General features: G+C 53.9%; 46 protein-coding genes, 1 tRNA gene and 1 pseudogene (2 of these 48 cut by a window edge). 24 read left to right on the top strand and 24 right to left on the bottom strand.

The genetic code is table 11. From position 1 onward, the window contains the following. The 8 genes from FYC48_RS09200 to FYC48_RS09170 form a co-directional block, all read right to left on the bottom strand. Positions 1 to 116, bottom strand: partial view of an AAA family ATPase gene (locus tag FYC48_RS09200; protein WP_149496402.1) — the beginning only. 1,378 nt of this gene lie to the left of the window's left edge; 116 of the gene's 1,494 nt are visible here — the first part of the coding sequence; its start codon is at positions 114 to 116; its stop codon lies beyond the left edge, outside the window. Between the two features lie 23 nt (positions 117 to 139). After that, entirely contained in the window at positions 140 to 808 is a 669-nt protein-coding gene (locus FYC48_RS09195) for an ATP-dependent endonuclease (RefSeq protein WP_235034164.1), read from the bottom strand. After that, positions 805 to 996: a DUF2997 domain-containing protein gene (locus tag FYC48_RS09190; protein ID WP_149496401.1), complete on the bottom strand. Its 192-nt coding sequence runs from the start codon at positions 994 to 996 to the stop codon at positions 805 to 807. The genes FYC48_RS09195 and FYC48_RS09190 overlap by 4 nt, the downstream gene beginning before the upstream one ends. Further along, a complete protein-coding gene (locus FYC48_RS09185; protein WP_149496400.1) occupies positions 993 to 1,361 on the bottom strand; it encodes a DUF1257 domain-containing protein in 369 nt (122 codons plus the stop codon). The genes FYC48_RS09190 and FYC48_RS09185 overlap by 4 nt, the downstream gene beginning before the upstream one ends. Positions 1,362 to 1,376: 15 nt before the next feature. Beyond that, entirely contained in the window at positions 1,377 to 1,880 is a 504-nt protein-coding gene (locus tag FYC48_RS09180; RefSeq protein WP_149496399.1) for a hypothetical protein, read from the bottom strand. Positions 1,881 to 2,096: 216 nt separating this feature from the next. Beyond that, positions 2,097 to 2,264 (bottom strand): hypothetical protein, encoded by a 168-nt coding sequence (locus FYC48_RS27690; RefSeq protein WP_160149415.1) that lies wholly within the window; start codon positions 2,262 to 2,264, stop codon positions 2,097 to 2,099. A gap of 89 nt (positions 2,265 to 2,353) precedes the next feature. Beyond that, on the bottom strand, positions 2,354 to 4,375 hold the full coding sequence (locus tag FYC48_RS09175) for a recombinase family protein (protein WP_149496398.1): 2,022 nt from the start codon (positions 4,373 to 4,375) through the stop codon (positions 2,354 to 2,356). 21 nt (positions 4,376 to 4,396) lie between these two features. Further along, on the bottom strand, positions 4,397 to 5,119 hold the full coding sequence (locus FYC48_RS09170; protein ID WP_149496397.1) for a hypothetical protein: 723 nt from the start codon (positions 5,117 to 5,119) through the stop codon (positions 4,397 to 4,399). A 106-nt stretch (positions 5,120 to 5,225) separates the two neighbouring features. On the opposite strand from FYC48_RS09170, the gene FYC48_RS09165 reads away from it, so the two are divergent. Continuing rightward, complete coding sequence (locus FYC48_RS09165) at positions 5,226 to 5,483, top strand: helix-turn-helix domain-containing protein (RefSeq protein ID WP_149496396.1); 258 nt, start codon at positions 5,226 to 5,228, stop codon at positions 5,481 to 5,483. 234 nt (positions 5,484 to 5,717) lie between these two features. Here the strand turns inward: FYC48_RS09165 and FYC48_RS09160 are convergent, their stop codons facing one another. After that, positions 5,718 to 6,866 (bottom strand): tyrosine-type recombinase/integrase, encoded by a 1,149-nt coding sequence (locus tag FYC48_RS09160; protein ID WP_149496395.1) that lies wholly within the window; start codon positions 6,864 to 6,866, stop codon positions 5,718 to 5,720. 236 nt (positions 6,867 to 7,102) lie between these two features. On the opposite strand from FYC48_RS09160, the gene FYC48_RS09155 reads away from it, so the two are divergent. From FYC48_RS09155 to FYC48_RS09110, 9 genes are all read left to right on the top strand, one after another. After that, positions 7,103 to 8,305, top strand: coding sequence for a sulfatase-like hydrolase/transferase (locus FYC48_RS09155; RefSeq protein ID WP_235034163.1), 1,203 nt, complete (start codon positions 7,103 to 7,105; stop codon positions 8,303 to 8,305). Beyond that, a complete protein-coding gene (locus FYC48_RS28360; RefSeq protein ID WP_235034162.1) occupies positions 8,298 to 8,579 on the top strand; it encodes a hypothetical protein in 282 nt (93 codons plus the stop codon). The genes FYC48_RS09155 and FYC48_RS28360 overlap by 8 nt, the downstream gene beginning before the upstream one ends. 77 nt (positions 8,580 to 8,656) lie before the next feature. Next, the gene (locus FYC48_RS09150) at positions 8,657 to 9,289 is read left to right on the top strand and encodes a CatB-related O-acetyltransferase (protein ID WP_200836574.1); all 633 of its coding nucleotides are present in this window, start codon (positions 8,657 to 8,659) and stop codon (positions 9,287 to 9,289) included. Between the two features lie 347 nt (positions 9,290 to 9,636). Then, positions 9,637 to 10,146 carry a peroxiredoxin-like family protein gene (locus FYC48_RS09140; protein ID WP_149496393.1) on the top strand — a complete coding sequence of 170 codons (510 nt, stop codon included), beginning with the start codon at positions 9,637 to 9,639 and terminating at the stop codon, positions 10,144 to 10,146. A gap of 8 nt (positions 10,147 to 10,154) precedes the next feature. Beyond that, positions 10,155 to 10,721: a phosphohydrolase gene (locus tag FYC48_RS28355; protein ID WP_149496392.1), complete on the top strand. Its 567-nt coding sequence runs from the start codon at positions 10,155 to 10,157 to the stop codon at positions 10,719 to 10,721. A 623-nt stretch (positions 10,722 to 11,344) separates the two neighbouring features. Next, on the top strand, positions 11,345 to 11,776 hold the full coding sequence (locus FYC48_RS09130; RefSeq protein ID WP_149496391.1) for a PDZ domain-containing protein: 432 nt from the start codon (positions 11,345 to 11,347) through the stop codon (positions 11,774 to 11,776). Between the two features lie 349 nt (positions 11,777 to 12,125). Then, positions 12,126 to 12,749 carry a hypothetical protein gene (locus FYC48_RS09125; RefSeq protein WP_160149414.1) on the top strand — a complete coding sequence of 208 codons (624 nt, stop codon included), beginning with the start codon at positions 12,126 to 12,128 and terminating at the stop codon, positions 12,747 to 12,749. Positions 12,750 to 12,975: 226 nt separating this feature from the next. Further along, a complete protein-coding gene (locus FYC48_RS09120) occupies positions 12,976 to 13,395 on the top strand; it encodes a hypothetical protein (protein ID WP_160149413.1) in 420 nt (139 codons plus the stop codon). A 532-nt stretch (positions 13,396 to 13,927) separates the two neighbouring features. Next, entirely contained in the window at positions 13,928 to 14,266 is a 339-nt protein-coding gene (locus tag FYC48_RS09110; RefSeq protein WP_160149412.1) for a hypothetical protein, read from the top strand. Between the two features lie 512 nt (positions 14,267 to 14,778). Here FYC48_RS09110 and FYC48_RS09105 read toward each other — a convergent pair. From FYC48_RS09105 to FYC48_RS09090, 4 genes are all read right to left on the bottom strand, one after another. Beyond that, entirely contained in the window at positions 14,779 to 15,858 is a 1,080-nt protein-coding gene (locus FYC48_RS09105; protein WP_149496386.1) for a transposase, read from the bottom strand. After that, positions 15,855 to 16,280 (bottom strand): hypothetical protein, encoded by a 426-nt coding sequence (locus FYC48_RS09100; protein ID WP_149496385.1) that lies wholly within the window; start codon positions 16,278 to 16,280, stop codon positions 15,855 to 15,857. The genes FYC48_RS09105 and FYC48_RS09100 overlap by 4 nt, the downstream gene beginning before the upstream one ends. Positions 16,281 to 16,393: 113 nt before the next feature. Then, a tRNA-Ala gene (locus FYC48_RS09095) sits at positions 16,394 to 16,466 on the bottom strand. Between the two features lie 471 nt (positions 16,467 to 16,937). Continuing rightward, complete coding sequence (locus FYC48_RS09090) at positions 16,938 to 17,948, bottom strand: alpha/beta hydrolase (protein ID WP_149496384.1); 1,011 nt, start codon at positions 17,946 to 17,948, stop codon at positions 16,938 to 16,940. A 790-nt stretch (positions 17,949 to 18,738) separates the two neighbouring features. Here FYC48_RS09090 and nusB point away from each other — a divergent pair. From nusB to FYC48_RS09075, 3 genes and pseudogenes are all read left to right on the top strand, one after another. Next, a pseudogene (gene nusB, locus FYC48_RS09085) lies at positions 18,739 to 19,158 on the top strand (transcription antitermination factor NusB); the annotation flags it as partial. A gap of 135 nt (positions 19,159 to 19,293) precedes the next feature. Next, positions 19,294 to 20,055 carry a sulfite exporter TauE/SafE family protein gene (locus FYC48_RS09080; RefSeq protein WP_149496382.1) on the top strand — a complete coding sequence of 254 codons (762 nt, stop codon included), beginning with the start codon at positions 19,294 to 19,296 and terminating at the stop codon, positions 20,053 to 20,055. Positions 20,056 to 20,079: 24 nt separating this feature from the next. Beyond that, positions 20,080 to 20,952 (top strand): TerC family protein, encoded by an 873-nt coding sequence (locus tag FYC48_RS09075; RefSeq protein WP_149496381.1) that lies wholly within the window; start codon positions 20,080 to 20,082, stop codon positions 20,950 to 20,952. Positions 20,953 to 21,204: 252 nt separating this feature from the next. On the opposite strand, the gene FYC48_RS09070 is transcribed toward FYC48_RS09075, so the two are convergent. Together FYC48_RS09070 and FYC48_RS09065 are read right to left on the bottom strand one after the other, a co-directional pair. Further along, positions 21,205 to 22,656 (bottom strand): pectate lyase, encoded by a 1,452-nt coding sequence (locus FYC48_RS09070; protein WP_149496380.1) that lies wholly within the window; start codon positions 22,654 to 22,656, stop codon positions 21,205 to 21,207. A gap of 2 nt (positions 22,657 to 22,658) precedes the next feature. After that, complete coding sequence (locus FYC48_RS09065; protein ID WP_160149411.1) at positions 22,659 to 25,112, bottom strand: prolyl oligopeptidase family serine peptidase; 2,454 nt, start codon at positions 25,110 to 25,112, stop codon at positions 22,659 to 22,661. 457 nt (positions 25,113 to 25,569) lie between these two features. Between FYC48_RS09065 and FYC48_RS09060 the strand changes: the two genes are divergently transcribed. From FYC48_RS09060 to FYC48_RS09050, 3 genes are all read left to right on the top strand, one after another. Next, positions 25,570 to 26,727 (top strand): c-type cytochrome, encoded by a 1,158-nt coding sequence (locus FYC48_RS09060; protein ID WP_160149410.1) that lies wholly within the window; start codon positions 25,570 to 25,572, stop codon positions 26,725 to 26,727. After that, the gene (locus tag FYC48_RS09055) at positions 26,724 to 29,027 is read left to right on the top strand and encodes a PVC-type heme-binding CxxCH protein (RefSeq protein ID WP_149496377.1); all 2,304 of its coding nucleotides are present in this window, start codon (positions 26,724 to 26,726) and stop codon (positions 29,025 to 29,027) included. Before FYC48_RS09060 ends, FYC48_RS09055 begins: the two co-directional genes overlap by 4 nt. A gap of 144 nt (positions 29,028 to 29,171) precedes the next feature. Then, positions 29,172 to 30,335, top strand: a complete 1,164-nt coding sequence (locus tag FYC48_RS09050) for an alpha/beta hydrolase fold domain-containing protein (RefSeq protein WP_149496376.1) — start codon at positions 29,172 to 29,174, stop codon at positions 30,333 to 30,335. 65 nt (positions 30,336 to 30,400) lie between these two features. Here FYC48_RS09050 and FYC48_RS09045 read toward each other — a convergent pair whose 3' ends face one another. Continuing rightward, positions 30,401 to 31,318, bottom strand: a complete 918-nt coding sequence (locus FYC48_RS09045) for an alpha/beta hydrolase (protein WP_149496375.1) — start codon at positions 31,316 to 31,318, stop codon at positions 30,401 to 30,403. Continuing rightward, entirely contained in the window at positions 31,288 to 31,659 is a 372-nt protein-coding gene (locus tag FYC48_RS09040) for a cupin domain-containing protein (protein ID WP_149496374.1), read from the bottom strand. Before FYC48_RS09040 ends, FYC48_RS09045 begins: the two co-directional genes overlap by 31 nt. 324 nt (positions 31,660 to 31,983) lie before the next feature. Between FYC48_RS09040 and FYC48_RS27685 the strand changes: the two genes are divergently transcribed. Further along, positions 31,984 to 32,511, top strand: a complete 528-nt coding sequence (locus FYC48_RS27685; RefSeq protein WP_160149409.1) for a hypothetical protein — start codon at positions 31,984 to 31,986, stop codon at positions 32,509 to 32,511. A gap of 563 nt (positions 32,512 to 33,074) precedes the next feature. Beyond that, positions 33,075 to 34,667 carry a mechanosensitive ion channel family protein gene (locus tag FYC48_RS09030; protein WP_149496372.1) on the top strand — a complete coding sequence of 531 codons (1,593 nt, stop codon included), beginning with the start codon at positions 33,075 to 33,077 and terminating at the stop codon, positions 34,665 to 34,667. Between the two features lie 245 nt (positions 34,668 to 34,912). Here the strand turns inward: FYC48_RS09030 and FYC48_RS09025 are convergent, their stop codons facing one another. Next, entirely contained in the window at positions 34,913 to 35,755 is an 843-nt protein-coding gene (locus FYC48_RS09025; RefSeq protein WP_149496371.1) for a polysaccharide lyase, read from the bottom strand. Between the two features lie 285 nt (positions 35,756 to 36,040). On the opposite strand from FYC48_RS09025, the gene FYC48_RS09020 reads away from it, so the two are divergent. From FYC48_RS09020 to FYC48_RS09005, 4 genes are all read left to right on the top strand, one after another. Continuing rightward, on the top strand, positions 36,041 to 36,604 hold the full coding sequence (locus FYC48_RS09020) for a DUF1579 domain-containing protein (protein ID WP_149496370.1): 564 nt from the start codon (positions 36,041 to 36,043) through the stop codon (positions 36,602 to 36,604). Between the two features lie 347 nt (positions 36,605 to 36,951). Further along, complete coding sequence (locus FYC48_RS09015; RefSeq protein ID WP_149496369.1) at positions 36,952 to 37,827, top strand: hypothetical protein; 876 nt, start codon at positions 36,952 to 36,954, stop codon at positions 37,825 to 37,827. Positions 37,828 to 38,541: 714 nt separating this feature from the next. Beyond that, positions 38,542 to 39,165: a CAP domain-containing protein gene (locus tag FYC48_RS09010; RefSeq protein WP_149496368.1), complete on the top strand. Its 624-nt coding sequence runs from the start codon at positions 38,542 to 38,544 to the stop codon at positions 39,163 to 39,165. Positions 39,166 to 39,728: 563 nt separating this feature from the next. Then, positions 39,729 to 41,321: a TolC family protein gene (locus FYC48_RS09005; RefSeq protein ID WP_235034161.1), complete on the top strand. Its 1,593-nt coding sequence runs from the start codon at positions 39,729 to 39,731 to the stop codon at positions 41,319 to 41,321. Positions 41,322 to 41,415: 94 nt separating this feature from the next. On the opposite strand, the gene FYC48_RS09000 is transcribed toward FYC48_RS09005, so the two are convergent. From FYC48_RS09000 to FYC48_RS08975, 6 genes are all read right to left on the bottom strand, one after another. Continuing rightward, entirely contained in the window at positions 41,416 to 43,104 is a 1,689-nt protein-coding gene (locus tag FYC48_RS09000) for a sulfatase family protein (RefSeq protein WP_149496366.1), read from the bottom strand. A gap of 310 nt (positions 43,105 to 43,414) precedes the next feature. Beyond that, positions 43,415 to 44,809, bottom strand: a complete 1,395-nt coding sequence (locus FYC48_RS08995; protein ID WP_149496365.1) for a DUF1501 domain-containing protein — start codon at positions 44,807 to 44,809, stop codon at positions 43,415 to 43,417. A 96-nt stretch (positions 44,810 to 44,905) separates the two neighbouring features. Then, positions 44,906 to 47,716: a DUF1553 domain-containing protein gene (locus FYC48_RS08990; protein WP_235034160.1), complete on the bottom strand. Its 2,811-nt coding sequence runs from the start codon at positions 47,714 to 47,716 to the stop codon at positions 44,906 to 44,908. Further along, positions 47,703 to 49,418, bottom strand: coding sequence for a LamG-like jellyroll fold domain-containing protein (locus FYC48_RS08985; protein WP_149496364.1), 1,716 nt, complete (start codon positions 49,416 to 49,418; stop codon positions 47,703 to 47,705). The genes FYC48_RS08990 and FYC48_RS08985 overlap by 14 nt, the downstream gene beginning before the upstream one ends. Further along, on the bottom strand, positions 49,415 to 49,957 hold the full coding sequence (locus FYC48_RS08980) for a sigma-70 family RNA polymerase sigma factor (protein ID WP_149496363.1): 543 nt from the start codon (positions 49,955 to 49,957) through the stop codon (positions 49,415 to 49,417). Before FYC48_RS08980 ends, FYC48_RS08985 begins: the two co-directional genes overlap by 4 nt. Before the next feature lie 328 nt (positions 49,958 to 50,285). Beyond that, complete coding sequence (locus FYC48_RS08975; RefSeq protein WP_149496362.1) at positions 50,286 to 53,672, bottom strand: beta-N-acetylhexosaminidase; 3,387 nt, start codon at positions 53,670 to 53,672, stop codon at positions 50,286 to 50,288. Between the two features lie 296 nt (positions 53,673 to 53,968). Here FYC48_RS08975 and FYC48_RS08970 point away from each other — a divergent pair, with 296 nt between their 5' ends. Both FYC48_RS08970 and FYC48_RS08965 read left to right on the top strand, forming a co-directional pair. Continuing rightward, positions 53,969 to 54,754 (top strand): AraC family transcriptional regulator, encoded by a 786-nt coding sequence (locus FYC48_RS08970; RefSeq protein WP_149496361.1) that lies wholly within the window; start codon positions 53,969 to 53,971, stop codon positions 54,752 to 54,754. 1,992 nt (positions 54,755 to 56,746) lie between these two features. Beyond that, positions 56,747 to 57,671 carry the 5' portion of an efflux RND transporter periplasmic adaptor subunit gene (locus FYC48_RS08965; RefSeq protein ID WP_149496360.1) on the top strand. The gene runs 494 nt beyond the window's last position, so only the first 925 of its 1,419 coding nucleotides appear in the window; the start codon lies at positions 56,747 to 56,749; its stop codon lies off the right edge, out of view.

Genomic DNA, 57,671 nt, shown 5'->3' with positions numbered 1-57,671 from the left:
TGGTCGCGGCACAAGCCGGCAATCTCAGAAATCGCATCATCGTGTTCGTGGCTTTCGATCCAGATCGCGGAGAAGCAAGCGCGGACCAATTCTCCGATCCGATCAGATAGTTTCATGTGATGTTCCTTTATGGTTTGTGTTAGGAGTTGAGAAGATCCGAGATTGAGGTCATCCAGGAGCGGACCTCGCCTTTGGGATCGCTTTCATCGAGCAATGCGGCGTTCATCCGATCTGCCACCGCTGTGTTGAGCCACCGCTTAGCTCGATTGGTCATGCGGCTGCGGGATCGGCGCGGTAGTAGCTGCCAGGGGATCTCACCCGGTCGATGGGCGTACAACAACCGCGCAGCCAGTTCCGAGACGCAATCGAAATCTTCGAACGAGATGTCGATACCGCCTGCGGATCGAATGGCATCCGGATGCAGGTAGTTCTCAACACTCCGCATTCGCGTCAGTACGGCTCGACATCGATCACGCCCGTTGACAATGTTTGCAGCGTCGCGGCGGAGATCGGTTTCCGGCGGCAACTCGTGGTCATAGAGATGGAACTCTGGAAGCGAGAGTGGCGCAAAACGCTGTGCCCATGCCCGGACGTGTCCACCCCCGAAGGGGATGAACACCAACTCGCCGCGGATCTCCATCTCGGCCAAGTTCGGTAGGTTGCCATCACTGCGGTGAAGAGCGAGAGAGATACGCCGCAGAAATTCAATGTCGTTGATTCCTTCAACGATCATCAACAGACGCACGCGGCCCGGCGTGATCGGACGCTGATCCGCCTGTTTGACTTGGAGTTCGTTGGTGTTGATCACTCCTCCTGCCGGGTTTGATGGTGGTTTTGCACGACGGTGTGATACTCACTAGTCAGGCTTTCGGATTGGCGTTTGCCAAGCGCCGTTTCCAACAGTCGACTTGCCTCTCGGCATTCACTTCCCGAAAAGCCTTTGGTTTCGACGCGATTTTCACCGTCGGGACGAATAAGAATCTCGATCTTCTTCACGCGTCACCTCCAAGCTCGATGGTGAGCCTGATCGAGCCATCGGCAAGGGTTTGCTCGGTGACCGAGTGTCCCTGTCGCCTAGCTTCGATAATGGATTTTTCCGCCGAGTACGCCTGTTTGAGTTGATCGAGCTGAGCTTGATCTCCCCAGCGACCGCCGTAGTTGTCGTAGTGCACGACGCCGGTCTCGACTTGGCAGACAACCGGGTAGCGCCAAGCGGGTAGTTCGACGCAATAGCCGGTTGCTTCACTGCTAAACAACTTGGCGGTCCGATGGACCGGCTCGGCAAGACCGAGTCTTTGGCACGACCGCCGTAGCGCGACAGGGTCACGGATTTCGGTTTCGATGGTCACGATGTGTGACACGGTTTCCTCCTGGGTTTAGGGAGATTGGTTTTGAACATCACTGGTGCTGGGACCGTCAATGCGCCGACGTTGCTTTGAATCGGATTCAAGGTCAAATAACAACGGTTGATCGGCAACCATGTCGTTGAGCATCAACTCGACGATCGCATGCTCACTATCGAGCTCTTGAGGTTTGGCGAGCAACAGCCAGATCAGCCCCAGCGGGAGCAGGCAAGCGAAGACCAATCCGATGTTGTTGATTGCTGCTGCTGACAGGGAATCAAAGCGACGCGAAGAGGCAACTTCACGTCGCTCGTCTTCGAGTTTATCTCGTTCTCGGTTGATCGATGCACGCTCGGATTGAACAGCACGTTGCATGGCGGTGACTTCGCGTTGAAGCTCCGTGGCACGAACGTTCTGTTCGGCTTGCCGGATTTCATGACGCCGTGCCATTGCGACGAGTCGAGCGTCTTTGTCCTCGCGGCATCCGGTCATGATTGCCAGCAGTATCAAGAGAATCAGAATCGGCCGAATTTCCATGGGACCTCCAGCGTCCAATCAAGCGTTTGAGAATTTGTTGCAAGGCAATCCTCAACCGTCGCTCTTTGATCAATGCAACGATCGCCAATAGCAGTGCAACGGAGAGAAGTGTCAGTAAGATGTGTGTCAAATGGGACCTCGTGGGGCATAGGGAACGTGAGTGAAGATGGCGGAGAGCTAACGTTCTCTCCAAGGTATATGCCGCATTTTTCGCTTTTATTTAGCTGGCCCCTTGCCCTTGCCGTCTATTGCATCTTCAGATTCGTTGGCATGGCGACGGTGGTAGGCAAGCAGCAGAAAGGCAACGCATTCTGCCAGTCGCGCACGATCCGGTGCGTCATACGCTGGAAGAGCGTCGGTTTGATTTTTGGAATGAGGCGTCATTGCGGTTGATCGTTTCCAAGTAGCGGATTAGAAAACGCCCCGATTGAGATAGCTGGGGCGTATGCGGGATGAATCGATTGGCAATCAGATCAGACTCTTCGACGTGTACGTCCGTTGTTATAAGCAAGCTGCGGAACGGGAAGGCCTTGCATTTCGTACCAACGGCGATAGCTGTACCAGACATTGCCGGAATTGACGTTGTGACCCTCTTCACGTAGCACCGCTGCGGCACCACGGTGACTCAACCCCTGCTGGTCGATCAGTTCATGTACGCGCTCGGCGATCGCATCCAGACGTGGCGGCTTGCGTAGCCATACGGCGAATTCTTGGTCGCGAGCAGAGTGAACGATCTGTGGCATGAACCAACCACGGACGTTGAAGCGTTTACGGTTCGGTCGCTGCTCAGCCCGGACTCGAACCTGGCTCCCCGTCACGCAGCGAAACATCGCTAACGCCTTGTAAACCGCGTCATCGCCCAGTTCACCCTCCGCCGCCTCCAGAATGGCTGGCCCCAGTTGATCGATCAATCCGGCCGCCTGATTGAGGGAGAGGGTTTGCGTTGATCCTGAAATCTGATCCTCAAGCTGCACGACTTCGTTTTGGACTATCCGGCGTTCGGACTGTGCCGCTTGCAGTCGAGCTTTGATTTCTCGGCGGTCTTCATCCGTGCCTTCGCCGGAGAGCTCAAACAGATCTTCGATTCGATTGGATAGAAGTTTCAACCGCTTCTGTAGGGCTGCCAACTGACGCGACAACCCCCGATCGGCTTCGCCGTCCAGCTTGACAATTTGCCGCGCAATCGACTCGACCAAATCGGTGTCGTCCGTGACGAGTCTGGAAATCTCTTTGCAGACCGCCAAAACCGCTTCGCTCCGCCGCACGGTCGAGGGCGAATCGCAATCGTCACCATTTTTGCATCGCATCGCTGCGCCGTTTGCGCCGGTTTGGTGGAAGCGGACTCGATGGTGGCCAGCGCTGCAATGGTCGCAATAAAAGCAGTCGGTTGTCAGATCCCATAGCCGCAATTTCTTCGGCTGGCGAGGCCCGCGACGACCGGTCTTTTTGGCGTCCAACAAGGACTGCAACCTGCGGAAGGTCTGGTCGTCAAGGATTCGCAGTTCTTCACATTGAACGCTGGTCACTTCGTCGTCGGACTGCTCGACTTGACGTACGTAATCCAGTTTTGTCGAGAACTGATTTCGGCGCCGACCGAATTCCCACTTGCCAATCAACCTGGGGTTGGAGAACAGTCGGCGGTAGGCCGGATAGGTCATCATGCCGGCGCTCGACCGTGGATCGCAAGGACCCTGATTTTGATTCCAACGACGGACGCCTTCTCGGATCGGCATCCCATCGATTAGCAATCGGGCATGTTCCCGAATCAACTCCGCTGCCTCCGGATCCACCTCGGGCATCGTCCTCGGCCGACCACGATTGGTCGGCGGGGCGCCAGGGATTTCCTTGCGTCGGTAGCCGACACCGATGGCGCCTGTGGTCCACTTGTTGAGGAACAGTCCCGTCAAACCTGAGCGGACGTGATCGGCAATCGCATCAAGGAGTAAATCATCAAGCAAGCCATGAATCTGCAATTGCAACTTCCACGTCTTTCGGTCGTTGGTGTCGATTCCCTGGGAGACGCTGACCGCGCGGAGGCCCTCTTCGACGACTTCCTCATTGATGAACTGGTAGCCCTTGCCGGCTTGACGAAACAGTCGGCTGGCTTTGAAGACCAACATCACGTCCGCCAACCGCTGACTGAGAATCGCTTTGGTGCGATTCAATCCGGCTCGCCGAAGACGTTTCCCCTTTACCCCCTCGTCAACCGAGATCAACTCTGGGGGCACATAGATTCCGCTTCGTCCCGCCCATTGGACGCACTCACGGACTTGATCATCGGTGGAGTGCTGGAGCTTTGTGCTAAATCGAGAATAGACTGTGCCGACCTGCCAGCCATGATGCTGTGCGGATTCGATTTTCGATTTAAGGGCACCATTCGAATCAAAGGACCGAAGCGTCGAGTTGAACGTAGCCGATGCATGCCACCAGTCGTCTGCTTTGTTTCGTAGCTGTTCATTGGCGATTCCCAAATTTGTGATTGAGTGTTGGTTCATTAGCTTCCCGTTAGAATAAACTCAGTTCGCGCGTCCGGACCCGAAACATGAGGGGCAGTTCTGCACTTGCAGAGTCCCACTCCCGTCGACGTAACGGTATTGACCTGCGCCCCCACAGCGTGGACACACACTGAGTCGGTCGAGTGACTGCTTGAATTGCTGATAGCGAGGATCGGATTGCTGACGACGCTGTTGTTCGGCAGACGCGCCGAGCAAGGCGCCAAGGAACTCGGCAGCCGCTTGACTTGCCGGGTCGAAATCTGAGACTGGTTTTTTCGATTCTGGTTTCGATGCTACCTGCTGCTTCGAAGCCGTTGAGTCCATTGATGGTGACGCGTTCTCACCTCCCTGCAAGTTTCGATCATTCTTCGCTGTCGATTCGCGTCCTCGAGAGGAAGCCCGATCTTCATCTGCCGATTGCGAACCGGATTGGATATCAGATGGGGCAGCGTCGCCGCTCCCGCTTGGGGCCGGAACCACGGCGAGCATCGCAAAAAGCAGAAGTGTCGCGACCGCTGAGAACGCCGCCCTAACAACCGATGAATTGTCGTGGTCAACCTGATCGTCGCGTTTTTTGAAATGTGCAATGACGACGATTCCAGCGAAGTACAGGGATGCTACGAGCGAAGCAAAGCCGAACGTCGACAACACGATCCGAACCAGGGGCCAAAGCCAACCGAATGCGTACAAAACGACGAAACAGACGAGGGTCAAACAGGCGATGATCTTCTGTGACTTGTTCATGGGAACTCCTTGGTGTGTACGTGGGGGAAAGGATCGGAAAGAAAATATCCGAAAATGGGATATTCCGTATCAGGATATAGGCTTCGTCCGTTTTTAGGAAACGGATGTGGAAAAGAACCTGTACACCGAACGACAAAACGCACTCTTGTCCCTACTGCGAAGCACCAGGGAGCAGGCTGGGTTGAGACAAGAAGATGTCGCGGAACGGCTAGGGCGTCCGCAATCGTTTGTCAGCAAGTACGAGTCCGGCGAGAGGAGACTCGATATCCTCGAGCTCTACGACGTCTGCGAAGCTCTTGGGACTTCGATGGCAGGATTCGTTGAATCGCTGGAAAAGAAGTTGAAAACGAAACGTCGCAAGTGAAATTCCGCTGGTGACAGGCCGGGAATCCGTCTCGATCCTGCACGTGGATAGATAACGGATTCCCATCACTGTATATGCCGCAAAAAACGCTCCAGTTTAGCAGCGGCGGCCCATCCACTCGTTCGAGCGGATTGATTCAGGCACCGGATGTACCGCAATGCTAAGAAATGGCCTCTGCCATAACATACTTCATCCTATATGCCGCAAAATCGACGCCAGTTTAGGTGTTGGGGCTCATCCTGCAGCACGTTTTGGCTTGCCTTTCCCCAGAGCCGCCCACAACGGGTCGTTGTAATCGTCAGCCCACTGGGCATAGTGGTCCCAACAAACCTTGGGCGTATTGCCCATCAACCCGGCCAGCACTTCGATATTCACTGGCGTCCCGGTGTAGTATCCGGAAAGCGTCCGCTTGGCAAAAGTATGCCTGCAGGTGTACGTGACACGGTCATCGGGCAGTTCCAGTTTCCGTTTGATCTCGCAGAACTGCTGAACGCCGTTGCAACGCTTCCATTGGCGTCCGTGTTTCGTTCGGATCAATGGAATACCCGAGCCTTTTGGAGCTTTCAGCATTTGCTGCCGAGTGATCGTCTCCATTTCTTCGCAAAGCATGATCCTTCGGTCCTTACCAGTCTTCTTGGCCGCCTTGTGACCGTGTCTGCCGTCGGACGTTCTTGCTTTCAGCAGATAAAACATCCCTTGCGGCGTCTCGACCACGTGGTCCGCCGTGACGATCGCCATTTCGGAGAATGGGCGTGCTCCCGTCAGAATGCAACACTTCAGGAACAACGCATGGGCGTCGTTGGTTGCGGCGTAAATCTGCTCCTCTTCTTCTGGACTAAATGCGGTAACCCGTGCCGTCGCGGCTGGCTTCTGGTAGCTTGCGACGGGGTTCTCGTCGAGGTCGTCAAACTTGCAACAGAAGTTGAAGGCCGCCTTGATGCATGCGATCACATTGCGTTGCGTGTTGTTGTTCCAAGTTTTGTGTCGCTGAAGCCATGTGCGAAGATGCTTCTTCTTCAGTTCGCTCACGGCCAGTGCACCGCAATAACCGCAGAAGTCGTTCAGCCACGATTTGCAAAGTGTCACCCACTCTGGTGACGCCGTATTGGTCAGGTCTGCGAGGTAGATCTCGCAAACCTGAGCGACTGTCCATTCTTTCGACACCGGCGACGAGACTGGTGCGAGTTCGTCGGACAGCTTGATCCTGGCGAGAGCAAGCTGGGCAGCCTCCTTGTTGTCTTTGCCGCGGATGCGTTCGCCGTCCTCGTCGAAGAGCGGAACACGTTTTCGAGTCCCCGGGGGTGTGTAGTACCAACTGTCTGTCTGCTTCCAGTGCCACGCCGAGCCGTGTTGCTGGCGTCGCTGCTTTCGATTCCTTGCCATTTTCGAAAAAACCTCTTGGGTTGGCCCAGTTGCCGCTGGGATTTGACTTGGGGGCTGAGAAAGAAGAAACTATTGGCGGGAACCGAGTTCGGTTCCTTGCCGCCAGGGGATCATCATGCGGTTTGCCGACCGCGATCCTCTGGTTTTTTTGTGCGCATAACGAACCCGCCTTTCACGGCGGAGCGCGACATCGATACGAGCAACCAGTGCCCGCATTTAAAAGAATGGGATTCAACATGATTCAATTCCTTGCCAAGACGCAGGCCGGTTGCCGCCGGTTATTCCCACGTCATTTGCTACACAGAATAGCTACACTCGCTTTTATAGCAGTTGTCGGCCTCTCAACGCAAACCCTGTCTTTTGCCGAATCAAAAGCGGATTCGGCCACTCGTCCAAACATCGTTCTAATACTTGCCGATGACATGGGATACGGTGATCTGGGATGCTACGGCAGAACCGATATACGCACCCCAAACCTTGATCGCTTAGCATCCGATGGCGTCCGGCTGACGAATCACTATGCAAACGGCGCCGAGTGCACACCGACTCGCGCGGCGTTTTTGACGGGACGCTATCAGCAATGGATCGGCGGATTGGAATGCGCTATCGGAACCGGCAACGTCGGTCGTTATGACGACGCTATCCGACTTCGTGAAACAAACGATCTTGGGCTTCCAGGCACCGAAACGACAATCGCACAACTGCTCAGCGAATCCGGGTACTCAACCGCGATCACTGGCAAATGGCACCTCGGCTACGAACCCAAGTTTGCTCCCAATCATCATGGATTCCAGCAAACGTTTTACTGCATCGGCGGTGGGATGGATTACTTTCACTACCTCGATACCGTCGCCGGATACAATCTTTTTCGAGATGGTAATCCGGTGTCGGGAGAAGGGCATTTTACGGACCTCGCGACCGAAGAAGCGATCAAGTTTCTCAATCAACAATCCTCGGATCAACCATTCTTCTTATACCTGCCATACACTTGCCCGCACTCTCCCTTTCAAGGTCCCGACGATGTGACCGCCGACCCGATCCCTCTCGATTCGCCCCTCTGGAATCAAGGTTCGGCGCCCCCAGAAACCTACATCGCAATGATCGAACACATGGATCAACGCATCGGTGACGTGCTGAAAACGCTTTCCCATAATAAGTTCGACGAAAACACCGTCGTTATCTTCGCAAGTGACAACGGTGGGACCAAGAGTGCCCGTAACGCTCCGCTGTCCGGTCACAAAGGGTCGACATATGAAGGTGGGATTCGAGTCCCAGGCATCATCCGCTGGCCGGGTAAAATCCCACCGCAAACGACCAGCGACCTTCCCTGCCTGACGTTTGATTTCACTCGATCGATCGCCCAATTAGCCGGTGTCAGTCGCGGTGACGGCAAACCGTTTGAAGGTATCGATATCATCCAAGCGATCATCGATGGATGACAACCAGCATGACCGCAAGCTGTATTGGCGAAAACAACGCGGCACAAAAGTCTGGAAAGCCGTTCGCGACGGTCAATTGAAATATGTCAGCGAACAATCTCCCCAGCGGACGCGCGAATACTTGTTCGATTTGACCGCCGATGTCGGCGAACAAAACGACTTGAAAGAAACACACCGCGTTGATTTCAATCGGTTGCGAGAGTCCTACCATCACTGGGAGAAACGAGTGCGTCAGAATCGACGCGGAAAACCAAACACGGCCTCCGAACAATAGATCACCGTGCGTTTCATCGACGAATTCTCACAAGGCGACTTCAATTGCTCGATCCAAATCAAAAATATCCAATGGTGATGCCCGACGGTACGGTCATCAAAACAGTGGTCCACTTAAATCAAGTGATCAACCATCCTCGGATTGAGATCGGTGACTTCACGTACTTTGGACACCTCGAAGAACTCGAGGACTACGCCAGCTACCTCGCCCCATTCTTATTCCCGCTCAGCCTGGAACGTCTGATAATCGGCAAGTTTTGCCAGATTGCTCATGGGGTTCGCTTCATCACCAGCTCGGCGAATCACAGTATGGCGGGCTTTTCCACGTATCCTTTCAACAACTTCCTGATGGATGAGCAAACCACTGCCGAGGACATTCAGGCGATGTTCGAGGTCCCCGGCCGAAAAGGTGACACGACGGTCGGAAACGATGTGTGGATCGGAACGGAAGCGACCGTGATGCCAGGTGTCACGATCGGCGATGGAGCAATTGTCGGAGCCCGGTCGGTGGTCACTCGAGATGTCCCCCCCTACACGATCGTCGCCGGTAACCCGGCTCGCGTCGTCAAGACAAGATTCTCGGAGGAAGTGACCAGCGAACTGCTTCGCTTGCGTTGGTGGGATTGGCCGCACCAGACGATTGAAGCACATCGAAACGCAATCGTCGGCGCTGACCTGGACGCTCTCCGTCGAGTCCGCCAAAGCGAATAGTCTAGCGATGCGGCTTCGCGCTTCGAATCAGCCGCATGTCGTTAGCCACGGTTGAATTGCTGATAAGATCAGCCGCATGGCGCTAGCCGCCATTTCCACACCACCAGCTAGGCTAACGTTCGTCGATTGATACGCCGCCCTTAAACGATCTGTATGGACCGATAGGCGGTCGGCGGAGACTCCGATTTCGGAATGCCGTACGCTTCTTGCTGGACAGCTTTCCCGATGAGCAAAGTGAACGATGCTTTCGAGCATCTGCGAAGCGGAAAGGCTCGCTATCGAATTGTTCTCGATCGCGACTGATCGACACTTGCCAAATCCAACTATGACCAACGCGAGGGAATCTCATGCTCAAACCACGGGCAAAAGTTCCTGACCTGACCGTCAATACCGTCGGTGGCCCCGACTGGACGCTCAGCGAACAGTCGCCGGAAAACTTCACCTTCGTCTTCTTCTATCGCGGCTATCACTGCCCGATCTGTCGCAAGTATCTGGGCAGCATCGACCGAAAACTCGACGAGCTGTCGGCACTCGGCATCGACGCGGTCGCGATCGGCAGCGATTCCGAAGAACGTGCAACACGGAGTAAGGAGGAATGGAAAGTCCAGAATCTTCCGATTGGATACGGGCTGTCCATCGAGCAGGCTCGCCAATGGGGACTTTATGTTTCCAAAGGCATCAAGACGGATGAGCCCGAACTTTTCAGCGAACCCGGCCTATTTATCGTTCGACCAAATCTGGAGTTGTATGCTGCGTCGATCCAGACCATGCCATTCACGCGTCCGTCTATTGGCGAATTGATGGGCGGTTTCAGCTACATCATCCAGAACGACTATCCCGGCCGCGGCGAGGCATAATTCGACCGATGTTGAATTCAGCAATTCAGATCAAAACGGAGCGTCCACGAGTTGAAGAGTTAATCGCAACTTACCGCGACGTGATCGGCGATGACTATGCCGGTTATCGAAATCACGTCTTCAGGACGGTGACGTACGCGATGCACTTCCTCGACGGTGACTTAGACGTCGAGCCTACCGTTGAGACTGCGATGGCCTACCACGACATCGGTCTCTGGACAGATCGCGAGTTAGCGTACCTCGAACCGTCCGAGGCCATTGTCGTTGCTGACAATGACAGGCATGGCTGGGGTCTTGATCCGGATTTGCTGCGAGGAATCATCCACTGGCATCACAAGATCTTTCGCTATCGAGGACCTCGCGAACGCGTCATCGAAGCCTGCCGCAAGACCGATTGGATCGACGCCAGCATGGGTTGGATACGAAAAGGGATGAACCGGAGCAATGTTGCGGCCGTGGAAGCAGCATTTCCCAACGAAGGTTTCCACAAGTCGCTACTGCGCCTCGCCAAAGACAACGGAGGTTCGACTCTTGTTGGCGGAATCCGAGTCACCTGCGGCATCGTGAAGTGGTAGGACGACCGAACATTATTCGTCCCAAAACAGGGCGGCAGCGTCAAGCTAGGACTCCGGATTCTTTGGAACGCCGGTGGGGTTTGGCTCGGCATCAGGATCACCGTCGCGGTCAGGCCGATAGGTAGCCTTGGCAAGCTTCAGCGAGTCCGCTTGTCGCTTCCTTCCTCACTTGCCCTGTTTCCCTGCCAACGCAAATCCTCATTTCCCGCCCAAAAAAGCGTGTGCCTTTGGAAGCGGCTTACGAGAACACCCTGCGTTAGTTTCTGGCGTACCCCCGGTCGTTCCCCGCCTCCTCTAACCATGTGACAGTTGTCCTCGCTGGCAGGTCACTGTCTAGCCTCTGTGAGCACTCTTTCCGAGGCGGGGTGATCGGATCATCACTAGTAGTGATTTGAGTGGTATTGTTAGAAAAGACCACCTCAGTCGGGCTATCGAACCCGAATCAGTATGCTCGTCTGGCGACGAGGTACTAACTACTAACGTTCGCGATCATTGGCGAATACCAACGATTGCCAACAATGCTACTCGATTGGAGATTGGTGATGAAGCGGCTTGTTATAGCGACCTTATTCATGATCGCATCTTTTACTGCAGCGAACGTTGGGATTTCTGACGATCGATCGATGCGTTCAGAACTTGACTCGCTGAAGTCCGAAGTCGAATCTGTCAGGCAACGACTGACAAGAATCGAAAAGCTGATTGCCGTTGGTAATGGACAAAACAACTTCACGTCGGAGTTGCTAGGAGTGGAATTCCATGTATGCGAACAGTCTGTTTTCGAAGGAATAGCCGATTCCAGTAGCTACAGAATCCGACGCAGCATCGAGAAACTCAAAGCTCACGGCGCCGTCACGGTATCTAAGATTGAGGTTGGCTCCGCCGCGAACCGTGCAGGACTCCAGGTTGGTGACCATCTCCTTCGCGTAGGAACGCAACCAACCGAAAGCGGAGACGACATCAATTCAATTGACGAATGCTCCCCAATTGATCGCATGAGATTCTTTGCGATCCGAGGTCAAGAGGTCTACTACGGATACTTTGCTTTCGATCACTAGGAATTGGCGAACCATGAATCGCGTGGGAGAACAGAAATCCTCTCCAATGGGTTGCTTGCGTTCCAACCATCTTTTCTCTGTGATTCCCATCGATCCACCGCCCTCGGTCACTACCGAAGACTCATGCGGACTCGCAGAGGTTCGTTGCCATTTCACCGAATGGCTTGTAGATTTGCTGTAGGTGTCGGTACTCGAACCACTTGAGCATTCGTTCTTCATTCGCGGTCATCGTCGCCTCGGTAGCTGCGATTGATTGATCCCGAACGTACGGATGGCGTAGGCCGATGCAATGAGGGCGAGCGATTAGTGGTCAGATCGTCACTGCCGACGAATTGACGAATATTGGTAGATGAAGCCTACTCAACCGGGCGATACAATCCGTGTTACCGTACTACGCCTGACTGAGTCGGGTTTAACTAATGTCGTTACCCGACTGAATTTTATTTGCATCGAACGCAACATGAAAACCCTCGACCTTTTGCGTGATCAGTCCCAGATCCAAGAGTACGTCTGGAATCGGCTGGACAACTATGAACCGGATTGGGACTGGGCGTTGGGTGAAGCGGACCGAAAAGTGTCCCTGATTGCGACTGGCTTCTCTTTTGAGCAAAACGGTTGGTTTTCTATGGTTCTCGACCGCCGGCCGCGCGCTCAGTCGGATGGCCAATGGCAATCATTGATTGGCCACAACTATCTGCCGATGCCGCACTGGAATCTTGATGACGACTACGAACTCGATGTGAAACACTATGATTCAAAATGGAATCCACCCAAGAATGGCTTTGATGATGAGTCCGCAGCCGAACTATTTGGCAATACAATTCGTGATGCGCTCGTTCACATTCGTGATCAGAATGGATTTACTTTCAACTTTTTAGCTCGTAACTGCGCTTTCTTTGTGGAGGAGCACGAAGGCCGTTTCGGTTGGCCGGAATACAAGGAAACGCGTACTGCCGGTCGTTGCAGACCATAGCGGTGACGGGTACCCAGCGCATGAACCGGAGCACGCGAGCTAGCGTTTTGGCAGTGGAAAATCTTACGCGCGTGCCCGTTTTCGCGTACCGTTCTCTGGGTTGAAGTACTTTCGTTTATCGATGTCGCGATCTATCCCAAATCCGTACGAATCGTCCCACAAATTCAGAACGCCTGAACGCAGGTGGATCGTTCGTGATATTGTTGCAATACTCTCAACCTACATGATGTTTGCGTACACAGCGGCTTGGATTGGCACCGCGATTTACGTTGGCGCAGGCAATGTCTTCACGATTTGGAAGATGCAGCCCCTATCTGACCACGCCCTCCAAGCGAGTATTTTTTTCGCGGGAGCGATCGGATCATTCCTCGCAATTTGCTACTTCACAAGAAGCCGTGGTGTTCGATCTCACCTATTCATTTCCGCAGTGAGCGGTGCGGCGTTTGCTGCCGCACCCTACGCATTTGAGCCGATCATCGATCTGGTTCCTGCGGACATCGTCGCGGATGCTGGTCACAAGTTTGATACGATGCCAATCGCGTTGAATGCTCTCGTGTTCTTCCTTGGTACAACCTCAAGTGTTCTGCTTGCGGCTTGGATATGCGACGCACTCGCGAGCACGAAAACCAAAACAGAGGCCAGATAACAATGCCGTGCGCTGAAGGACGTGAATTGGCGGTTTTGAAGTGGTTAGTTTCTTGGCCCGTCCTCGGTGACGGCTGACGTTCCCCGACAGTCTGCATTCGTGATCCTGGAAACGTGACGAGCAAATGGAGTTCCGCCCTGATGCGACATTCAAGACGATCGACACGCACGCTGATTTTTCTCTTGCTGATTCTTCCGATCTGCAGCATTGTTGCGTGCCGCACACAGCAATCCGCCAATACCGATGCTCACCCGGAAATTTTCACGACGGACCATATTCAGTATTTTCCGGACGGCCCGGAGTTCAAGCTTTCGCGTGAGGCTGTCGCACTCAAAGCCGCTCGTGCGGAGGAAAGATTGAACGCTGAACCTGTTGGCAGTGGTACAACTGATGTCAGCGACGTAAGAACCGGAGCACCATGAATTGCACGGGAGGAAGCGAGTCGTGTTTAATGATCTGATTGCGCGTCTTACGCCCGTTTCCCGTGAATTCTGCCGTTCCCCGTGAATTCTGCCGTTACCCGAGTTGAATGATGAGCGTGCTGCGATCGACCATACCGGTTCTTTTCCTGCTCGCTTCAACGATCGGTTGTGAACGACGTCCTCGGATTCCGACGTACCAACTTGTCGACAATGTGCCGATCTTGACGTCACGAACTGCAGACGATGCGATATTGCTCGCTAGCGACTACTGTGAAGAGAACGGCATCGACCTCCGCCAGCGTGAAATGCCTGCGATCTCGTACGACACTTTGGATGGTGTCGGCTATTGGTGCGTACTATATCATGGCCTCACGCGGAAGCCCGGTGATCACTTTATGCTTCTAATCCGGGACGCGACCGGGGAGATCGAATATGTTCCTGGCGCATGATTGCAGTTCGGTCAACCTGCCAGTCTCTCTGCCATTGCCCCACCATGAATCGAGTAACAATGAATTCGCTTTAGGTCAGAATTCAATTGGATAAGCGGCAAGCGAGCCGATTCTTCGAGCTCGCGTTAAGCCGCTGCGGTTCGCGCGCACCATCATCCCGAAATTGATTTTCCCATTTCAGACTCGAACGTTTCAGTTGTTTTTGTTTTGTGTGGTTTGTTTGCTTCAGGCTTGTGCGAATAGTCTCTTGTTGAACCGGTTCCAACGCTGGCAATGTTCGCTGTTGGGCTCTCGTGATGGAGCGGGCGTGATCTTACTCTTTGGCCATGTCGATGGAAAAGCGACCGGTGTGACGGGCTCGGATGATCACCCGGGCAATGTGCACTGATCGTGTCGATCGGGAAGATCGACCGAACATCGAATGGCGGTCATCACCGGTCGCTCTGGTTCAGTTGTGATGCTTCTCGCTGTGGTGTGGTGTTGTCGTTGGAGGTTGTTTGATGACTTAGAGGCTACGTCGCTGCCGCTGGTGAGTTGGCCTGTGCGAAGACTCGGTCAGAGTCGAACGGGCGTCCGCTTTTGTACCAACCGAAGAACATTTTGAGGATCTTTCTCATCACGCATGTCAGTGCCTTCTGGCCTGGCATCTTCCCGGCGTCTTTCTTGCCGTGGTAGTACTCGCTGAATAGACGACCTTGGCTAACGAGTGGGATCGACATCAAGTTCAACACGTAACGTAACTCACTGCGGCCCCGTCGGCTGATCATCGTCCTTCCCTTCCAATTACCGCTTTGTCGCTCGCAGAGATTTAGTCCCGCATACCGCATCAGCTGGTTGATCGTCGTGAAGTCATCCGGCGGTCCGATCTCTGCCACTAGCCTCGACAGCATTCGCAGAGTCACGACGCCTTTGCAAGGCGAAGGCAATCGCGGATCGGTCGCTTGCAACTCGGTGTAAAGTGTCTGCATTTGCTTTTCGAGTTCGTTCTGGTTTCGTTTGGACTCGCAAATTGCCGCATAAAGCTGACGTACGCCGGTTGACCGAATGTCAGCGATGATGGCATCGTCCGGATCGCGATCACCTTCTGCGACATCACTCGCCGCAGCCCAAATCTTTTCGATGGTTGCTTTCCTGATGTACTTGCTCGCTTGCTTCATCTTTGCCGCGAATGTTTCTTTTCCAGCGGCGAGGATCGCGATCGGGTTGGCACCGAAGCCATCGATAAGTGCTTTGCCGGTGGGCCCATAAAGCACGGCCTTGCGGAGCCGAAAGTCTGGGAAGAGCGCACGCAAGTCGGCGTGCAGTTCGCGTTTCGTTTCCCGGATCCGGTTCTCGCAGCGAAGGACTAGGCGATGCAGTTCACGCAGTTGTGCATAGCGACCGGGGAGCTTGCGATGCTTGATCAGCTTTCCGACTTTGGCGACCGTTAGTGCTGCCTTGGGATCACGCCTGTCGGTCTTGCCGTGATCGGCAAATTGGATCGCTCGGCACTTGGCGACCGCTTCACCGTGAACGAGGTTGGTGAGCATCCCTAGTTGTTCGGCGATCCGTAAGAGACGACGGTGATAAACTCCAGTGGATTCACAGATCACGCGGACTTGCTGGCGCCCATCAACCTGCGGTTGCCAGACGCGACAAACAAGTCACGGACTTCTTCCAGTTTTCGCGGCCCGAAGTGCTCGACCGGTTCGTCGCCATACTCATCGGTGACAAGGGTCGCCAAGTTTCTGAACGTCTGCCGATGATTCTCGGCGGTTGAAATTCGCTTCAATCCGTTGGCGATAAAATCAGCCATCAACCCCGTGACGGTTAGTGACTTATTGCCTTGCTGCGGATCGACCTCGGGGGCCTTTAATCCGTTCGCCTGAGACTCGCCGACCAGCGATAAATACTTGGCGTGGGACTCGGGTGAACCGTGGTTGCCAAGGTAGAAGTCTTTGCCGCCGAGAGTGACGAAAGCTTGGCCGGAAACGTGATACCGGTAATCCGGCATCGCCTTCTTCGGACGTGGCATTTCTGCCTCCCGTTGGGTTTTCCGGTATGGCCTACCGGATAACTGCAAAACGGGTCGCACGCCACAAGGCGGGAAAAGGGTGCCAAACCCTTCCGACACAAGGAGTTAGAGAATGGAGGATAACGGACTTGAACCGATGACCTCTACAATGCCATTGTAGCGCTCTCCCAACTGAGCTAATCCCCCGGGATCTTGACGAGCTCTCACTCGCCGCTGACCTGTGTTTTTCAGGTCGATGCGGAAGTTACTGGCTCCTTCGTTGATTGGCAAGTCCATCTGGGAAAATCATCCCGATCCGCCCCGCACCGCGTGACGAACGTGCTCGCTTCCAACGAATCGCCATACTAGCAAACCAATGTCCAAGCTGCCAAGCCGTCTGAGCACCGGTTTGAACGACAATTTTCGTATGGCCGAGGTTCGGCGATGATTATTCCTGCAAGCCGTACAAAACGATCACTAATTGCGAGCTTCCATGCCGCCGCTACAGAAAACGTATCGTTGACCCCCGCCTGGGCAAACTCCCCTGCCGCTTCGGATGCAGGTGCCCCCGACGCATTCAGGGATTCCAAACGGCGAACCGAAACTCCCAATGAGTTCCGCGACCGTATACACCAAACGAATACGAAACTCCATCGAACGCCGGTCTTGAACCGGTGCTTACTCGGCGTGGTAGCCTCGCCACATCCAAACCAACGTGTCGGCTAAGGTAGCTTCAAAAACGCGACGATCGCAGTGCTTTGAATCGCGGCTGAATACGAACCGATAGTCATATCCTTTCGACTTCAACGCTTCGGCGGTACGACGGTTCGCCATCACCCAATTGTGGTAAGTGTTTTCAGGATCATTGGCCCGCAAATCGTTTTCGGCAACGTGCGTGAAGATCCGCAAAGGCTTCTTGTCGCTACTCTCGATCAGCTTCAATCCCGAGTGGTACTCCCAAGCACCGAGCGGATAGTCAGCCTCTTCCGCCGCGTCGTCGTCTTGCTGATCGACGAACGTTCCGGAATAGGTAATCAACCGACGAAATAGGTCCGGCCGAAACCATCCGATTGTCAACGCCGCCGCGCCTCCTGAGCTGCAACCCATCACCGCCTTGCCCCACGGATTTTCGGTGAAGGCCAGCTTCGGATAGGCGGCTCGGATTTCAGGATGGTTCAACACGGCGGGTAAGACTTCGTCATTAATGAAGCGAGCATGCCGATCGGACATCGTGTCGTATTCCAATCCGCGTTGACTGCCCTTGCCGTCGTTACCACCGTTTTGAACCGCAATGGTGATGAACGCGGGTAGCTTGCGTTCGGGGTCATTCGAAATGGACAAATTGTCGACAGCGTGACGGACGAGATCCAATCGACTTGGCCCATCAAAGGTGACCAAAATTGGCGCCTCGGTGCCGTCCTGATAGGCCGCTGGGACATAGACAAATATCTTTCTTTCTTTGCGGACCGGCTTTCTGGGATTGAGCGTTGCGTCCTTCCCGGGAAAGATTTTGCTTTCAGACAACGCCATCGTAAATTCGAAGGACTTTCCTTTGGGATTTCCCTGGTCAGTCAGCTCGGGCTGAACCTTGTACTCCGGCCCAACGACATAGTTTCCATTTCCTTCCTCCCCCGGCTTTTCCAAATAGGGTTCCTGAGACACCGCCAAAGGACTGCAAAGGCAGGCCATTACCGACAATCCGGCGAAACAGGCAGAAATAGGAAGACAACGACGAAGGCGTTCGCAAAATGGGAAATTGAGCTTCACGGCGGTGAGATTCATTGAGGAAAGGAACAATCATTCGGGGACGCGACTCGCTGCTCTTTCGAAAGACTCGAACTCAGCGACGCGACATATTCTAACCTGTGCTTTGTTACCAATGAAAAATCGGTGCAGGACTTGTGCTTCGCTCCGAGTCCGTTTCGGACTTAGCCGATTGGCGTTAGCCACGATTTCTCTGCAATATCCGGAGCTGACGCTCGTCGGCTGATGAGTTGAGCACCGCGGCAAACAATCGACGACACCGGAAGCACCGACCTCTCGGCGACGTCCTCTCGGTTGAAAACGCGACGTCCTCTCGGTTGAAGACTCTGCCTGCCAGCAACTTGCCTGCCAGTAACTCTGCCTGCTAAGCAGTTGAACACGAAAGATTCGGCTTAAGTCATTTCACTCTCCCACTGGGAGAGTCGGGCCTTCAGGCCCGGAGAGGGCACCCTCCCCGGCCGTTTGCTTGTCCGACCCTCCCGCAAGCGGGAAGGTGCTATCCAGATGTTTAAACCCAAAGACTCGTGTTTGCCTGCTTAATGTTGGATGCTTTTCGCCCGCTACGATTTCCTTCGCCGCTGCCGCGTCGGCGCAAAAGCGATGGCAGTTTACAATTCGATGACGTTGATCGTTTGACGGCCAGTTTGGCGATCAAATTCGCCCCATTGGCGGATCCGGCCTCTGTTTCGCAGTCCTCTCCCAACTTTAGAATTGAATGTCTACTCGTCGTCGAGCCCGTGAAATTGTCCTACAACTTCTCTACGAAGCCGACGTCAATGAACCGCGCAGCCCCGAAACCGCTCGTCAATTTATCCGGTCGCGAATGCAGGGTCGTACTGCGTTGACGACGTTTGCCGAATCACTGTATTCGGGCACTCTGAAGCATCGTGCGGCGGTCGATCAACACTTGTCGCGATTGGCAAAAGGTTGGACACTGTCACGAATGGCAATTACCGACCGGAATGTGATGCGGATGGCCGCCTACGAGATTCTGTTTTCCGAGACTCCGGGGACAGTCGCGGTCAACGAAGCGGTGGTATTGATTAAGCGATATGGTGACAAGAACAGCCCACGATTCGTCAACGGAATCTTGGATCGCTTGCTGAAGGAATTCCAGTCTCCGAGCGATCAATCCGACGGTCAATCGCGATCGTCGGAACCTACACGCCCAGTCCCCTCCCCTGCTGCCGAATCAAAACCGGATTCAGAATCCCACCCGTGATCGAGTTTCAACGCTTCGTCGCCAGACGCCACACCTTTGGTAGGTCGGATGCCTGACCTGCCCAGCCTTCTAGGGATCGCCGCGGTCTTGTCGGTCGGCATCTTCGTTCAATCGGCGGCTGGATTCGCGGCGGGTTTGTTAATCGTCCCCATGCTACTCTGGCTGGGCTACACCATCCCAGAAGCCAGTATGGCGCTGTTGGTAGCCACCGTTCCACAAAACGTCATGGGCGTTTATTCGCTGCGTGACTCGATTCGCCCCAAGCAGCTTCTTTGGCCGGGAATCGGCAGGATCGTTTTCTTTCCGATTGGCATCGGAGTGTTGGTCATGATTGAAAACACATTCTCCATCGACCGTATCCGGCAACTTGTCGGCGGGGCGGTTCTGATCGCAACGATCGCGATCATCTTGTACCGGCCTCATCCGAAGCCATCGATTTCGGTATTCTGGGCGTGGCTCGCGTTCCCACTTTCCGGCTTTTGCCAGGGTTTGATCGGAATGGGCGGTCCGGCCATGGTGTTTTGGGTTTCCGCGCATGACTGGTCGACGCGTCAGATTCGTGGATTTCTGTTTTCGATGTATCTGATCAGCCTTGGTCCGGCACTTGCAATCCTATGGTGGAAATTCGGCGAGCGAGTTCTACCGGCCGCCTTCATCGCGATTTTCACCCTACCGGCATTGATGTTGGTGACATGGCTCGGACTTCGCTTCGGAAATTGGCTTGGTCGCGAACGGTTGCGACGAGTCACGCTGGGCTTGTTGTTGCTGCTAGGATTGATCGGACTGGCTTCACCTTGGCTACATTCGTAACCACGTTCCAAGTAGAGACTTGTGATGGACATTGCCTCGTTGCTCACCAGTGACGCGATCTTTGCGTTGTTGACCCTGACACTGATGGAAATCGTGCTCGGGATCGACAACATCGTTTTCATTGCCATCATCACCGGACGGCTTCCCGAAGACAAACGATCTTTCGCCCGTCGGTTTGGACTGTTCCTAGCAATGGGAATGCGGATTCTTTTATTGCTGTTCATCGGATACCTGATGCAGTGGGTCGGCCCGCTGTTTGAGCTGACGGATTTCGTCGCGTTTGAACCGCTCGCCGAGTACCTGCACGAACATGCCGAAGCCAACGAGGTGAGTGGTAAAGATCTGATCTTGATGGGGGGCGGATTGTTCCTGCTTTGGACAGCTGTTCGCGAGATTCATCATAAAATTGAAGGCGGCGAAGACGAGGCCGAAGTCGGTAATTTACCGGGAGATACCGGAGGCTCATCCGACGGCATCACCCCAATCGATGCGACAAACGCCGCATCAGTTACCGTCGGAAGCGTGCTCTTTCGAATCGCGTTCATGGACATCATCTTTTCACTTGATTCGGTGATCACGGCGGTCGGGATGGCCAAGCAAATCCCCGTGATGGTCGCGGCCGTTGTGATCAGTGTCGGAGTGATGATCGCATTCGCCAACCAAATTAGCGATTTCGTACAAACCCACCCGACGATCAAAATGCTGGCACTCTCTTTCCTAATTCTGATCAGCGTTGTCTTGATCAGTGAAGCGACAGGGACGCCGATCAGTAAGGGCTACGTGTACTTTGCAATGGCGTTTTCGCTGATGGTGGAGTTCTTAAATCTAAGGATGCAGATGAAACGGTATCGCCCGAGCCGCGGCGAAGGAGAAACCGGAAGCCTAACGCGGCGATGAAATCCGACCACCAGACAAACCAAGCTGACCAAAAGACCTTGGAAACGATTTCACGGCGCCGATTGATACCGATGAGTCCGCGCGGCGAAGCATCAGCTCCAATTGCGGTGCCACACGCATCTGGTTTCAGATCGGTGCGCAACGTGACTTAGCGCCGCCCCCCCGAGATGGCCAAATTCGATTACACCCGAATTAAACATGGCGAGCACTCAACGGCTTAGCGAACACTCAACGGCTGAGCTATGGAAAGGGTTACCGCAGAAATGCCGCCAACGTTTGCAGATTCGTAACGACTTCTTGCATGTCGATCGCGGGTTCCTTGCTTTTGTGATATCGCATGCCATCCTGATTCAACCAAATTCCGTGGTCTGTTTGCGAGGCGATGATCGCACGGACCTTACTCTCGCTCGCTTTTGGTCGTGAATCCAACAGCGACGCACCTTGTGGCGACGCCGTCTCGGTCACCTTTGTATAACGACGTCGTAGTTGATCGACCTTACTGCCTAGTTGAAACCCGTAATGCGTCGGCATGTCACTGTCGTCGTATGTCAATTGATACGCCAGATCGAAGTACAGTGGTCGATTCGTTTTTAACTCGTAGAACCTCGCGACTCGTCCGCCGGGCAATTCACACGTCTTCAAATAGTCGAGGGCCCGGGGGATCGATGCTAAATATCTTTTCTCACCTGTCTGCAAATAGACGTCCATCAGCGTATTGATCACGCCGAACGATTCGCTGGTCGTGATCGCAGGCGGCTCAAATTTCCTCGCCCAAATCGGTTGCATTTCCGCGTTGTATTGCTGGGCCCAAGCCGGCTGCGGTTCGGGCATTTGAGCGGCGAGCAGTGAATCGGCCAAGCGAATGGCGGCCTCACGGAATTCGGGTTTTTGGTAGATCCGCTCGGCTTCGAACAATACCTTCATTGTGTCGCTAGCCAGTTGGTCATTCAATGTGTACCGCAGCCAGTATTGCTGATGCCCAGGATACACCCGCGGCCAGTCATCGGGATAACTTGCTTTCACCGGATCGGCGAGATGATCCGAGGTCTTTTCATTCATCCAGACCTGAGGGAACCCTCCGTTTTTGAACTGCCCATTGTTCAGTAGACCTCGCAAACCGTATTCGGCGGTGTGATGAACGAGTTCATTCTTGAACTGCAGGGCTTCGTCTAAACGGATGAGAAACAACAACGCTGACTGCGTCTTGTTGTCATCTAAACTCGATTGGTCTTTCTTTTTTCGATGAGGAGATTCGACACGGTACGCCCACTTTTTTCGCCGTTCGGGGTCGAATTCGATCGATGCTTGCCACCCACCACTGTGCATCTGGCCTTGCCGCAACGCTTCGGACGCGGCGAGTGCCGCGTCCCGAAATTGTGGATCGCCGGTTGCGTGAAACAACGCGACAAATGCGAGGCCGACCGCAGGCGTGCCGGGAGGCTGAACCCAAACGGTTTCACTTTCGACGACTCCTTCGCCTTCCTTCAATTGTAAGTCAGACGAGTATCGCCAAAGGTAGCCACCATTGGTGCTCACCTTCTCCGTTAAGAACGTCGTGGCTTTCTTTGCCGTTTGCAGCGCTTGCCGCTTTAGCTGAGTCTCGGCCGCATTTTCGTCGCGATTACCCGACTGGGCGTTCGCTTTGAATTCCGCTGTTCCAACTAAAGTAACAAGCGTGAACAATAAGAATAACCACGTTTTCATTTTTACTCGCCTGGCGGCTGAAGGGTTCGAACGAAAAAGTCTCGCATTCGGCGTTTGCCGTAACGACCACCGTCACTATGCCCCATCGACGGAACCATCAAGAAATCAAAATCTTTGTTGGCCTTGATCAGCGCGTCGACCAATCGATAGGTCGACTCTGGCGGAACATTGGTATCTAACTCGCCGACGACAAGAAACAGATTGCCTTCGAGCCGTCCGGCATTGTCGATGTTACTGGACGCCGCATAGTGAGGGCCGACCGGATATCCCATCCACTGCTCGTTCCAACTCGCTTTGTCCATCCGGTTGTCGTGGCAACCACATGACGCATACGCCGATTTGTAAAAGTCATGATGGAATAGCAATGCACCGCAGGCGTTCTGTCCACCGGCAGAAGTCCCAAAGATCCCTACGCGAGAGTCATCGAGCGCCGGATGTTCTTTGGCAATCGCTTGAATCCAGCGAACACGATCGGGGAACCCGGCATCTTTGAGGTTGTGCCAGCAAACGTCGTGGAATGCCTTCGAACGGTTCGCCGTTCCCATCCCATCAATCTGAACAACGGCGAAACCGAGTGACGTCAGATCCGAATGGCGAGGTTCATGTAAGTAACGAATGGGAACGTGCGAATCATGGGGCCCCGCGTAGATCGCTTCGATGATTGGATAGTGTTGCTGTTGACTAGGGTCGAAATCGTCGGGCAGATAGAGGTTGCCCCAGATATCGGTAGATCCATCGCGACCTTTGGCTTTGAAACGAATCGGTGCGTGATAGTCAGCCGAATCGTCGATTCGTTGAGCTTGGACAAGATCGCAAACCAAACCCCCGTCACTTACCTTGCGCAATTGATGCAGTGGCGGACTATCAATCCGACTGGATGTCGTGATCACATAGTCACTTTCGGGAGAGAACTCAAACGAGTGGTCGCCATCTGCATCGGTAAGCGCTACAAGATTGTCGTCGTCCAATGATGCTCGAATCAGATGACGATGGTAAGGATCTTGATCGGCATAGAAACCGCCAACAATCAGATCGACAGTCCGAGACTGCTCGTTGATTTGATGAATACGTCTCACCAACCAATCGCCTTGGGTGACCGCTAGCGACGTATTCGTGCTTGTCTGCTTCGTGCTTGTCTGCTCGGTGCTATTTCCCGGTGAATGGATGAACGCTTGCGACTCATCAGCCAAATCGATCAAATACAAATGTCGATATCCACTTGCTTCACTCGAATAGAGCACTTCATCCGATCCTTCGAGGTGGGTTACCAAGGGAACGTCGGGGCCATGCATGGTCCAAATGAATGTTTCGGTCGACTCATCGATCGCCGTTCGGCTCCGCCCGCCGTTCGCATCAACGACGAACAATCGAAATCGCTGATGTCCGCGGTCAACTTTCTCAAAAACGATCGTCTGTTCGTTCATCCAACGAATTCTGGGACGCCCAAAATCGACGACTGGCACATCGCAGGCAACCAATTCGCCTTCGCCGACCTTCACGACCATCAGTTGATAGTCATCGTATGGGTCACCGGGCAAGCGATACGAGTGTTGATGGACTTTTGCGCGACCGCCGCCTTTCGGCGATGACTCAACCATGGTGACCAAATCAGGTTGATGACGAGAGACTTTCCAGCCTGCGAGATATTGACCGTCGGGTGACCATGACCAATCCGCAAGGCCTGCGTCTTCGACTGACAGCAGCTGTTTCGCGGCCCCCCTGCCCTGCCCTTCGTTCCAGACTTTCAGTGTGGCAATCGAGTCGTCGCCCTCCCCTTCATTTTCGATTGCAAATCGCATCGTTTGGTCAGGTGACAGTGCCCCCCGAAATCCTCCTCGCGGTCGGTTTCGTCCGGGTCGACGGGTCAAACGTGCGGGAGCTTCAAATGTCTTCGAGATCTTTGCAACAATCGGTCGATTCGACGCAACAAGACTGCCATAAAACTTCCGTTCGGATTCTTTACCAGCCGCCGAACGAACCATCCAGGCGTGCCCGCTGAAGGTGTGCTGAGACCGTCGCGTTCCCGGGTCGACACTACCATAGCTAACCGGTGTCCCGCGTAAGTCGATCCAGAACAGCTCGACGGGCTCATCGGCTTCATTTACAAACGTCAATTCAGTATCGGTCGGTGAAATTTCAGAAACTGGCAGTGGGCCGCCAGCCAAAGTTCCGCCCCGACCGTTGGTCGGACCATTGAGCGTCGAAATTTCTCCGCTTTCGCAATCGACCTGACGGGTGACACGTTCGCCATCGGGCAATTCTTCGAGAAACGTAAAATGGGTTGAATCAATCCAGCGCGCGACGATGCGTTGATTGATTGTACGCGAGCCTTGTCTCGCTTGACCGCGAGATGCACTGGAAGGTTGTGCCGCGACGGGCATGCACACCGATACCGCGACGGCGACCACCGTCCAAAACAAGGCGATCGAGCGGGATCGTGGAAAGGAGATACTCAAAGGAACGTTCTCTGTCTTTGGAACAACTGAAATTGTACTGATCCAAACGGCAAGTTCTGACCGTTGCTGAACACCCGATGATCGCCCGCGCGGACTGCCCTGCTCTTCCGTACCGCCATCGAAAAAACCAAACCGTCGTTGCCCATCGATTGCCGCTGGGAACACGATTGTAACTGATCGCCTGTCTTCGAACGCTTCCGATCGCACGGATGTTTGAAAGATGACAACAGCAAAACAGCGACGCGTCAAATATGACCGCGAACGATCAACCATCCCACGACAACACGATCGGCGGGGTATAGTAGTAGCCTGCTAAATCATCTCTGAGAACGAAAGAACCGCTACGACGGGTTTACGGAGTCCTATGACCTCAAAAAATCTCTACGCCCCCGGTGAACCTCCCTGCCCCTGTCATGGTGTTCGAGCCAATCGCGCCATCGCAATCTGCGGTCTTGCCATGACAATTTTTTTCGCCCCCCTGCCCTGCTCTGCCGTCGATCACAACCCTCTTGATCTGATCATCGACGCGGTTGCGGCGACTGATGATGTGGACTCACGTCAAGCCTTGCTACGTGGAATGCTGCGAGGACTCGAAGGCCGCCGAAATGTTCCACCGCCTAACGGATGGAATTCGCTCCGGCAGACGCTGAAAAACGAAGGTGATCGCGAACTTCGAACGACAATCGAACAACTGTCGCAGATCTTTGGAGATGCCGAAGCGACGGCCAATGCGATCGCGGTACTTCGTAATCGCAATGCGCCGATCAATAACCGGCGATCCGCCTTGGCCGCACTCGTCGCACAGCGTTATGAAGACTTGGCCGCCGAACTCGAACCCTTGATCGACGACCCACAACTTCAAATCGATGCCGTTCGGGCCTACTCCGTCGCCGGTTCTGCCGCCGGCCCGGCGTTGATGAAAACGCTTTTTCCCACCGCCGATCTTCGCCTACGACGCGCGATCCTAGAGACCTTGGCAACAAGAACCGACTATGCGAACCAGATGGTCGCGTGGCTCAACGATGGTACGGTTAAAAAGGCGGACGTGCCCAGCTATGTCGCCCGTTCCATGCAAGATCTCGTCGGCGACACGTTTATCGAAGCCTATGGGACAATCGAATCGCTAAACGTCAACGTCGCCGAAACGATCGCCCGTTACAAGTCCATCGTTAATGACAAAGCACTGCAGTCCGCCGATGCCGGGCGCGGCCGATCGGTGTTTACGAAAACTTGTGGTGCCTGCCACCAAATGTACGGCGAAGGCGGCAAGGTTGGTCCTGACCTCACCGGCTCCAACCGAGCCAACCTCGACTACTTCTTGCTCAACAGCGTCGCACCGAGTGCCGACGTGCCGGAAGGCTATCGGACACAGATTGTTCAAACAACCGACGGACGAGTCCTGACCGGTGTGCTCGCCGAAGAAGACTCGCAGCGAGTCGTTTTGAAAACGGTCGATCGACCACGGCTGGTGATTGCCAAAGATGACATCGAAGCTCGGAAGGTTTCTGAGAAATCGATGATGCCCGATGGTCAGCTCGACCAGCTTCCCCCCCAAGACCTCCTTGACCTGTTCAAGTACATGCAAACCCGCTCGCAAGTGGAGCTCCAACGATGAAGTTTTCATCTTACTCCCTGCTGATGATCGTATTCGCGACTTCTCTCGTTGCACCGACCGCAAACGCGCAGCAACGATTGCCGAAGAAACAACATCGAACCAGCGACGCGCCGTTCCTATCGCCTCGACAAGCCGTTGATGCGATGTCGGTCCCGGAAGGATTTGAAGTTTCAATCTTCGCCTCTGAACCGACGCTGGCCGAACCGATCGCATTCTGCTTCGACCCGCGCGGACGGTTGTGGGTCGTCGAAAACCTGAATTATCGAACACGTCGCGAACACACCGACGAGAAAGTTAGTCGCATTCAGATTTTGGAAGACACCGATAGCGACGGTGTTTTCGACAAACGAAAAACGTTCAAAGACGATCTGACGTTTACTTCGGGGATCGCCGTCGGTTTTGGAGGCGTCTACCTCGGTTCGCCCCCCAACCTGGTTTTCATCCCAGACGCCGACGGCGATGACGTGCCCGACGGGCCTGGCGAAATCCTTCTCGATGGCTGGGGAATCAATGACCGACACGAGACGCTGAATAGTTTTATCTGGGGTCCCGATGGCTGGTTGTATGGATGCCACGGAGTGTTCACCCAATCTCAAGTGGGCAAACCGGGGTGCGACGATTCGCAACGACAATTCATCGACGGAGGAATCTGGCGATTTCACCCGGTCACGAAAAAGTATGAGGTGTATGCCCGAGGGCTATCGAACCCTTGGGGATTTGATTTCGATCGGCATGGCCAGGGTTTCGCAACCTGCTGCGTGATTCCTCACCTGTTTCATATCGTCCAAGGTGGTGTCTATCACAAGCAAAGTCGTCCGCACATTAACCCCTACGTCTACGACGACATTAAAACCATTCGCGATCATACTCATCTGTCCGCTCATGGTGGCGCCCGGTTTTATCTTGCCGATGCGTTCCCCTCCGAATACCACGACCGTTTGTTCATGTGCAATATCCACGAACACGCCGTCCTGACAGATGTGATGGAACGTCGTGGTTCAAGTTTCGTCGGAAAACATGGCGATGACTTTATGCCAACGAACGATCTCGCGTGGGTGGGCTTCAGCGTTGAAATCGGTCCCGAAGGCGGTGTCTATTTACTCGATTGGCACGACACTGACGTCTGTGGTAACGCCATCAATTTTCCCGAAAGCGGTCGTGTTTATCGCATCATGCCTGAAGACGCGAAACCGATCGAACGCCCGAACCTGCCCGCTCTCTCCGACCGACAGCTTGCCGATTTGCAGTCCCATCCCAACGATTGGTACGTCCGACAGGCTCGCGTATTGCTGCACCACCGCTCGGTCAACGGAACGCTGGATCGCGTTGCGGTCGCTCATGCCTTGGCCGAACAGTTTCGGTCAGCCGACTCATCAAAGTATCGGCTGCGTGCGCTATGGGCCCAATACCTGACCCAAACGATCAATCGAAGCGACCTTGTCGAATTGCTCGGGCATGACGACGAGTACGTACGAGCGTGGTCGGTTCGTTTTCTTTGCGACCGGAGCGCCGTCGACGCGTTCTTCCTGCATGCCGCGACGTCGGCAGAGAGCCCTGTCGATAACGATGTGATGCAACGTTTTCTGCGATTGGCGAATGAGGACTCCTCGCCAGTCGTGCGTTTGTTTCTCGCATCGGCGGTCACGCGTTTTCCGTTCGAAGATCGTTGGGATTTGTTACACGCTTTGACTCAACATACCGACGATACCGACGATCCAAATTTGGAACGAATGTATTGGTTCGCGCTTGAACCGATGGTCCCACTGTGGCCCCAGAAGTCGCTGCAACTTGCGATCGATTGCCGGTTACCCAAGATTCAAGAATTCGTCGCCCGGCGACTTGCCACGGGCGACCGAGTTGCCAGCGTCGGCGAAGACTGGCAAGCCGTTGTGGCCAAGGTCGCTCCCAAGTTTGACGCACGTCATGTCGGCGAAGGCGGCATAGTTTATCACAGCAGTTTTCGCAACCAAACCGCGATGCAAACACACCCAGAAAGTCGAAAGCGGCCATGCCGATTAATCCGAGATTTTAAGATCCCTGCTGACAAACAAACGCAACTTAAGATGCGAGTCAGCCATCACCCCCACGGCGATTGGGAATTGCGGGTCGTTGTCAATGATCAGGTACTCAAAAAAACCGTGGTCGGTCCTGACACCGTAGGGGCGAACGAATGGCTGGACATCAATGTGGATTTAACGTCCTATGCTGGCCAGGAAATCCGACTGATGTTGGAGAACCGAGCGAACGACTGGAACAACGAATGGGCGTACTGGAATCATGTCGTCGTGGTCAGTCGATAGAGGCCGTTTACCGCACGACTGGGACATACGAATCTGAGCGTTCGAACTCCGAATACGGAACTTTCCGGCGCTGTGGTGGTTAAACCTTTCGTTTCCCAGCGTAGCACAACAACCTTTCACGAATCCGTTTTCAACAGAATCACCATGCCAGCTTTCCGTTCCTGCCGCCATTTGATTGGCTGGTTAACTCTTGGGCTTAGCGGTTGTGTCGCTGTCCCGGTGCTCGCCCAACAACAAATCCGACGGCCGTCGTTCGACCAAGTGCTCAAACGCGAGGACAAAAATTCTGATGGCAAGATCAGCCAGCAGGAGTTCAAAGGCCCCGCGCGACTATTCGAACGCCTCGACCGCGACAATGACGGTGCGGTAACCCGCGACGAATTCCTCGCGCTGCGTCAAAACGGCCAAAGTCCTGACAGAGCGGGCCGAAGTAATGGCCGCCAAGGCAATAACGCGCGAGGCCCCCAAGACGTTACCGTCCACCGCGATGTCGTCTACGGAACCGGTGGCGGACGCGATCTAAAGTTGCATATCGTCGTCCCCAAAAAAGAGAGTGACCAGCCAAGACCCGTCTACGTCTGGATTCACGGCGGCGGCTGGCAGGGCGGTACCAAAGAAGGGGGCGTTGGCAAGGTCGTTCCATTAGTCCGGGAAGGTTTCGTTGGAGCGACGATCGAATATCGACTCACTGGCGAAGCGCCCTTCCCTGCCCAGATCGAAGATTGCAAGTGCGCGATTCGGTTCCTGCGAGCTCACGCAGAAAAGTACAACCTCGATCCCAAGCGAATTGCGGTCGGCGGCAGTTCTGCAGGAGGTCACCTCGTCGCCCTTCTAGGCACCTCCGGCGGCAACAAAGATCTCGAAGGCGACGGCGGTTGGCTCGACCAGTCAAGCGAGGTCCAGGCGGTCGTCAACTTTTTCGGCCCTACTGATTTCAAACGATTTGTTACCACCGAAGGCTACGAACGTCACAATCTCGACGGGTCACCCGAATCTAAACTTCTCGGTGGAGGCGAAGTCCTCGCGAATCCTGCGGGCATCAAACGCGTCAATCCGATCACTTACATTGATGACGAGGATCCTCCGTTCTTGATCATCCACGGCACCAAGGACAAAACGGTTCCCGCCAATCAAAGCGAAGCTCTCGCAGAGGCGTTAAGCAACGCCAAAGTTCCGCATCGATTGCATCTGATCGCTGGCGCAGGTCACGGCGGCCCTGAATTTGGCAAACCTGAGATCAATGCGATGGTCAAACAATTTCTTCTTTCAAATCTCAAGCCGAACGAAACCGAGTCCGATTCACAATGACCGTTGGCGAAATTCTTGTGGCTTGCGACGGACATGACCAGTCTGCACCGAACGTGTTGAACCGTTCATCGCGCAGGCTTTTCCATTGAACGAAAAAGGAACTCAAGCACGCGTTCGCGATATTCGTGTGGCTCGGCTTTATACAAATCGACATGCGTCGCCCCTTCGACCAACCACAGTGATTTAGGTTCATTAGCCGCGGCAAAGAGTGCTCGTGTTTCGTCAGCCGTCGTATGAATGTCATCCGATCCCGAGATTACCATGACCGGGCAACCAACCTTTGCAATGCGATCGATCGGCCGAAGTTCGCTTGGGTCGATCCCCAATCGATATCGCAATTGATAGAGCAAGACTGACGATGCCAAAGGAGACAACGGCCCCAGCCTTGCTTCAACGCGATTGTGCACCGCCCTGCGAATATCTCCGTACACCGATTCGACCACCATCGCATCGACGACCAGCGGCGACGCGAGAATCGCCGACGCACCGCCAAGTGATACACCGATCACTCCGATCGGTTGCCCCGGGTGGATCTGTTTTGCGATCCTTACCGCGGCCGTCGCATCAAACCGTTCACGGGCACCAAACGTGATTGCCTCTCCAGAACTTTCGCCGTGCGATTGCAAGTCAATCAGAAGAGATGCAAAGCCTGCTTCATAGAGCATTCGGGCACGATCGAGCATCATTCGCCGCGAACTGCGTATCCCATGTAGGAGTACGATGATACCTTGTGAATTCGCTGGTCGCAGATGCCAACCTCGGATGAGCGCGCCAGAATCACTTTCAAATTCGATCGTCGACGCTTCGAATTCAATTGGTGGTTGACCAATCACCTGTCGAGCCGGAGCGACCAATCGACTGCCAATTCCCCACGAAGTCCATACACCGACCAAGACGATAATAGTCGCGATCAGGCCGGCTTTTCTGGAAATCAAGGCACCGACATATCGTTTCAATCGCTGGGAAGATCGTACTGAATCCATTCGTCGTTCAAGTGGATATCGACCGAGTCCAAACGTCCCGGCCCAAGATTCTTGTAGGCATGTGGCAAATTTGCCGGACCGATAACCAGTGCCCCTTCCTCGGCGACAAACGTTTCCTCGCCGACTGTAAATTCAGCGCGTCCCTGGACAATATGGAAAAGCTCGTCGTACGGATGCACATGCAGTTTCGGACCCTCCCCCACCACATCGGTACTATACCGAATCACGACACAGTTTGTTCCAAATGGCTTTCCTTCTTGAACCCCACGTGGCGGATCGGATTGATTCAACCACTGCTCGGCTGAAAGATGTACGGGCTGGAATCGCGATGGAATCGGCATGGCGGCGGTCTTTGGCAGATGTTTTCACACGTTGGAATCTGAGCTTCGTTTCCCAACCAAGTTTACCGGCGGGACTTCCTGCTCTTACAGCAAAATCATTCAGGAGCGGTTCCGGACCTTCTCCGGAAATCTGACTTGTGGCGAGTCCCAGCACCGCAGTTTCGACTCACACGGCATACATCACACAGCGTAAACTGGTGATGTGTTGCAATGTCGATGGACGTTCCGACGCAAAGCCTCGCAAACCCGACATTCACCGCACCCTGCCTTCTGCCTTCTGCCTTCTGCCTTCTGCCTTCTGCCTTCTGCCTTCTGCCTTCACCCATGACGCTATTCGCTGGTCTAAAGGAATTTGACGGAAAATCCACGCAATCGCTGGAGCGGCTCGACGATCGACTTGACCGAAACGACGCGACCATTGAAGACTTGATTGCGGCAGCGGAAGAGCATGATCCGAAAATGCAATCCGGCGCAACTTGGATCCTGAAGAGATGGAACGATCAGCAAGAGCCATTGATCGAAGGTCAGATAACCGCATTGGCGAAGCTGCTTAAAAAGGTGGATCACTGGGAGGCGAAACTTCACCTGCTGCAACTACTCTCGACGCATCGCCTCCCGGCTGCCGTTTGCCGAACATTGCAAAAGCCACTAGAGGCTTTGCAGCGACATGAAAACAAGTTTGTCCGTGCATGGACGTATAGCGTGATCGCGGCAACCGCGGAGACTCGAAAATCGCTTCGTGAACCAACGTGCCAACTTCTTGATCAAGCCGAGACGACCGAAGCTGCCTCGGTGAAAGCCCGAATTCGGCAAATAAGAAAGAATTATGCTTGGGCAAAGTCTTCTCGCTAAGGCGTTGTCGATCGGTGGCGAGAACCTCACCGTAGACCCATGCATCTCAGCTCATGGGCGAACGATGCGTGCTACGGTTGTCGCGTCTTACTAAATTTTGGCGAAACAGGATCGGCACGATCGATTTCAGATCTGGAATATCCAATCGTTGTAGAAATGATTCACCCAGGGGCGTGATTGATGCTGGATGAATGAGAACCTTTCACAAGCTTCCATAGACTGATGGTCTGCTCGGAAAAGTGTTTGCGTTGGTGAACGGCTGTTTGGGAAACCAGATGGCGGTGGTGTGTTCTGCTAAATCCATCACGTGCGGTCGCAAACTGAGGTCCGCCGCTTGGCTTTTCAGCGGCGGCGAGCACCTTGCCGGTCCGGTTTAGTTCTACCGGCTACTAGAGCCTTCACGTTCTGTCACTGAGATTCGCTCCACTGATTTCGCCGAGCCTCCCGCGACAATCAGACTCCCTCGCCATCTCTCACACTTCGCCAAACGTGGTGACGCCAGTAAAATACATTCCGATCGGACACGTTCATTTCAGCCTATTGCCCGAGACGGATCTAATCGTATGAGACTTTTGCCATCCAGCCTTCTTGCGGGGGCCATCTTCACCTTCGCCCTTCTCCTTTCGCCCTCGGTCGCTCGATCTCAGGAGAACGAAACTTCGGAAACCGCTGGCGAAGGCGATGCCTATGTGGCAATGACCACCACCGATCCATGGATTGCCGTCGATAAATTACAAATTCTTGTACGCCCTCTCACCAAAGGTGAACTGCAAGTCGAAGCGGACGCCTGGTTTAAACTGCTTCGCGCGAAAGCGGCACAGGTTTCAGCCGCCCGACTTGGTGCCAAGAAAGTCACCGAAGCGCTTGGTACTAAAGACCAATCGGTGGCCGAGGAGCAAGTGCGCCAAGCCGAGTCGATCGTTGACCTTGCGTCTAAGAAAGTCGAGCAAGCCCAAAAGGAAGTGAGCGTAGATACCACGCTGAAAACCGATGAAGTCGTCTCCGCCGAAGGCGGCAATACCGAAAACGCGTCAACAGACGACGCTGCTACAGAAAACCCAAGCCCAGAATCGGTTCCCATTGAGGACAGCGACGAAGCTGCCTCAACGAATTCCGAAACAGCGGTACCAAGCACGAATGTCAAAACCGTGCGAGATCAGTTACTGAAAAGCGTTACGACTCTACAAAGCGAGCGAACGGCATTGGCAGATCGATTAACTGTGGTACTCGCTTCGCTTGAGCTAAAGGGCGGAGAAGTCAAAGAGTACCGTGATTACATCTATGCGATCTCGGGAATCGAACTCGATACCACCGATGTCACATCGGCTTGGAGCGGCGTTGTCGGTTGGCTGCGTTCCAAGGAAGGCGGGCAACGCTGGGCGTGGAATATGGTTCGGTTCTTCACCATCCTTTTAATCACGTGGATCGTTGCCAAAATCGTCGCTCGGATCGTCAATTGGTTGCTCGATCGGAAAATTCGATTGTCACAATTGGCCGAGCGTTTGATCTCACAGACGATCAAGAATGTGGTCTTTGCGATCGGATTTGCGGTTGCCTTAACGGCCTTAGAGATTGATATCACACCAATCGTTGCTGCGATCGGTGCGACCGGGCTTGTCATCGGTCTGGCCTTGCAAGGCACGCTCAGTAATTTCGCTTCCGGATTGATGATCTTGATTAACCGCCCCTTCGATGTCGGCCACGTCGTTAGCGCCGGTGGAATCACAGGAACGATCGACCAGATGAATTTAGTCTCGACGCGTTTTCGAACGTTTGACAACCAAACGATTTACGTCCCTAACAATGAGATCTGGAACAACGTAATCACCAACATCACCGCGAACGAAAACCGACGCGTGGATTTAGAATTTGGAATCGGCTACGACGACGATTTCGAAGAAGCCGAAGCAATTATCAAAGACATCGTTGTCAATCACGAATTGGTGCTCAGCGATCCCGAGCCCGTCGTCGTCACGCATGCACTCGCCGATTCATCGGTCAACATCGTTTGCCGACCATGGGCGAAGACCAGTGATTGGTGGAAGGTAAAAACCGATGTCACCCGAGCGGTTAAAAAGCGGTTTGATGAAGCCGGAATTTCGATTCCATACCCACAACAAGACGTGCATATTCATCAGGTCTCGCCAGCCAAATGATCGCGGTGTCCTCTAGACAGGTAAACACGATTCTTGGGGTTGAAGCATCTCGATAACACATCCACGCTTGCGGGGATGTGAAATGACTTAGGCCGAATCATTCGTGTTCAACTGCTTAGAGCGCGATGACCAATAGTCCTGCGTGAACAGTTGCTGTCGCGAACTCAATTCTTCCGGCGCAACAAGATACGAATCCAGCGACTTGAACACAGTAGTTGGGTTCGAGCAAAAAATCCGATCCGCTACTACCGGAAATTCGTTGATGTTCCGATCCGCGTTTTGCCAATCGCGACGTCATCAATGAAGAGATGATAATCGGCCGGTGCAGTCCAGCTTCCGCCGTAATAGACATTGATCCAAATGGTTTCGATTTTTAGCTCGTCAACTTGGCGCATACGGACGTCAGCCTTTTCGTAAACAAGTTGGTCGTCGACCCAAGCCCGTAGCACACCATCATTCATGCCCGGCGTGTTCAGCTTGACGTACTGTTCGATACAGTACCAGCGATTTCTTTCCAAGCCCGGGAATCCGCCACGGTCCCAATACCAATTCTCGCCGTACTTTCCCGGCATGTCAGCATGATAGCAGTAATAACCGATCGGTGTCTTTCCGCCTTTCAGCCCTCCGAACAGCCCCCTTGCCGACCAGCCATCCGTCCCGTCTACCTTCCGTCCTCCCCAACCTGCACGTCCGTAGGTTCCTCCGATGCCCGGAAATTTCCCGCCGTACTTCGGACTCCAATCGGATGCTAAGCGCAAATAATAGCGGAAGTAAATTTCTTCCGGCTCGGACCCCAACTGCTTCGCAAAACGGTATTCCAAACTGACTCCGTAATGCCCACCCTCATCGACTCGAATTCGCAGAGCGCGACCAAGATGCGGTTTGAACCCTAGTCGATCATCAGAGTCAACGACCGCGACTCTCTTCGGAGGCTGCCGTAGGCCCCAAGCTCGCCACCACTGCTCGCTATCGAAGTCGCATTCGAAGATTGGCTGATCTTTCGGCGAATTCTCCTGAGCATTCAATGAAGATTGAAGGTTGAAAAGCGACGCGAACCCGAAAAGAAAGATTGTGAAACGAGTGGGCATTTGCATCCTCAGCAATTTTCGACGTGACGGTTAGTAGGCGTATTTTCTCTAAACGCTGCGCTCAGGAGATGAGCAATTTGTACCGCAGATCGATTTCCGAAGGACTACGGTGACAAAAATGCAAAGAAACCTGGGAAACTTTTCTGTTCGATGAGTCGCTAGTTTCGCTCACCATACAAAGCGTACAATGGATCGGCATGGTGCTGCCATCAGACGCAAGACCGGTGACGGCGAGACGATCGAGCAGCCACTTCAATTATCGTTTCACAGCGACACAGGGATCAGATGAATCTTTCACGTCAACTCTACACGTTCGTTCTCGGAATCGCATTGCTACAACTCGGAATCTTGGATTCTCAGTCACTCGCACAGTTTCCTACCGCAGGCCCAGAATACGATATTTTCAAAGAAGATATTGGGGAGTGGGATGTCGAAATTACCAGTTTCTTTACCGGGGCCCCGGTGGTGACGAAAGGCACGGAAACGAATGAAATGCTCGGCGATTTCTGGTTGATTACCAGCTTTGAGGGTGAAATGCTTGGGCAAAAATTTAAAGGCCGCGGAAGCACCGGCTATGATGACAAAACGAAGCAATACGTTGGAACTTGGATCGACTCTTTAAGCCCTGGCATGATGCACTTGAAAGGTGACTACGACAAGGAAAAGAAGACGTTGACGCTTACTGGAATGGCTCCAGGCATGGATGGCAATCCTGCGAAACACAGGATGACCACGGTTTACGAGGACGGGCAACGCGTGACAATGATGTACATCACACCTGAAGGCGGTGATGAATCGCCGTTTATGAAGTTGGTCTACAAAAAGCGAGGACGGTCAGCAAACAATTGACTCCCGCCTGTCCTGTGTTGTTTCTGTAGAACGCTAACGTTTTTCTAGTTCAAATTCGTCATTAGCCGAACGGCGCTAGCCAAGGTTTCCGGTAACAATTGGTGTTAAGCCGGTAAACACGAGTCTTGGGGCTTAAGCATCTGGATAACACTATCCCGCTTGCAAGAGAGTCGGACGTGCAGACGGCCGGAAAGGGTGCCCTCTCCGGACCTGAAAGCCCGGTTCTTTCGGTGGGAGAGTGAAATGACCTAAGCCGAATCATTCGTGTCCAACTGCTTAACGCCAATCGGCTAACGGTATTCAATAGTTTCTAGTCCCCAGATGCTTTCGATGATGGAGTGTTCGTTATGAAGAGATACGTGCGACTTGAAACCCTTGCCCTCCTACTTTCGATGGCGTTCTCGGTATCGACGGTGCGAAGTCAAGAAACGGAAACGACATCGGAACAGAAGGCAGAAACACAGTTGCGGCGCGCCTACCTCGGTGATCTCGCGAAGCAATACACGTTGACGGTCGAGTCAATGGAGACACCACTCGCGTTCACCGAAGATGCGTTGCTGTTCTATAGCAACCCAACAAAGGAGCTTGGTAGCACGCATGGATCGACATTTCTTTGGCTGGATGGAAAACGCCCGCTCGCAGCTTGCTCATTTTCAATTCGTCGTCCTAACAACAGCGTCGGACTGGAGTTTTCGTCGTTTACAGAGAAAACCCTCGAATGTCGGCGTCAGGGCCGTTTGACGTGGCGACCGGATCGATGGAATTGCGAGCCGCTCTCTATCACCGGTGCGCCAGCACCTGCGTCGCAAGCTTCGCACCGTTTGGTCCAGATGCGTGCTTTGGCGAGACAATTCGATGCGCGTTGTTTTGATCGGCGGAGCGGCGAGGCAACGGATTTACGTCTGCTTCCGCAACCGCTTTACCGATATAGCGACAGTGACAAAGGAATCTCCGATGGAGCTATTTTTGCGTACGTCATCAGCAACGATCCCGAGTTACTGCTGCGTCTTGAAGCAATTGAATCAGGCGGTGACCTCGTTTGGCAAGGATCGTTCGCTCGAATGACGTCACGACAAATTGAGGTAACAAAGGATGGGACGAAAGTATGGGAGATTGAGAACTTTTACGACAAAGGGCGAGCTTACGATCGACCCTATCTAGAAACACGTGCCGAAACGAGTCTCGGCTTTGACTTGTTCCAGCAACGACAAGCTCGTGAGTGAACCCAATTGATCGCCTAATGCGGCCTTTGGAAACCGAGTGCTTCGTTCCGATTGAAGATACGGGTTCGGTTCATCAGCCGACAGCGTTCGATTCGTTGATCGCAACGTAACTGTGCCGGTCATGCCCCCCGGCCTATTACTCGAAGGCTAATTGAGAAAAATCCGCGTTTGGAAAAGAAGTGTCCTTCACTGTTCAGCCAATCGCGTCCCCGCATGTTTTGCGTCGAGACGACCACTCGGGCAGCGAACTTTCAAGTGGCATTACGAGTGACATGATCGACCGTTGCCTAGAACGATAACCTATCTTCTGCACCTCGACTTCATACTGCGATCGTTGAAGGTCCCTTTCAATCCCCGCTACGGCAACCGAAAGGCGGCGAAACGCGCACGGTGAACTGCAGGTTTCAAATTGGCCGAACACATTTTTTTGGACCTGATTGACTTTGCTGACGAGGAGCCGCATTTGCGTAAGGGCGAGTAGCGCTCCGTTTGTCGAACTGCACGTCCGGTTCGTCGTCCCCATTTCGAGGCGGGTTCGCTTGTCGATCACTCGTTATGCCTGGATCACCCCAGTTCTGGAGCTGGGTTTTCGATCATTGGAATCGACGATAGGGTGCTCGACAGACATTCCGAAAGTTTTATCTTTGAAGCGGTGCAGTCGACGCCGTTACTTTTGGATAACGAGTAACCTCAGACTTATAAGGGATTGGTTTGATGACGGCACGTCTAACGCTACTATTTGGATTGCTTTTCGCGACATCAACGTTCGTTTTCGGCGGCGCATTTGACGAAGTAAACGCATGGCGCCGAGGTGCAGGACTTCCTCAAATAGCCGAGGATCCCGCGATGACGGCGTTCGCTCAGAAAAAGGCAGAGTACCGCGCGGCGCGTGGTCTGAAGAACGGGCATCAGGGACCATCTGTCCCAGCCGGCTGGACGGAAGGTTGCGGCGAAGCGACTGCGTCATGGGGTTGGCTGACGTGTGCGACAGAATGTGACTTTCAATACGGAGGCGCAGGGATCGCAATCGGACGTGACGGCGAACGCTACATGGTGTTCGTCGGCCGTGGTGGTAGTGGCCGGGCTCTCATCAACCCAAATCGCTACCCAATCATCAAGACCGCTCATCTATCGTCGCCGATCAAGATGCTCGCCAATAACCGTAGTACCAGACCAGGCAACGCGTCAGGCATTGTTTCGCGTCCCGAGATCATGAATAGGCCTTCGACCACGATTTCCGCATCACAAAACGCTACTCGGACGTCTTCATCAGCCGTCGTCGAGAAATCCTCGCGGCGCCCGAAAGTGGCGTGCCCGAACTGTGGGCGCATTCACTGATCCAAACCCAGGACAGCTGCTACCCCAACACGGGACCACACACCGTCGCTGCTTTTTTTGAGGGTGACCGGTAATTGAGCAACGCGCAGAATCGGTCCGAGTCTTAAAATCTATCTGCAAATGTTGGCAGAAAAAGGGCTGCAGGTAATGCTCTCTGGTCAACAGCCCTGTTCTAAGTCGATTGAGAGAGCGGCGGCAAACAATCGGGAGCCGGCCACGACTCGTGTGAAAATTTTTGCGGTTCGGAGCTTCTTCCCGTCACGTTTCCCGGTGTATCCGATTGCGAATCCCGGTGTAACTGATTGCGAAGTGAATGATGGTTGACTGCCATCGCCATCGTTTCTGCATCAGCATAGCTCTTGTTTCAATCGTGAAAGCAAAGATCGTCCGCATGACGCGACGACGGCGATCAAAACCAAGGATGGATCATGAATATGAGACGACGCTTGTCAGTACCGAACGGTCACGCGCGAACCGGACTTTTCGCTGCCCTAGGTGCAATGCTTTCCGTCGTAGCCGGATGTGGCATACCATGCCTGCGAGGTCCGGCGGAAGGACCGGCAATGCCAGAAATCTACCAATGGAACAATGGCGCGGCGTTTGGAAAAGGCATTCCTTCCGACAGAACGCCGGAAGTCACCCACAAACTAGCTCCAGATTCGGTTGAACGTTCTTCGATTGCCGGATTGGTCCGAAAGGCAAGCTTTTCCCAAAACACTGGGACCGAAATTCCTCAAAACGATAACTCGGTACTAGAGTCAGATTCGCCGGAAGCAATCAAGAGTGCGAGTGATCAGGTTGCCGGCTTGATCGATACCGAAGTTGGCATGACCGAGCCAGCCATCAATTTTGACCCCGTAGCGAACTCGGCCCAGCTGCCGCACGCGGCATTCTACAGCGATCCATATTTGCTGAGTCTGATCGTCGAAACAATCGAGGGAAATCAGCATCTAAAGATCTTGTCAGAAGAGATTCGAATCGCCTCCAACGAAACCTACGCTCGCAGCGGAGAATATCGTCCTTTCGTCACTCTCGGTGCGGGGGCTGGATTCGAGAAACCCGGCAGACACACGCGTGAAGGTGCTGTCGAACATCAACTTGAAGTCGCTCCCGGTCGAGGCTTTCCCGATCCCCTGGGTGATTTTGGTGTCGGGGCCAACGTTTCCTGGGAACTTGATATCTGGCATCAACTGCGAAATTCCCAACGCGCCGCTGCACTCCGATACTTGGCTACCGCGCAAGGTAGGAACTATATCCTCACCCGCGTCGTCGCTGATGTTGCGGAAGATTACTACCGCTTATTGGCACTCGATAAACAAATCGAGATCCTTGATGCGACGGTCGACATCCAGCAACAAAGCTTGCGTATTGCTCAAGCGAAAAAGGATGCCGGACGAGGGACCGAGCTTGCCGTCCAACGCTTCCGAGCGGAGGTACAGAAAAATCTCAGCGAACGATCATTGATTCAACAAGAGATTGTCGAAACCGAAAACCGCATCAATTTTCTCGCCGGACGCTACCCGCAACAAGTCGGGCGAAGCCAAACAGACTTCATCGATTTAAACCTGACGACGTTGGAAGCGGGTGTACCGAGTGAACTACTACTCCACCGCCCAGATATTCGTGAGGCAGAGCGGCGCGTTGCCGCGGCAGGTCTAGACGTCCGTGTAGCGCGGGCTAGGTTTTATCCGTCGCTCAGTCTGACCGCTGGATTGGGTTGGAATGCGTTCAGTACGGGGTACCTATTTCGAACACCTGAATCATTGGTCTATGGATTAGCGGGAGAACTGGTCGGTCCCCTAATCAACAAACGGGCAATCCAAGCGGACTACTGCAGCGCCAATTCGGCGCAGCTTCAAGCAATCTACGACTATCAGCAAACCGTTTTAGAAGCCCACATCGAAGTGGTCAATGAGATCACCAAGGTTGAGAATATCCGGCAAAGTCTCGAGTTAAAAAAGTCACAACTAACTGCACTGGAAGCCTCCGTTGATGCGGCCAATAAGTTGTTCCAGAACGCGCGAGCCGAGTACGTCGAGGTACTTCTGGCACAACGAGAATTGATGGAAGCACGGATGGAAATTGTTGAAACCAAGCAAGAGCAATTGTCGGCAATCGTCAACGCTTACCAAGCGCTCGGTGGCGGTGCGTTCTAAGAAGACGTGCTGCCCTCACCGTTGATCTATGACGACCTCTAACTAAGAAAAATACGATTCGCTATTTCGAGGTGCTTTTGATTGCGGTCGCTGTTTACTTGCCGGTCCAAGTTCGCGGCGATCGCTGATCTTTGTCGAGTTCTTGGAGACGCTGTTGGAGATAACGACGCGAAAGTTGTACGGCTTTTTCTCGGTCTTCTTCATCGAAGTCCCAGAATTCTTGGACGATCGCTTCACTCTTGGGGTGATGACTGCCGTCGTCACCGATTTGTCGTCGCATCTCGGCGAGCTGCTGTTTGAGCCGCAAAACTAATTCAGCATTCCCTGGGTCATCAATCAGGTTTTTGGTCTCGTGAGGGTCGTTGACGAGGTCATAGAGCTCCCAACCCGGCGGTGTCTGGTAGCCACCGTCGTAATTGCAACCGTAGAAGTAGATCAGTTTGTGAGTCTTGGTACGAAGTCCGAGGTGTGCTGGATTGTCATGGTGAGCCATGTGCATCCAATAGCGATAATAGGCAGCTTGTTTCCAAGCGTCTGGTTCATCGCCGGTTTCAAGTAGCGACCGAAACGAACGACCTTGGACCGTATTAGGGATTTCGGCGGAAGCGAAGTCGAGCAGGGTGGGAGCGAAGTCAACATTTTCGATGATAGTATCGAACCGACCGCCAGCTTCGATCGACTTTGGATAGCGAACCAAGAATGGCATCCGTTGTGACTCTTCGTACATCCAGCGTTTATCTTGATAGTCGTGCTCGCCGAGCATGAATCCTTGATCGGCGGTGTAGACGATCAAGGTGTTGTCAAGTTGCCCCGTGGATTCGAGGTACTCCAGGATCCGTCCTAAGTTATCGTCGATTCCTTTGACACAGCGAAGGAACTTCTTTAGGTAGGCGTTGTACGCGAATCGAGTGTTCTGTTCGTCGCTGTAGTCAGCCGGATCATAGTTTTTTGGGAACTCATCTGGATAGAGATCCGGTAGGTCGCGTAGATAGGAACGCCGCGGATTTCGGTTCCCGATCGAGGTACCAACATGAGGAAGCAGCTCATCATCGGCACCACGGGTTGCCAGCGAACCGAACTTTGGGTCACGATTCCACAGTGTTTCGGGTTCTGGAATGTCAACGTCGGCAAGGTAAGATTCATAGCGAGGCGCGTTGTCAAAGTAATCGTGCGGTGCCTTGTAGTGATGCATCAAAAAGAATGGCTTGTTTTGATCTCGTCCCGCTTGAAGCCACTCCAGCGTCAGATCAGTGATCGCATCGGTAACATGTTTACCTTTGAATTCAATTGTGTTCTTGCCCCAAGGTTTGTCGCCACGCACACGGAAGATGGGGTCGTGATACCGCCCCTGTCCCGGCAGCACGCAATAGTGATCAAAATCAGCCGGTTCGGCTTTGAGGTGCCACTTGCCGATCATTGCCGTTTGATATCCCGCACGTCTCATTTCGATGGCCAGCATCTGTTTTCCAGGATCGACTCGGCCTGAAAGGTCAAACGAACCGTTGATGTGGTTGTACTGTCCGGTTAGCACGCACGCACGGGAAGGCGAACAAATTGAGTTCGTGCAAAACACATTCGTTAGCAGAGCGCCTTCATTTGCCAATCGATCCAGATTGGGCGTAGGAGCGATACTTGCTAACCGTCCGCCATAGGCAGAGATCGCATGGGCAGCGTGATCGTCCGACATGATGTACAGGATGTTTGGCCGGTCAGCTTGGACCGGACGCACGCTGAAGAACGCCGCAGCGAACAGACTGAAAAGCAGAACAACGGTGGATTTCATGGAGCGGAGAAGAGTGGATGGGGGTGGGACGTGAGATAGTGACGTGGCTTCGAGAGACTTGTAGGTCGCATCGAAACGAGTGGCATCGAACCAGATGACCGCTTGTCGCGCCGTTTACGAAGGTTCTTGATCAATCGACTAGGGGGCCGCTTGATTTTCTAATATCGCCTTTCACTCTGCGAAAGCAGCGTCCCTCATCGCAATGTTTTGCGAAGCAGGACGCAACCTTGGGAGAGGTCTGATTTAATACTCAACAGACTGCTAGCCGTCGCTGAGTCTTGCGGGATGATGAGCGACGGATCTGGAAACGCTATCCGATCAGTTCGTGGATGACTTCGCCACCGAACTGGCTAAGTTGTTTGTAGCGGCCGGCGTGGTAGTACGTCAGCTTATTATCGTCGAGGCCGAGCAGGTGCATCATAGTGACGTGGACGTCGCGAATCGGGTGAACCACTTCGACCGCTTCGGCAGCGATCTCGTCGGTCGCGCCGATAATCGAGCCTTTCTTGACGCCACCGCCTGCAAACCACATGTTCATCGCGTCGACGTTGTGGCCCCGGCCGAGTGCGGTCACTCCACCGCGATAGTTATTGTCTGGCGTTCGACCAAACTCACCAGTCCAAACAACGAGTGTGTCTTCCAACATACCGCGTTGCTTAAGATCTTTGATCAATGCCGCGATCGGTTGATCGACGCTGTTGATTCGCGATGAGTGACCACGTTCCAGGTAGTCATGACTGTCCCAACCGCCAGAGAAGATCTGGACAAAGCGAACGCCTTCTTCGACCAGCTTTCGCGCCATCATGCACTGCTTTCCAAACGCCGCCGTCTCTTTGCGATCGAGTCCGTACGACTTGTGAAGGTGCTCCGGTTCCTTTGACAAATCGATGATGTCGGGAACCGACATTTGCATACGAAACGCAAGTTCGTAGCTTTCCATCCGCGCCGCCAATTCGTCGTGCTGCGGGTGGGCTGCGGAATGATGGGCATTCAGTTTGGCAAGTTGATCGAGCGCCTTGCGCTGATGATCGCGGGTTTTAAAAGCGGGAGGATTCAAGTCAAGAATCGGCGAGCCCGTACTTCGCAAACGTGTGCCTTGATAGTACGCCGGCAAGAATCCGTTCGTCCAGTTCGCCGGACCAGCCTGTGGCAGTGCGAGTTCGGTCATCACGACGTAACCCGGCAGATTCTGATTCTCCGTTCCCAAGCCGTATGTCGTCCAGGCACCGAGTCCGGGATCTCCTCCAAGGCGGCTTCCGGTGTTCATGTGAAGCAAGGCTTCGGGGTGATTCAGCGATTCTGCTTGGCAACCACGGTAAACACAAAGCTCGTCTGCGACTTCGGGATCCGCCATGAACTGCCACGGATCGGACATCTCGATCCCCGCATTTCCTACCTTACGAGACTTAAACGGGCTACCGACGTAGAAACGTTTGCCGTTAGCCAAGCCTGCCGTCCGAGTCGACTCGGTCCGGTGCAATTCGTTGAGTTTTGGTTTCGGATCAAACGTATCTGCTTGCGACGGGCCGCCTTCCATGAACAGCATGATGACCGCCTTCGCCTTGGGCTTGTGCATTGGAGGCTTCGGTGCCAATGGGCCCGTGGCGGTCGAGCGTTGCTCGGCCGCTTGCAAATCGGTCAGCGCGAGTGCTCCGAGTGAAGAGCCAAGCCCGTAGAGAAAGTCGCGGCGTGGGATCGTGGCCATGGGGTTTCCTTCTGCGATTGACGGGAGGGTATTGGTGGGAACGAATGATGATCTACGTATTGAAATGCTGGTTTCGCAAACCAGTCGGTTGGCGATCTAGTAGACGTAGATGAATTCGTTGGAATTGAATAGCAACAAACAGACGTCGGCCAAGGCACGGGTATCGGCATCGACGGTCCATGGTTTTGCGTCAGGGACATAGTCCTCGTACACGTTCAGCTTTTCGATGAACTCGAACGGTTCGCCGGTGAATTCCTCGACGAGCGATCGAGTCACTTCGGTCGGATAATCGACCGGTTCGGGCGACTGCTGCCGATGGTAGGCACGCATTTCGAGCAAATACGCATGCAGGTTTTGAACCTCCTCCGACGTCGCCGACCTTCCGTAGGCAAGACGGATGGCTTGCCGAATCCACTGCTGCGTATCATCGCCCTGTTCCTTCTGAATTCGCAACGCAAACGCAATCGACCGATCGGTCATCATGTCACTATTGAGCAATGTGAACGCCTGCGGTGTGACGGCTGCCGAGTCACGAAGCTCGCACGATTCGTTGGGATTGGGTAGGTTCAGAATCTCTAAGAACGGGTCCGCTTGACCGCGCACTCGGTACGTGTAAATCGTTCGTCGGTTTCGTTCGTCAGGCGTTCTCGAAGGCTGATGTGCCGGGGCAATTGAAAACTGGATCATTCGCGGTTGCAGTGCGACTTCCATGTTGATTTCGGGCATGATCGGTACCCCGCCCATTTCAAAATTCATTTCCCCGGTGGTTAACAAGATCGCATCCCGTAATTCTTCGGCCGTCAAACGACGAGGCGGAAACGACGCCAACAGATCGTTGTTCGGGTCGACGGTTCGCTGCGTTTCGACGTCGGCCGGCACGGCGGATCGGCGATAGGCTTTCGAGGTCACGATCATGCGGTGCAAGCGTTTTAGCTTCCAACCGTGTTCGATGAAGTCTGCAGTCAACCAGTCAAGCAATTCGGGGTGTGTCGGTTTGCTGCCCTTTGCACCGAAGTTATTCGCTGTCTTGACCAAGCCCTTCCCAAAATGAGTTTGCCACACTCGGTTGACGATGACTCGTGCCGTAAGTGGGTTTTCATCGCTTGCGATCCAGTTTGCCAGGGCCAAGCGACGACCGGAAAGACCATCGGGGATGGTGAAGGGGTCTTCGGCGTTCGGGTTGACAGCGAGTCCAGTCGCACTGAGCACTCCCGGCCCGACGGGATCTGCGGGCGCTGTTAGGGCGCCGCCACTGAGGATAAAATTCCCGGGACGCCAGTTCTCGTTGATCTTCTTCGCACGACGGAGTTTGCGCGAGTTCTTCCAATCATCTTGCCCGTTGTAAACCGCTTGGGCCATCGGCTTGTAGCGTTCCAAGCGTCGCTCCCAGATCCATACGTCCTGTTCGCGAACCTTTTTGATGCCCTTCTCTTCGGGAGTCAGTCCGACGTGACGCGGCGGCTTTTGATCTTCGGGATCATCTTTTCTGGCATTCTCATTCTTGTACGGAAGGTTATGTTCCTCGTACCATTGCTTCGCTGCGGCTTCTTGCTTGTCGTTGACTTGTTTAAGTTCTGCCTTGGCAAAGGCGAGAAGCTCGGCGACCAAGGCTCGTTTTTCTTCGAAGCCGTTAAGATTTTCTTCGCCGAGAAACTCGGCATCGAGTTCTGCCGGCTGCGTGGTCGCGAACGTCGCATAAAGTCGATAGTAATCCCGCGTCGGAATTGGATCAAACTTGTGATCATGACATTTGCAACACCGCATCGGCATCGCAAGAAACGACTGCCCGACGTTGTGAACCAAGTCGTCAAGGTAAATTTGACGTGCCTCGTCTTGAGGGATCATTGCCGTGCCCCACGGCCCCATTCGAAGAAAGCCTGTTGCGACGATCTTTTCGGGGTCGTTGGGATCGAGTTCATCACCAGCCAGTTGCTCACGGACGAACTCTTTAAATGACTTGTCTTCGTTAAAGGAACGAATCACATAGTCACGGTATCTCCACGCATTGGATCGTTCATAGTCGTTGGAGAAACCTGCGGTATCAGCGTACCGAACGATGTCAAGCCAGTGTTGAGCCTGACGTTCTCCGTAATGATCGCTGTCAAGTAGTCGGTCGACCGTCTCGTTCCAAGCATGTCGTGGTGAAGTCTTCGTGGCCGACAAGAAATCCTGCGTTTGCTGTGGTGTCGGCGGTAGTCCGGTCAGATCAAAGTAAAGCCGACGGATCAGTGTCCTCGCGTCGGCTTCGGAAGCGGGCCGCAAGTCTGCTTCGTCAAGCTTTCGGTCAACGAATCGATCGATCGGATTCGACGAGGAATCATCGACAACGGGTAGGCTTGGCTTTTCGACCGGACGGAACGCCCAAATGTCGTCGGCCCGGTATCGTCGGTAAGTCCAATCGCTCGACTGTCCGCCGCTCGATGCGACGATCACGCCATCTTCGTTTTCGGTAACCGCCCACTCGTCTGCCTGGATCGCTTGTTGCGTCGCTGCATCGGGCCAAGGCGCGCCGGCTTCGATCCACTGACGGACTTGTTCGATTTGGACTTCGGTCAGCCGGTCGTTTTCTTTCGGCGGCATCTCGTAGCCTTCCCAGCGGATCGCTTGAAAGAGCACGCTCTCATCGGCATGCCCTGCGGTCAGAGAGACTTCTTCTGATTCGCCGCCTTTGATCAACGCTTCTCGGGTCAACATGCTGTACCCGCCGCGCAGATCATCCGGATCGTTGCCATGACATCCGAAGCACTTCTCTTTGAACAACGGAAGCACTTTCAACGTGAACAGCTCGTTCGCCTCCGCTTCGGTTAGCGCCTCGGACTGTTCGGCGTCGGCACGATTGGCGTAGCCGGCGAGGACAAACAGCAGCAAGAAAACAGGTCGTATAAGAGTCAAACTACGGTTTCCCATGAAGGTACATCTCCTGAATTTCCTGAGCTGATAATGCATCGGCGAACACGGCAAACTCATCCAAGCTGCCGTTGAGATTACGAATCGCAAACTCGGCGTCTTTCCGCGTGGGGATCGACCAATTGCCAATGGAGGCGGCGCCGATCTTGGTGCGTTTGACGACTAAATCCTCCGCGATTGATTCGCGATGGATGGGCTTGCCATTGAAATAATGAATGGTCTGGCCGTTTTGGGCGTTGTACGTCGTGGCAAGATGGATCCAACGTCCGCTTAACGACGGGTTCCAGAACGGCGGTGATAACACCGGTTGGTGTGTCTGCTTACGAGCTTGTGGGCCTCTCGCATCGTCCGCCTTGTGGCGAACGGAAAAGAACAGTTGCCCGGTATCAAGGATCTGCCAGTGGGGTTCGCCTTGATTGTAATGATCGGTCAGAAACAGCGAGTTATACCATCGATCCAAGCTGTCGATTTTGACCCAAGCCGCCAGTGTCAACGATTCGAACTGACCGGGAATTTGGACACGGACACGATCGCCGGGCTTCTTGAATTCCAACGCGCCTTTTTGATTCCATCGTCCGGGGACTTGGTTGGCGCCAACGATCGCGCCGTCCAGTTCTTCGTCGTACGGATCGGCACTGCTTTGTAGCTGGCGTTGCCACGGTTCCTGTTGGTCAAAGGCGTAGTAAGCGATCAAGCGTTCGTCGCGGCGAAGCTTTTCGCTGTACGACTGCCAACGCCGAAAACGTGTGACTTCCTGCTCGCGCTGCTTGGATTCCAAAGCCACGATGTCAACGAAGCGTTCCGGTGATACCTGCGCGTCTTGCATTTCGCCTTGTTCGCGGCGAACAATTGCTTGCCCGGTCGTTAGCGTGCGTTTTTCGTGGGTCGGTTGATGCAGTTCGACCTCGCCGTCAAAAACTTGCACGTCAGTACCCTCAGGCGAAACCGAGATTCCAAATTCGGTTCCCAGGTCGACCACTTTCAGATCGGCGACGTCAATCGAGAATCCCCTTGCTGCCGGCGGTACCTGGGCTCGCAAACGACCCTGGTGAACACGTGCGAGCATCGGAGTTTCGAGATCGATCTCGGCGGGACCTTCGACGATCACGGTTGCCCCACAGAAAAACTCGATTTGGGCCAGTCCGCTCGCGATTGAAAATCGCCCCGGACTCAACGCATCACCGACGTCAATCGGTTCCTGATCGCTTTCCCAGGTGACATCGACCAAGCTTTTGATGATCGCAATCCCGCTAGACGTCGCCTCGCCTGCCCCATCACGTTCCGATGGCGGAATGACGGTGGCGATGCGACTAGCGCCGCGTCCTTCGAGTTGATTTTCCAAATACAGCAGCCGCGCCGCTTGGACGCAGATTACGACCGCTGCTGCGGCGGCAAACCAAACGAACAAACGCGACGAAGTCCTCGTCCGACGAGGGGACGTTTTGGCCGGTTGTGCGTTTTTAGATCGAACGCTTTTGGTGGGATCGAGGTCGACGTCTTCATCGTGTGATAACGAAGGGGAAAGCCCCGTTTCATTTTCGCTTGCCAGTGCCGCTGTCAGCATCTGGGATCGGACAAAGTACTTTTGCGCCTCGGCATCATCGCGAAGGATTTCGCGCAGACGCTCCGTCTGATCGGTCGTCATCGTTCCCGATTCCCATTCGATCAGCAATGTTTCCAGTTCTTCGATTGGCGATTTCATCGTTGGCCCTCCGAAGCGATTTGTTGTTCGACGCATTCCCCCAACTGGCGCCGGATACGAACCAGGGCAACTTTGATCGCAGCGGTAGTCCGGTCAAACGTCTCGGCCAATTGGTTGACCGTCATGGCCTTGAAATATCGTCGCTCCACAAGGTCTCGGTTATTCGGAGTCAACTTTTGAATGCACGGACGCAATGCATCGCGAAACGCATCCATCTGCGTGGCTTGCTTCTCGACCTCGCCGCTGATCGCTTCGACAAGTTCTGCGTCCAGTAAGACGCGGTCACGCTTCTCGTCGCGGATATGGGCAAGGACTTGAAAGCGTGCGATCGCGAAAGCCCACGGAAGAAACGGTTTCTCAGGCGCGAATTCGGCGATTTTTCGCCATAGAACTAAGTTCGTTTCCTGAACGACATCTGACGCAAGGCTGTGATCACCGAGCAGTGAATACACGTAGCCGTAGAGCCGAGTTTGATTCTCGGTCAGATGGCGGACGAACGCTTCGTGATTCGTCGATTCGTGTTGGCTTTCTCGCTCCATAACTCCTCCTGTTGCGTGCATTTACCACGGGGAACAGGAAGGTTACACGAATTTCGCCGGAATGACGGATTTAGGCGATTTTCCCCGCCCGGAACGATCCGTCGCGGTGGCCAGGCAAACCCCTGGTGCTACGGCGGGTGCCGCAGCGATGACCACGGTCCGGCAAGTCGGACGCAGAATGGAACGGAACGAAAATCGCAAATCTAGCTATCGACCGTCATGTCGAATCGCGACTCTCCTTGGGTCGGCAGAAGCCGTGCTCACGCTATCATCGATGACCGCAAAGCGTAATGTGAGAGTCGACGAAATCGATTCGAAGATTCGGTGGCTATTTGTCGGCGACGAGCTTTGAAACGATCGCAGGCAAATCGTTTTCCGCCGTCGACCAGTCGACTTGTTTCATCAGCTGCCGCTGTCGTTGTGACATCGGCAGACGCCATCGATCTGCAAAGACGAAGGTCAAATCTTTTTCGGCAGCAGCCGACGCACAAACGAGCCAATTGAAAACCTGAGTTTTCGAAGTCGCAATATTGGTTGCCTTCGCTGGATCGCATTTCCGCATCAGGTGAAAAAACTTTGTGACCCATTGATCACCGAAGTCTCGTCTCAGCTTTAGCATCGCGGTCGCATACATCACCGGCTGGTCACTTGGGTGAATGGTGTTGCCCTGCGAGTCTTTTAAGCGATTACTTTTCTCCCCGGCCCCAAGGTTTGTGAAGGCATCGTAAAAGCCAACATTTGATTTTGCGTAGACCTCTTCGCAGGCTTCGATGGTTTCGCGAGTCCGAACGTCGAGATCGTCGCATCCAAGCTCATCCATGCAAACGTAGCGCATGAACACAGCGAATCCCGTCGTGAACAATGAATGTCGATCTCCAAAGACAAAGTAGTTGCGCCCCATCTCGTAGAAATAGTAGTGTTGAAAGCAGTCCGGGTGCTTTTGGAAATTGGGGAGATCGACGCTGTAAAACGCCGCGACTTCGATTCCTGATGCACCGACGTATCCACAACCGAGTCCGCATGACAGGTTCGGTTTGGGGAGGGCGCAAATGGTGGGTTTCCCATTGAACGTTTTGAATTGCCGGGGCTCTGTGCCAATCAAGTCGGAATACACTTCCCAGGCACGATCAAGACGCTCGACAAAACGCGCTAACTCGCTTGCATCGTAATCGCCTTTTCGAGTGACCAGGACGACACGTTGACCTTCCCAGGCCAACATTTCGAAGTCCACTTTCGACGCTGTCCAGCGATCGGGGTAAAAAGCAAGCTTTTGGAAGTTGACACCTTTGGCCTCGATTTGATTCGCTTGAGTGTTGTTTTCGGGGGCATTGCTGCGTTTTGGCAGTTCAATGTAAGGAAGAACAGACCGGCGATCGTCGGTTCCCGGGATCGTCGTCGAAAGCGAAAGCACCGGCCTTGGCATCCCCGTCGCATGATCGATCCGAAGTTGGTATCGCCGAGATGCCTTCAGTTCCACTGAGCCTGTTTTTCCGATTTCCGTGTTGGGCGAATTCTCGATCAACGCTTCACTCTGTTCCCAGCGATGGTTCTGATTTTGATCGAGATAAAGCGTCGCACGCCCGCTTTGGGTCTTCAACTCGAACAAGTACTCGCCGCTGACCGGCGCGACGAAATCGCAAACCAGCATTTGTCCGATCACCGATTTGTGGTTCAGCGGCCCACGGATGTACGGCATCGAATACTGGCGAAGAATCTTATCTTTGGGGAGCTTCGTCATATCGGGAACGAGATCGAAGACCTTGTCATCAAGGTCAAAATCCGTCACAGAAACTTTCATCGGCCAATTGGCAAAGAACGCCCACGAGTGACCTTCGACAGGTGTATTGTCCTCGCGAAGGAGTTCGGCTCGAATCCCAAATTCGCCCGGGATGGCAACCGGTTCTTCGTAGTTGGTTGTCGGTGAAGGAACGGGGTCGAATTTGGGTGATTCTTTCCAGCCGGTAAAGTTGCCTTTGGAGTACCGAATTTTGCCATTGATCTGCGTACGGTTTCGCAGCGTCACCGTCGCGGATTCCCCTGAATAGTGGCGGAACAAAACTGAAACCGGTGAAGACCGATCTGCTGCCGGTAAAATTTCGACCGGCTGGACGATAGGCAATGTTTTTATCTGCGACTGCGTTGCCTGCGATGCGAAATCGTCGTAGCTAAAGCTCGCATCTGGATTCCAAAGTCGTTGGGCAAACACGGGCACACGAGGCAGCAGGTAATGAATCGTACTGCCCTCACGTTGTTCCCAGTAAAGCAACATCCCGCCAATGATCTGATCTTCTTTATCAATCCAGCTCGCGTCCCAAAGGTGATCGCCTCGGATCGGATCATTGGGGCCAACGTCCTCGTAGATGGGGCGTCTCGGTTCCCAATGCATGAACGTCGAGCGGTTCCAACGATAGAGGTCTTGTAGCGAGAACTTTCCCACACCGCCGGAACCTGCATGCATCAAGCTCCCGTATCCGCCGACCAGGTACGTTGGTTTCCAAGACGCATTAATCAGTTGATAGCCATTACGCAGCAGATCCCAAGGCGTGTTGTAGGAACTTTCCCAAGCCATCACGATCACGCGGTCTTCCCCCGTCGCCGGAATTTGGTCCGTCGGTGCACCATGGAACCCCTCCCAGACCAACAGTCGTCGTTTACCTCCCGTCGGGTTACCTCGGACGTGTTGGTTGATCGACGCGACAAGCGGAATCAGTTTCTTGCCCGCGCCGGATTCATCGCCCCCCATGTGAAAGTAGGGAGACGACTTGAATACACTAAGAACGTCATCGATGAGGGTGTTGATCTTTGCAAAATTAGCCGGATCGGCGATAGCCGCATGACCTTGGTCCAAGGGGCGAAGGTAACCCGACTGCATGATTTTGGTGGAGTGCCCGGGGACTTCGATTTCGGGAATGAGTGTGACACCGCGGGCGTCAGCGTAGGCAACCAGATCCAGCAATTCGTTTCGTGTGTACGCGTTGTTCTCGATCCCACTGGATTTCAGTCCTTCGATCACCGGCGCAAACGGAAATGTGAATGATTGGTCGTCGGTCAGATGAAGTTGGACATATCGAACTTTGTAGAGTCGTGCTAGGCGCACGACGTCCTTCACGACACCAATACTGATCGGATTTCGTGCGACATCGATCAAGATATTACGAAAGCTCGCTTCCGCCTTATCCAGCACTGACAAACACGGGATCGAAGGTTGCCTTTCTGAAACATCAATCAGCTGCAGAAGCGTTGCCGTGCCATAGGCCACGCCCTTGTAATACTGGCTTTCAATCACGATGCCTTTTGAATTCACTTCCAGCGAATAAGACTGGTCTTCATCGGCTTCCGTCGCAGCGAAGTCACCAGAAATGGGCGCGAAGCGGAGCTGGATATCGTGCTTTTCGCGCGATGTCGTTTCGGTGATCGCCTTCACGGTCAGTCTCAGCCCTGTGGTGATCTCGATCTCCTCAGCCAACACGTTCGCCAGTGGTTCAAGAGAAGCTTCCAACACACGTGGAACACCTTGCCGAGCATCAAAGTAGATCGTCGAATCTTCGCTCAGCGTCGCGAAGCCGTTTCCCATTTCGAACGACTGGGGTGTCGGGACCACGATTGGGTGCGGGACGTTTTCCGCGGCGGCACAGAATTGGCTAGCTGCGTACCCGGCAACCATCACGACACATCCAACAAGATGGTGGATGGTTTTGGTGTATTCAAAACTCATATGACTTCTTTGCAATAGACAGATTCGGCTGAACAGCAACAACGCCGGTGACGCGTCAACGGGAGAATCAGAGCCTTCGCCCAATAACGACAGTCTCTTTCGGCCACATCAACAGAAAATCATGTGATTGACCAAAGCGAAACGGGGACCCGCGCTGTCGCTGCGTTGGACGTCAGGATTGAAGAGAGTTTTTGCTTCAATGCCCGTCGACGAGAAGGTATTATACGGATCCTGCGGAAAAACGAGTCGCAGCATCCGCTTTGGATGTCGCAATTCTGGTCAACAGAGGAGGAAGCGTGTCGTTAGAGGGGGCGATCATTACCGAAGTCACGTTGGTCGACAAAATCGAGCGGTCACGAACGGGAGAGTTCCGGAGCCAGTCATTACCGGACCACTTGCTGCACATCTGCATCAGCGGAGAAGTGGACCAAGTCGCCGCCGGTGTTGCACAACGCTTCGGCGCGGGACAGGCGATTTGGTATCACGAGAACGAGCCAATCAGAGGCCGAGTGAGTGTCGCGCCATGGATTTTTTACACAGTCAACTTTCGTGCCCCGGCTCTACCGCCACCTCCGCTGACTCGCCGAGTGAGTCGCGTCACAAACGAAACCATTGATCGAATGCGGCGACTTCATGAGGCTTGGCTAACGACCAATCTTTCACCGGTGAGGCGGCATCTTCAGGTGCATTCGGTACTGTGCGATGTCATTTCCGATTTACTTGCAGAAGAAGAACAGCACCACCGGATCGATCGTCCGACTCAACTTTGGTGGGAGATCGAGTCGCGACTGCGTAGCCGATTGGACGAACCCATCGACCTAAAGCTCTTGGGTGAGCTCAGCGGGACTTCTCAGCGAAGCGTCGCTCGGGCGTGCCACCTTGCGACCGGGATGTCCCCGATGAAACGAGTCAAGCAGATGCGGTTGAACTATGCCCGTGGACTGACTCAGTTGTCAAAAATGTCGATGACGCATATCGCGCTTCAGATTGGATACTCGCGTGTCCAAGAATTCAGTCGTGACTACCGGGCCGCTTTTGGATGCACGCCATCCCAGGACCGAAGTGCGGGGCCGGATTACTGAACGGTTTCCGGTCGGCTGCGATCGGGAAACACTTCCGATCGGTGCCAGAAACCACCGCTTGATTGGCAGAAGCGAAGCGGCAAGCCAGGTCGAGCGAGAACTCGGCGATCGCGACCAGAGACGGAGAGTTCCAAAGCAATATGGCCGGTTGCAAATCATGCCAACCGGCCACATCGCGAGTCTCATCGTTTCGAGCGGAGGACATGGGACTCGAACCCACAACCCCAATGGGGCAACTGATTTCGAATCCCCGAAAGCCCATCGCAGTGGACGAGTGATAGCGGTTTTTGCAGGATTTCAGAGAATTCCTAACCCACGTAGCACACCGAATAGCAGGCAATCGGGGTACCGTCACCCGTTGCCCCGCTAAATCGTGACTGGTTTCAAGCAATCACGATAATCAAACGGAGACAACGATGGCCCGCAAACTTTTGCGGGTTCAAGCTTGTTCGATTGAACGGGAGGTCCGTCTAAAGGCGACACTGCCGGATCTCGCTTCACCAGCGATCACCAAAGGAACCAATTGGGCACTTGGCGCCGATACTCATCGATCAGCCCTGCCCGATCGAACGCTCGGATTCTGTAAACCGCGGAAGCGAAATTACTTCGCCTCGATTCCCTGTTTTGGACACCACACACTGAATGTCACAGTAATCATTCCGTCCCAATGCCCCTCACCCTGTTCGGCGCTACGGTCTAGGTTATCTTCGCACCGAAACTACCCTGAGATTTCATGTGGGTTTCTCTCTCCGCGCCCGATAGCGTTCGCGTAAACCTGATTCAGAGATTCCCGGATTTAAGTCAGTCGATTTTGTTATCATCTTCGCGACTGTCTCAGGGATCATTTAGTGAGAACGGAATGCTACCCTTTGCGATTCCCCTGTGAAACTTCGATTGCTGCAAGGTACTTTACGACGACGAATTTAAGCCATACTAGACCTGGTGCCAACTCCAGGCAGTCAACCAATTGCCTCCGTGTGGGCTCCTTTGCAGCTCGATAATCAGTTGGAAATGGGTTTCGTGCCACTCACGAGACAAAATAAAGCGGGTCAAGATCTGCACACTTCTCCGAAAATGGTCCGCAAATTCTGTAAACTATGCCGCGAGATTTTCGTGGTCTTTCGCTGGCCGATGCAACCGATTTCATTTTAGATCGACGGGAACACACGTCGGTGTCCTTGCCATCGTCAACACCAGATAGTGTGCTGAGCTCGAACCCTGGATTCGGCATAGATGACTCCATTTAGTGACGAATTCCAGCGATCGATGGTGGCCACAGACTCTGACGCTACCTTTCCTTTTCAAATCCCTCTTGGACCGGAAGCGAACTACGGCGTATGATGATGGGGTTTTAATCTTCAGAGATAGTCTTTTGAATCGACTGCTAACCGTACTGCTGCTCCCCTTTTTAGTGTTTGGGAATGCTCTTACCCATTCGCACGGGGCTGAGGTTGCACCTACGGATCACGCGGAACGCCCTCACATCCACATGGATTTGAGGACTCCCTCACACGATCGTCATCACCGCGGTCACCACCATCATCATGGTGAGGGAAGCAGGAATGACTTCGAGAAAGAAAGCGACATTCAGCTGCCGATCGACCATGATTCTGATGCAGTTTACCTGGGCATTGGGCACCCATTCTTGCCAACATCAGCTGGCCAAAGCATCGATTCTGAAATCGATTGCATCGGTTTCTGCACGACCGTCACAAGCGATTCGGCAGTTCCCCTAACGTGTCACGGTGTTTGTCCTGATCCGCCGCTTCGGACAGGCCCTCCTCTCTTTCTGTTGCATGCTGCGCTGAGATTGTAGGCCGTTTGAGCTGCGAACGCTCGGTTCGCCTTTCAATCGTCCTTTCTCAATCCAATCTCAGTCTCGTTGCCGCCTCTTCGCGTCAACGACTAATTCATCGCAAGCAACTTTTTGGATCCCCGGTTCAGTCTGTGCCGTCAACTCTTGCGCACTGGCCGATCGGGCCGTAACGCAATATGCAAAATCACAAAGTACTAAAAGCCTTAGTCGGCTCGTTCTTGATTTGTGTCGTTCTTGGTTCCATTTGGGTGATGCGTGAGCATCTCTTTCCGGCCTCGGATATGGAACAATCAGCGACAGACAAGGCGAGTGCGTCTACATCGGAACTTGAAATCTTAGAACTGGGATCGCAAGCGCGAAAGAACCTGAACTTGGTGGCCAAGTCGGCGCGCCCCGCGGACTATTGGCGAACCATCACGATCCCAGGAGTCGTTCAAGACCGGCCTGGAGTCTCGGATCGAGGCGTCACTTCTCCGGCCATTGGTGCCATTTCACAAATTCACGTTTACCCAGGAGACACTGTACGGCCGGGAGAACGACTGGTGACCATTCAGTTGTTCAGCGAGTACCTACAATCCACGCAAATGCAGTTATTCAAAGCGTCAGAGGAAATCACGCTCCTGCAGCGAGAGACTGATCGCCTTTCATCGGTCGCATCCACCGGCGGCATATCTAAATCAAGAATCATCGAACTCAACAACGAAGTCCGTCGACAGGAAACGCTTATCAAAGCTTCCAAGCAAGAACTCCTCAATCGCGGTCTTGCTCCAGCGCAAGTAGAACAGATTACGCGCGGTAGTTTCGTTTCTTCGATTGAGGTCGTGGCCCCACCACCCCGAACGATTGCCTTGGAACAGCGCCCTGCGACTGAGCCAACCGTCTCCCAAGCGAGCTTCGTGCTTGATGACCAATCGACCGACTCGATTGCCTATGAGGTTCAGCAATTGTCCGTCGAGTTGGGGCAAACAGTTCAAGCAGGGCAGTTGATTGCCGAGCTTTCCAACCATCAGCATCTGTATGTCGTTGGCCACGCGTTTAAACGTGAGGCAGGTTGGTTGGAACGAGCGGCTCAAGAAGGTCGGCCTGTCGAAATTGAGTTCG

It is taken from the genome of Roseiconus lacunae, from assembly GCF_008312935.1.
GTDB lineage: Bacteria > Planctomycetota > Planctomycetia > Pirellulales > Pirellulaceae > Stieleria > Stieleria lacunae.
This window is presented reverse-complemented; position numbering and strand designations above follow the sequence as displayed.

Excerpts from the sequence above, each read along its gene's own strand:
- FYC48_RS09180 (WP_149496399.1), bottom strand. The coding sequence starts at position 1,880 with ATGGAAATTCGGCCGATTCTGATTCTCTTGATACTGCTGGCAATCATG.
- FYC48_RS27690 (WP_160149415.1), bottom strand. The coding sequence starts at position 2,264 with ATGACGCCTCATTCCAAAAATCAAACCGACGCTCTTCCAGCGTATGAC.
- FYC48_RS09175 (WP_149496398.1), bottom strand. The coding sequence starts at position 4,375 with ATGAACCAACACTCAATCACAAATTTGGGAATCGCCAATGAACAGCTA.
- FYC48_RS09170 (WP_149496397.1), bottom strand. The coding sequence starts at position 5,119 with ATGAACAAGTCACAGAAGATCATCGCCTGTTTGACCCTCGTCTGTTTC.
- FYC48_RS09160 (WP_149496395.1), bottom strand. The coding sequence starts at position 6,866 with ATGGCAAGGAATCGAAAGCAGCGACGCCAGCAACACGGCTCGGCGTGG.
- FYC48_RS09155 (WP_235034163.1), top strand. The coding sequence starts at position 7,103 with ATGATTCAATTCCTTGCCAAGACGCAGGCCGGTTGCCGCCGGTTATTC.
- FYC48_RS28360 (WP_235034162.1), top strand. The coding sequence starts at position 8,298 with ATGGATGACAACCAGCATGACCGCAAGCTGTATTGGCGAAAACAACGC.
- FYC48_RS09150 (WP_200836574.1), top strand. The coding sequence starts at position 8,657 with ATGCCCGACGGTACGGTCATCAAAACAGTGGTCCACTTAAATCAAGTG.
- FYC48_RS09140 (WP_149496393.1), top strand. The coding sequence starts at position 9,637 with ATGCTCAAACCACGGGCAAAAGTTCCTGACCTGACCGTCAATACCGTC.
- FYC48_RS28355 (WP_149496392.1), top strand. The coding sequence starts at position 10,155 with ATGTTGAATTCAGCAATTCAGATCAAAACGGAGCGTCCACGAGTTGAA.
- FYC48_RS09130 (WP_149496391.1), top strand. The coding sequence starts at position 11,345 with ATGCGTTCAGAACTTGACTCGCTGAAGTCCGAAGTCGAATCTGTCAGG.
- FYC48_RS09125 (WP_160149414.1), top strand. The coding sequence starts at position 12,126 with ATGAAGCCTACTCAACCGGGCGATACAATCCGTGTTACCGTACTACGC.
- FYC48_RS09120 (WP_160149413.1), top strand. The coding sequence starts at position 12,976 with ATGTTTGCGTACACAGCGGCTTGGATTGGCACCGCGATTTACGTTGGC.
- FYC48_RS09110 (WP_160149412.1), top strand. The coding sequence starts at position 13,928 with ATGAGCGTGCTGCGATCGACCATACCGGTTCTTTTCCTGCTCGCTTCA.
- FYC48_RS09100 (WP_149496385.1), bottom strand. The coding sequence starts at position 16,280 with ATGCCACGTCCGAAGAAGGCGATGCCGGATTACCGGTATCACGTTTCC.
- FYC48_RS09090 (WP_149496384.1), bottom strand. The coding sequence starts at position 17,948 with ATGGCCTGCCTTTGCAGTCCTTTGGCGGTGTCTCAGGAACCCTATTTG.
- FYC48_RS09080 (WP_149496382.1), top strand. The coding sequence starts at position 19,294 with ATGCCTGACCTGCCCAGCCTTCTAGGGATCGCCGCGGTCTTGTCGGTC.
- FYC48_RS09075 (WP_149496381.1), top strand. The coding sequence starts at position 20,080 with ATGGACATTGCCTCGTTGCTCACCAGTGACGCGATCTTTGCGTTGTTG.
- FYC48_RS09070 (WP_149496380.1), bottom strand. The coding sequence starts at position 22,656 with ATGAAAACGTGGTTATTCTTATTGTTCACGCTTGTTACTTTAGTTGGA.
- FYC48_RS09060 (WP_160149410.1), top strand. The coding sequence starts at position 25,570 with ATGACAATTTTTTTCGCCCCCCTGCCCTGCTCTGCCGTCGATCACAAC.
- FYC48_RS09055 (WP_149496377.1), top strand. The coding sequence starts at position 26,724 with ATGAAGTTTTCATCTTACTCCCTGCTGATGATCGTATTCGCGACTTCT.
- FYC48_RS09050 (WP_149496376.1), top strand. The coding sequence starts at position 29,172 with ATGCCAGCTTTCCGTTCCTGCCGCCATTTGATTGGCTGGTTAACTCTT.
- FYC48_RS09045 (WP_149496375.1), bottom strand. The coding sequence starts at position 31,318 with ATGGATTCAGTACGATCTTCCCAGCGATTGAAACGATATGTCGGTGCC.
- FYC48_RS09040 (WP_149496374.1), bottom strand. The coding sequence starts at position 31,659 with ATGCCGATTCCATCGCGATTCCAGCCCGTACATCTTTCAGCCGAGCAG.
- FYC48_RS27685 (WP_160149409.1), top strand. The coding sequence starts at position 31,984 with ATGACGCTATTCGCTGGTCTAAAGGAATTTGACGGAAAATCCACGCAA.
- FYC48_RS09030 (WP_149496372.1), top strand. The coding sequence starts at position 33,075 with ATGAGACTTTTGCCATCCAGCCTTCTTGCGGGGGCCATCTTCACCTTC.
- FYC48_RS09025 (WP_149496371.1), bottom strand. The coding sequence starts at position 35,755 with ATGCCCACTCGTTTCACAATCTTTCTTTTCGGGTTCGCGTCGCTTTTC.
- FYC48_RS09020 (WP_149496370.1), top strand. The coding sequence starts at position 36,041 with ATGAATCTTTCACGTCAACTCTACACGTTCGTTCTCGGAATCGCATTG.
- FYC48_RS09015 (WP_149496369.1), top strand. The coding sequence starts at position 36,952 with ATGAAGAGATACGTGCGACTTGAAACCCTTGCCCTCCTACTTTCGATG.
- FYC48_RS09010 (WP_149496368.1), top strand. The coding sequence starts at position 38,542 with ATGACGGCACGTCTAACGCTACTATTTGGATTGCTTTTCGCGACATCA.
- FYC48_RS09005 (WP_235034161.1), top strand. The coding sequence starts at position 39,729 with ATGCCAGAAATCTACCAATGGAACAATGGCGCGGCGTTTGGAAAAGGC.
- FYC48_RS09000 (WP_149496366.1), bottom strand. The coding sequence starts at position 43,104 with ATGAAATCCACCGTTGTTCTGCTTTTCAGTCTGTTCGCTGCGGCGTTC.
- FYC48_RS08995 (WP_149496365.1), bottom strand. The coding sequence starts at position 44,809 with ATGGCCACGATCCCACGCCGCGACTTTCTCTACGGGCTTGGCTCTTCA.
- FYC48_RS08990 (WP_235034160.1), bottom strand. The coding sequence starts at position 47,716 with ATGGGAAACCGTAGTTTGACTCTTATACGACCTGTTTTCTTGCTGCTG.
- FYC48_RS08985 (WP_149496364.1), bottom strand. The coding sequence starts at position 49,418 with ATGAAATCGCCAATCGAAGAACTGGAAACATTGCTGATCGAATGGGAA.
- FYC48_RS08980 (WP_149496363.1), bottom strand. The coding sequence starts at position 49,957 with ATGGAGCGAGAAAGCCAACACGAATCGACGAATCACGAAGCGTTCGTC.
- FYC48_RS08975 (WP_149496362.1), bottom strand. The coding sequence starts at position 53,672 with ATGAGTTTTGAATACACCAAAACCATCCACCATCTTGTTGGATGTGTC.